At 65.5% G+C, this 49,354-nt stretch carries 38 protein-coding genes and 1 pseudogene (1 of these 39 running past the window's edge); 20 read left to right on the top strand and 19 right to left on the bottom strand.

Features of this window, described 5'->3' with window-relative positions:
• From I6F36_RS30635 to I6F36_RS30610, 6 genes are all read left to right on the top strand, one after another.
• The coding region (locus I6F36_RS30635; RefSeq protein ID WP_225172787.1) for a response regulator at positions 1-323 on the top strand (323 nt) is incomplete at its 5' end.
• A gap of 32 nt (positions 324-355) precedes the next feature.
• Positions 356-829 (top strand): chemotaxis protein CheW, encoded by a 474-nt coding sequence (locus I6F36_RS30630; protein WP_057030291.1) that lies wholly within the window; start codon positions 356-358, stop codon positions 827-829.
• A gap of 31 nt (positions 830-860) precedes the next feature.
• Positions 861-1,247: a response regulator gene (locus I6F36_RS30625; RefSeq protein WP_036015905.1), complete on the top strand. Its 387-nt coding sequence runs from the start codon at positions 861-863 to the stop codon at positions 1,245-1,247.
• Positions 1,248-1,308: 61 nt separating this feature from the next.
• Complete coding sequence (locus I6F36_RS30620; RefSeq protein WP_057030290.1) at positions 1,309-2,187, top strand: protein-glutamate O-methyltransferase CheR; 879 nt, start codon at positions 1,309-1,311, stop codon at positions 2,185-2,187.
• A 2-nt stretch (positions 2,188-2,189) separates the two neighbouring features.
• Complete coding sequence (locus I6F36_RS30615) at positions 2,190-2,507, top strand: hypothetical protein (protein WP_036015908.1); 318 nt, start codon at positions 2,190-2,192, stop codon at positions 2,505-2,507.
• 141 nt (positions 2,508-2,648) lie between these two features.
• Complete coding sequence (locus tag I6F36_RS30610) at positions 2,649-3,152, top strand: response regulator (RefSeq protein ID WP_036015910.1); 504 nt, start codon at positions 2,649-2,651, stop codon at positions 3,150-3,152.
• A gap of 21 nt (positions 3,153-3,173) precedes the next feature.
• Here I6F36_RS30610 and I6F36_RS30605 read toward each other — a convergent pair whose 3' ends face one another.
• Positions 3,174-3,476 (bottom strand): hypothetical protein, encoded by a 303-nt coding sequence (locus tag I6F36_RS30605; protein WP_036015912.1) that lies wholly within the window; start codon positions 3,474-3,476, stop codon positions 3,174-3,176.
• Between the two features lie 149 nt (positions 3,477-3,625).
• On the opposite strand from I6F36_RS30605, the gene I6F36_RS30600 reads away from it, so the two are divergent.
• Complete coding sequence (locus I6F36_RS30600) at positions 3,626-4,261, top strand: response regulator transcription factor (protein WP_026202588.1); 636 nt, start codon at positions 3,626-3,628, stop codon at positions 4,259-4,261.
• A gap of 176 nt (positions 4,262-4,437) precedes the next feature.
• Here I6F36_RS30600 and I6F36_RS30595 read toward each other — a convergent pair whose 3' ends face one another.
• Entirely contained in the window at positions 4,438-8,043 is a 3,606-nt protein-coding gene (locus I6F36_RS30595) for a PAS domain S-box protein (RefSeq protein WP_225172786.1), read from the bottom strand.
• Entirely contained in the window at positions 8,021-8,440 is a 420-nt protein-coding gene (locus I6F36_RS30590; protein WP_225172785.1) for a response regulator, read from the bottom strand. Before I6F36_RS30590 ends, I6F36_RS30595 begins: the two co-directional genes overlap by 23 nt.
• Positions 8,441-8,824: 384 nt before the next feature.
• Here I6F36_RS30590 and I6F36_RS30585 point away from each other — a divergent pair, with 384 nt between their 5' ends.
• From I6F36_RS30585 to I6F36_RS30575, 3 genes are all read left to right on the top strand, one after another.
• Positions 8,825-11,005, top strand: coding sequence for a methyl-accepting chemotaxis protein (locus I6F36_RS30585; RefSeq protein WP_225172784.1), 2,181 nt, complete (start codon positions 8,825-8,827; stop codon positions 11,003-11,005).
• Positions 11,006-11,266: 261 nt separating this feature from the next.
• On the top strand, positions 11,267-13,000 hold the full coding sequence (gene araD, locus I6F36_RS30580; RefSeq protein ID WP_225131148.1) for an L-arabinonate dehydratase: 1,734 nt from the start codon (positions 11,267-11,269) through the stop codon (positions 12,998-13,000).
• A 122-nt stretch (positions 13,001-13,122) separates the two neighbouring features.
• Entirely contained in the window at positions 13,123-13,842 is a 720-nt protein-coding gene (locus I6F36_RS30575; RefSeq protein ID WP_225131150.1) for a ribonuclease activity regulator RraA, read from the top strand.
• A gap of 97 nt (positions 13,843-13,939) precedes the next feature.
• Here I6F36_RS30575 and I6F36_RS30570 read toward each other — a convergent pair whose 3' ends face one another.
• Positions 13,940-16,039, bottom strand: a complete 2,100-nt coding sequence (locus I6F36_RS30570; protein WP_225172783.1) for a S9 family peptidase — start codon at positions 16,037-16,039, stop codon at positions 13,940-13,942.
• Between the two features lie 312 nt (positions 16,040-16,351).
• On the opposite strand from I6F36_RS30570, the gene I6F36_RS30565 reads away from it, so the two are divergent.
• Together I6F36_RS30565 and I6F36_RS30560 are read left to right on the top strand one after the other, a co-directional pair.
• Positions 16,352-17,788: an MBOAT family protein gene (locus I6F36_RS30565; protein ID WP_225131153.1), complete on the top strand. Its 1,437-nt coding sequence runs from the start codon at positions 16,352-16,354 to the stop codon at positions 17,786-17,788.
• The gene (locus I6F36_RS30560; RefSeq protein ID WP_225145563.1) at positions 17,788-18,894 is read left to right on the top strand and encodes a hypothetical protein; all 1,107 of its coding nucleotides are present in this window, start codon (positions 17,788-17,790) and stop codon (positions 18,892-18,894) included. Before I6F36_RS30565 ends, I6F36_RS30560 begins: the two co-directional genes overlap by 1 nt.
• A gap of 166 nt (positions 18,895-19,060) precedes the next feature.
• Here the strand turns inward: I6F36_RS30560 and I6F36_RS30555 are convergent, their stop codons facing one another.
• From I6F36_RS30555 to I6F36_RS30545, 3 genes are all read right to left on the bottom strand, one after another.
• Entirely contained in the window at positions 19,061-20,248 is a 1,188-nt protein-coding gene (locus tag I6F36_RS30555; RefSeq protein ID WP_036015923.1) for an alanine--glyoxylate aminotransferase family protein, read from the bottom strand.
• 102 nt (positions 20,249-20,350) lie between these two features.
• Positions 20,351-21,076 (bottom strand): thermonuclease family protein, encoded by a 726-nt coding sequence (locus tag I6F36_RS30550; protein ID WP_036015924.1) that lies wholly within the window; start codon positions 21,074-21,076, stop codon positions 20,351-20,353.
• 216 nt (positions 21,077-21,292) lie between these two features.
• Positions 21,293-23,020, bottom strand: a complete 1,728-nt coding sequence (locus I6F36_RS30545; RefSeq protein ID WP_036030586.1) for a hypothetical protein — start codon at positions 23,018-23,020, stop codon at positions 21,293-21,295.
• Between the two features lie 420 nt (positions 23,021-23,440).
• On the opposite strand from I6F36_RS30545, the gene I6F36_RS30540 reads away from it, so the two are divergent.
• Complete coding sequence (locus tag I6F36_RS30540; RefSeq protein ID WP_036015927.1) at positions 23,441-24,289, top strand: caspase family protein; 849 nt, start codon at positions 23,441-23,443, stop codon at positions 24,287-24,289.
• A gap of 117 nt (positions 24,290-24,406) precedes the next feature.
• Here the strand turns inward: I6F36_RS30540 and I6F36_RS30535 are convergent, their stop codons facing one another.
• The 4 genes from I6F36_RS30535 to I6F36_RS39750 all read right to left on the bottom strand — a co-directional run bounded on the left by I6F36_RS30535 (position 24,407) and on the right by I6F36_RS39750 (position 27,153).
• On the bottom strand, positions 24,407-25,300 hold the full coding sequence (locus tag I6F36_RS30535) for an efflux RND transporter periplasmic adaptor subunit (protein WP_036015950.1): 894 nt from the start codon (positions 25,298-25,300) through the stop codon (positions 24,407-24,409).
• Positions 25,301-25,513: 213 nt separating this feature from the next.
• Complete coding sequence (locus I6F36_RS30530; protein WP_167361671.1) at positions 25,514-25,684, bottom strand: hypothetical protein; 171 nt, start codon at positions 25,682-25,684, stop codon at positions 25,514-25,516.
• A gap of 68 nt (positions 25,685-25,752) precedes the next feature.
• Complete coding sequence (locus tag I6F36_RS30525; protein WP_225114569.1) at positions 25,753-26,778, bottom strand: lactonase family protein; 1,026 nt, start codon at positions 26,776-26,778, stop codon at positions 25,753-25,755.
• A gap of 243 nt (positions 26,779-27,021) precedes the next feature.
• Positions 27,022-27,153 (bottom strand): hypothetical protein, encoded by a 132-nt coding sequence (locus I6F36_RS39750; protein WP_260345447.1) that lies wholly within the window; start codon positions 27,151-27,153, stop codon positions 27,022-27,024.
• Between the two features lie 148 nt (positions 27,154-27,301).
• Here I6F36_RS39750 and I6F36_RS30520 point away from each other — a divergent pair, with 148 nt between their 5' ends.
• The 3 genes from I6F36_RS30520 to I6F36_RS30515 all read left to right on the top strand — a co-directional run bounded on the left by I6F36_RS30520 (position 27,302) and on the right by I6F36_RS30515 (position 30,149).
• A complete protein-coding gene (locus I6F36_RS30520; RefSeq protein WP_156447317.1) occupies positions 27,302-27,478 on the top strand; it encodes a hypothetical protein in 177 nt (58 codons plus the stop codon).
• Positions 27,479-27,578: 100 nt separating this feature from the next.
• On the top strand, positions 27,579-27,701 hold the full coding sequence (locus tag I6F36_RS39745) for a hypothetical protein (protein ID WP_260345449.1): 123 nt from the start codon (positions 27,579-27,581) through the stop codon (positions 27,699-27,701).
• Between the two features lie 267 nt (positions 27,702-27,968).
• A complete protein-coding gene (locus I6F36_RS30515) occupies positions 27,969-30,149 on the top strand; it encodes a PAS domain S-box protein (protein ID WP_225172782.1) in 2,181 nt (726 codons plus the stop codon).
• Here the strand turns inward: I6F36_RS30515 and I6F36_RS30510 are convergent.
• The 3 genes from I6F36_RS30510 to I6F36_RS30500 form a co-directional block, all read right to left on the bottom strand.
• A complete protein-coding gene (locus I6F36_RS30510; RefSeq protein ID WP_225172781.1) occupies positions 30,136-33,588 on the bottom strand; it encodes an AAA family ATPase in 3,453 nt (1,150 codons plus the stop codon). The two genes, I6F36_RS30515 and I6F36_RS30510, sit on opposite strands and share 14 nt — an antisense overlap.
• Positions 33,589-33,902: 314 nt before the next feature.
• The gene (locus I6F36_RS30505; RefSeq protein WP_225143608.1) at positions 33,903-36,566 is read right to left on the bottom strand and encodes an EAL domain-containing protein; all 2,664 of its coding nucleotides are present in this window, start codon (positions 36,564-36,566) and stop codon (positions 33,903-33,905) included.
• Positions 36,567-36,704: 138 nt separating this feature from the next.
• Positions 36,705-37,391 (bottom strand): hypothetical protein, encoded by a 687-nt coding sequence (locus I6F36_RS30500; protein ID WP_225172780.1) that lies wholly within the window; start codon positions 37,389-37,391, stop codon positions 36,705-36,707.
• Positions 37,392-37,571: 180 nt separating this feature from the next.
• Between I6F36_RS30500 and I6F36_RS30495 the strand changes: the two genes are divergently transcribed.
• The 3 genes and pseudogenes from I6F36_RS30495 (at position 37,572) to I6F36_RS30485 (ending at position 40,475) form a co-directional block, all read left to right on the top strand.
• Positions 37,572-38,645, top strand: a complete 1,074-nt coding sequence (locus I6F36_RS30495) for a LysM peptidoglycan-binding domain-containing protein (RefSeq protein WP_225137396.1) — start codon at positions 37,572-37,574, stop codon at positions 38,643-38,645.
• A gap of 192 nt (positions 38,646-38,837) precedes the next feature.
• Entirely contained in the window at positions 38,838-40,166 is a 1,329-nt protein-coding gene (locus tag I6F36_RS30490) for a Spy/CpxP family protein refolding chaperone (protein ID WP_225172779.1), read from the top strand.
• A gap of 74 nt (positions 40,167-40,240) precedes the next feature.
• Positions 40,241-40,475 (top strand): annotated as a pseudogene (locus I6F36_RS30485) (AbrB/MazE/SpoVT family DNA-binding domain-containing protein).
• A 143-nt stretch (positions 40,476-40,618) separates the two neighbouring features.
• Here I6F36_RS30485 and I6F36_RS30480 read toward each other — a convergent pair.
• The 3 genes from I6F36_RS30480 to I6F36_RS30470 all read right to left on the bottom strand — a co-directional run bounded on the left by I6F36_RS30480 (position 40,619) and on the right by I6F36_RS30470 (position 46,404).
• Positions 40,619-41,485: a hypothetical protein gene (locus tag I6F36_RS30480; RefSeq protein ID WP_036044925.1), complete on the bottom strand. Its 867-nt coding sequence runs from the start codon at positions 41,483-41,485 to the stop codon at positions 40,619-40,621.
• 218 nt (positions 41,486-41,703) lie between these two features.
• Positions 41,704-44,151, bottom strand: a complete 2,448-nt coding sequence (locus I6F36_RS30475; protein ID WP_225172778.1) for an adenylate/guanylate cyclase domain-containing protein — start codon at positions 44,149-44,151, stop codon at positions 41,704-41,706.
• Positions 44,152-44,343: 192 nt separating this feature from the next.
• The gene (locus I6F36_RS30470; RefSeq protein WP_225145548.1) at positions 44,344-46,404 is read right to left on the bottom strand and encodes an AsmA family protein; all 2,061 of its coding nucleotides are present in this window, start codon (positions 46,402-46,404) and stop codon (positions 44,344-44,346) included.
• Positions 46,405-46,654: 250 nt separating this feature from the next.
• On the opposite strand from I6F36_RS30470, the gene I6F36_RS30465 reads away from it, so the two are divergent.
• Positions 46,655-47,329, top strand: coding sequence for a Crp/Fnr family transcriptional regulator (locus I6F36_RS30465; protein WP_036044931.1), 675 nt, complete (start codon positions 46,655-46,657; stop codon positions 47,327-47,329).
• A gap of 11 nt (positions 47,330-47,340) precedes the next feature.
• Here the strand turns inward: I6F36_RS30465 and I6F36_RS30460 are convergent, their stop codons facing one another.
• Entirely contained in the window at positions 47,341-47,580 is a 240-nt protein-coding gene (locus I6F36_RS30460) for a DUF433 domain-containing protein (RefSeq protein ID WP_225145547.1), read from the bottom strand.
• 61 nt (positions 47,581-47,641) lie between these two features.
• On the bottom strand, positions 47,642-49,354 hold the 3' portion of the coding sequence (locus tag I6F36_RS30455) for an efflux RND transporter permease subunit (RefSeq protein WP_109141777.1). Its footprint extends 1,434 nt past the window's final position; the window shows 1,713 of its 3,147 coding nt (coding positions 1,435-3,147); its start codon lies off the right edge, out of view; the stop codon is at positions 47,642-47,644.

Raw genomic sequence — 49,354 nt, 5'->3', positions numbered from 1 at the left:
GCGTCCGCACCGCGCCGACCGCGCAGGAGGGCCTCGCGGCACTGCGCGCCCAAAACTTCGACGTGATCCTGACCGACATCGAGATGCCCGACATGAACGGGTTCGAGTTCGCGGAAGTCGTCCGCTCCGACAACAACCTCGCTGCGACGCCGATCATCGGCCTGTCGGCGCTGGTGTCGCCGGCGGCGATCGAGCGCGGCCGTCAAGCCGGCTTCCACGATTACGTCGCCAAGTTCGACCGTCCCGGCCTGATCGCGGCGCTGAAGGAGCAGACCGCGGGCGCCGCCGGCGCCTCCGAGCTGAGCCGGGCGGCCGCGGCTTAAACCTTGAGCGGCATGGACCAGGAGACACTGAAATGAGCAAGAAGACCCAGTCCGCTGAAGGCGCCATGGTCGAATACGTCACCGCGATGATCGGTGGCCAGCTGTTCGGGCTGCCGATCTCCCGCGTCCAGGACGTGTTCATGCCCGAGCGCGTCACCCGCGTGCCGCTGGCCTCGCGTGAGATCGCGGGCGTGCTGAACCTGCGCGGCCGCATCGTCACCGTGGTCGACATGCGCTCGCGCCTCGGCCTGCCCAAGGACGAGGACGGCAAGACCGCGATGGCGGTCGGCGTCGACCTGCGCGGCGAATCCTATGGCCTCCTGATCGACCAGATCGGCGAGGTGCTGCGACTGCCCGAGGACGGTAAGGAAGAAAACCCCGTCAACCTCGACCCCCGCATGGCCAAGCTCGCCGGCGGCGTCCACCGCCTCGACGGCCAGCTCATGGTCGTCCTCGACGTCGACCGCGTCCTCGAGCTCGAAACCAAGACGCAAATGGCCGCCTGAGCCAACGAAACATCGAAGCCGGAGAACAGAAATGAAGACGTGTTTGGTGGTCGATGATTCCAGCGTGGTGCGCAAGATCGCGCGCCGGATCCTGGAAGGTCTGGAGTTCGAGGTCACCGAGGCCGAGGACGGCTCGAAGGCGCTCGAGATCTGCCAGCGGCAGCTGCCCGACGCGGTGCTGCTCGACTGGAACATGCCGGTCATGGACGGCTTCGAGTTCATGGGCCACATGCGCCGCCTGCCAGGCGGCGACCAGCCGAAAGTGGTGTTCTGCACCACCGAGAACAACGTGGCTCACATCGCTCAGGCGCTCAGCGGCGGTGCCAACGAGTACATCATGAAGCCCTTCGACAAAGACATCATCGCCGACAAGTTCGCTGAAGTTGGTTTGATCCCGGTCGGACAAGTCATGGTCTGAGTGTGTCAGGCCCAAAGCGCTTGGGCCAGAGTGTTCCAGTACAGCTTTCGAGAGGCCATCCGTGACCCCGACCGAGTATGAGTACCTGCGTAAGTTCCTGAAGGATAATTCCGGTCTCGACCTGTCCGCAGACAAGCAATATCTGATCGAAAGCCGCCTATTGCCGCTCGCCCGCAAGGCGGGGCTGTCCGGCATCGCCGAGCTCGTGCAGAAGCTGCAAGGCGGTTCGCGCCAGCTGATCACCGACGTGGTCGAGGCCATGACCACCAACGAGACTTTCTTCTTCCGCGACAAGGTCCCGTTCGATCATTTCCGCGACCACATCATGCCGGAGGTCATCAAGGCGCGTGCGGCCAAGCGCAGCGTGCGCATCTGGTGTGCCGCGGGCTCGACCGGGCAGGAGCCCTATTCGCTGGCGATGTGCCTGAAGGAGATGGGCGCGGCCCTCACCGGCTGGCGCGTCGAGATCATCGCGACCGACCTGTCGCAAGAGGTGCTGGAGAAGGCCAAGGCCGGCGTCTACAGCCAGTTCGAGGTGCAGCGCGGCCTGCCGATCCAGATGCTGGTGAAATATTTCAAGCAGACCGGCGAGACCTGGCAGATCAATCCCGAATTGCGGGCGATGATCCAGCACCGCCAGCTCAACCTGCTGCACGATTTCGCCCAGCTCGGCACCTTCGACGTCATCTTCTGCCGCAACGTGCTGATCTATTTCGATCAGGATACCAAAATCAATATCTTCAACCGCCTGGCGCGCCAGATCGAGCCCGACGGCTTCCTGGTGCTCGGCGCCGCCGAGACCGTGGTTGGACTGACCGACACGTTCCGGCCGATTCCGGAGCGGCGCGGCCTCTACAAGCCGAATGATCCGCGCGCGGCCGCGGCCAAGCCGGTTCTCGCCGGTGCGGCGCCGCGCATGGCGGCGATGGCGGGACGATAATCATGGCCGAGGATGGCAAGGGCGCGGAGCGTGTGACCTTCAGCCGCGGCTATGATGTCTGCATCATGGCGATCGACGGCACCTGGCGGCGCGACTGCAAGCTCAACGCGATCTCCGACACCGACGCGGTTCTCACGGTGGAGGGCTCGATCCAGGGCTTGAACCTGAAGGAGTTCTTCCTGCTGCTGTCGTCCACGGGTCTCGCCTATCGTCGCTGCGAGCTGGTCCGTGTCAACGGCGCCGAAATGGACATCCAGTTCCTGCGCGGCAAGAACCGGAAGAAGCGCGGTGCGGCCGGTGGCCACGACGCCGCGGCCTGATCTCGCCGCCGCCGTCGCTGCGCTTTCCCGCACTTTGCTTCACATTTGCTGAACGTTTCCGAGTCAATTGCTCGCGGCAGCTTTACGCGGCTTCAGCGCGAGCCGTGTATCCATTGACGCTCTCAATCCCAGGATACGGCAATGCCCAGAAGTTCTCTTTCCCCGATCTCGTCAAACCTGCCCGACGGCGCCGAGCGGCGTGCACTTCAGCTCCTGGTGGTCGATGACGACGCCACGCAGCGCCGCCTGATCACGGTCGCGGCCAAGCAGGCGGGCCACGAGGTCACTGTGGCGCCATCGGTGGCGGACGCGATCGAGAAGCTGCGCGCCGCGCGCTTCGACTGCGTGACGCTCGATCTCGTGCTGGAGGATGGCGACGGCGTCGACGTGCTGCGCGAGATGGCGAGCGCGAAGTTTGCAGGCTCCGTGATCGTCATCAGCGGCATGGACGGCAAGCGCCGCAGTGCCGCCCGCAGCTTCGCCCGTTCGGTCGGCATCGAGCTCCAGAGCCTGCCGAAGCCGCTGGATCTCGCGGCGCTGCGCATCAGCCTCGCCAATCTCGGCAAGACCGCGATGGGCCTACCGGCGATTCACACCTGGGGTGGTGTCGCCACCGACGCGATCGTTGAACGGCACCGCGCCTGAGCTTGCGGAGCCGCCATACGGTCAGACGCGGCTTCCGGCCGCGTTGCCGGATTCCGATAGACATTGCAGGGCGTGGCCGAGGCCCGCCCGGCAGACATTGAGGGCCGCGCTCGCGCTGGCGTAGCGGGGCGTGACGTCGTCGAGCAAGACGACATCTGCGGAACCTTCCGGATCGCTGCCGTGTTCTTGATCCATGGCTGCGGCGATCCGGCGCATGCTGGTCTCGATCTGTGCGATCAGTAAACGAAGGTCCGCCGCAATCAGCTCACGGCTCTCGACTTCGGACGTTGCGACAGGAGGCGGCGTGTCGGCCAAATTTAGCATGGATATTCTCCGTCCAATGCAATTAGGCGCCATGCCGCTACTTGTGCGTTAAGTCCATGTCCCGTACAAATACGGGTGGGCCGAATCCGCGCCGAGCGCCATAACGAATGGCGCGGACGCGAGTCCTTCATGCCAACCGGATGTGGCACATGGCCGAACAAAGCTCTCGCGGTGAAATCTTCGTGGTCGATGACGACCCTGCCGTTCGCGACACCTTGTCGATGGTGTTGAAGGCGGCGGGCTATGAAGTGATCTGTTTTGCGGACGGTGCAGCGCTGCTCTCCGTCGCGCGAAACCGCACGCCGGCTGCAATCCTGCTCGACGTGAATATTCCCGGGAAGTCGGGTCTCGACATCCTGAAGGAGCTGCACGGCGAGGATTATCCTGCGCCGATCTTCATGATCTCCGGGCAGGGCGACATCGCGATGGCGGTGGGCGCGATCAAGAGCGGCGCGCTCGACTTCATCGAGAAGCCGTTCCGCGGCAGCGAGATCGTCGGCCGTCTCGACGAGGCGATCGGTGCCTATGCACGCAGGCAGGCGGAGAACGCGTCGCCGAAATTCGGCTCGCTGCATTTCCCCGGCCGCGAGCCGCTGACGCGCAGGGAGCGCGAGGTGTTGGAGCAGTTCGCCTCCGGCGCCTCCAACAAGGAGGCTGGCCGCACGCTCGGCATCAGTCCGCGCACCATCGAGGACCACCGTGCCAACATCATGAAGAAGCTCGGCGCGCGCAATGCCGCCGACCTGATCCGCATCGTGATGACCGCAGCCCAGCGCGCGTCGTAACATGGTCTCGTGCCACGGCTCAGCAGCGCATCATGCAATGATGCGTTGCTGAGCCGGGTCCATCTCTCCTCACCGACGGTTTCGTAGCCCCGGATGGAGCGCAAGCGTAATCCGGGATTTCGCGCGCCGCACGATTGTTCCCGGATTGCGCTGCGCTCCATCCGGGCTACGGGCCTTCACCCGCTCAACGCCTTGCGGATGATCCGCGCCAGATCCGATTTGCGATAGGGCTTGGCCAGCAACACCACGCCGGAATCCAGCCGGCCGTGATGGATGATCGCGTTCTCGGTATAGCCTGACGTGTAGACCACCTTGAGATCCGGGCGCGTCTTCATCAGCTCGTCCGCGAGCTGCCGTCCGTTCATCTTGCCGGGCATGATGACGTCGGTGAACAGAAGGTCGAACGGCTTGCCGGCCGCGACGATCGCGAGCGCCTCCGCGGCGTTCGCGGCCTGCAACGTGACGTAACCCAGCGAATGCAACTGCGCCAGGACGTAGTCGCGCACCAGCCGGTCGTCCTCGACCACCAGGATCGTCTCGTGTCCGCCCTCGATCGTCGCCGGTGTCACGCCCTCGCCGACCGCCGTCGGCGTCTTGCCGGGCGGCAGATACATCTTGATCGTGGTGCCGTGGCCCTCCTCGCTGTAGATCTTGATGTGACCTGCGGACTGCTTGATGAAGCCGTAGACCATCGAAAGCCCGAGTCCGGTGCCCTTGCCGGGCCCCTTCGAGGTGAAGAAGGGATCGAACACCCGGGGCAGCATGTTCGCAGGGATTCCGGTGCCGGTGTCGCTCACGGCGATCAGCACGTAGTGCCCCGGCGGCACGTCGTTGGCGCTGGCATAGACCTCGTCGAGATAGGCGGCGCCGGTCTCCACGATCAGCTTGCCGCCGCCGGGCATGGCGTCGCGCGCATTGAGCGCGAGGTTGAGGATCGCGGTGGTGAGCTGGTTGGGATCGACGATGGCAACGCAATTCTCGTCCTCGAACACCGATTCGATCTGGATCTGCTCGCCGAGCGTCGGACGCAATAACTTTGCGGTGTCGACGATCAGCGAGTTGATGTCGATCTCGCGCGGCTGGAGCGGCTGCTTGCGCGCGAAGGCGAGCAGGTGCTGGGTCAGGTCGGCGCCGCGCGCGGCGGCCTCGTCGATCATCTTGGTGATCGCCGCGAGCTGCGGCTCCTTGGCGACCGCCTCCGCGAGAATTTCGATCGTCCCGGTGATGACGGTGAGAATGTTGTTGAAGTCATGCGCCACGCCGCCGGTCAGCTGGCCGACGGCCTCCATCTTCTCGGCATGGCGGATGCGCTCATCGGCGGCGATCTTGTCGGTGAGGTCGCGGTAGAAGACGTTGAACAGCAGGCCCTCGCGCCGCTTCAGCGCGGTGACGCTCAACTCGGCCTTGAATTCCTTGCCGTCGCGCCGGCAGCACATCAGCTCGCGGCGGCGGTTCAGCGTCCGGCCACCCTCGTCTTCGAGGAAGCGTTTCAGGCCGGCTCGGACCCGGCCACGTTCGCTCTCGGCGACAATGAGGTCGATCGTGCTCTTGCCGAGCACCTCGTCGCGGCGCCAGCCGAACAGCTGTTCCGCCTGCGAGTTCCAGTTCAGGATGCTTCCGGTCTCGTCGGTCTGGACGAAGGCGTCGAGCGAGGTCTCGACGATGTTGCGGGCGAGCCGCTCGCTCTCGAGCAGCGATTCCTGCGCGAGCCGCGCTTCCGTCATGTCGCGCCCGACGAAGAAGAAGCGCTTGGCGCGCTCGGACCAACTGCCGAGCCAGGACAGCCAGACCTCGTGCCCGTTCTTGTGGTAGCAGCGGGTGTCGGCCAGCCTGACGCGCTCGCCGTGTCGCATCGCCCGCATCTCGGCACGGGACTGCTCCAGGTGATCGGGATGGATGAAGTCGGCGCCGCTGCGGCCGATCATCTCGTCCGGCCGATAGCCGAGAATGGTCTCGCTGCTCGGGCTGATCTGCGCGACATGACCCCGCGCGTCCATGACCATGATCAGATCCTGCGACGTCTCGAAGATCTGACGCCGCTCCTCGAGTTGGTGCTGCAGCGCCCGCTCGGCGCGCCGCGCCTCGGTCAGGCTGCGCGCGCTTCCGGACGCGCCGATGATCTCGCCCGACGGTCCCTTGATCGGCGACAGGCCGAGCGAAATCTCGACCGGCGTGCCGTCCTTGCGCAGGCGGACCGTCTCGAAGCGTTCGATCGGCTCGCCCCGCGCGATCCGCCGCAGATAGTCCTTGCCCTGTTCGCGGCGGTCGGACGGGACGATGATCGAGGTGGGCTTGCCGATCGCCTCCTCCGCCGTATAGCCGTAAAGGCGTTCGGCGGCCGGATTCCAGCCGGTGATGATGGCATCGAGCGTCTGCATGACGATCGCATCGTCGGACGATTCCACCGCGGCACTGAACAGGTTCTCGCGCGCCGCGTGATGGCTCCGCGCGGCCTCGGTGCGGCGATGCTCCTCGATCTCGCGTTCGAGCGCGGCCGTTTTCGCGCGCATCTCCTCCACCATCCGCGCAAAGGCCCGGGCCAGCACGCCGGTCTCGCCGCTAGCATCGACGGGGATCTCCGCGGGACGTCCGCTGCCGATGGCCTGCACCGCCTCCGTCAGACGCCCGATCGGGCGGGTCAACGAGCGCGCCAGCAGCACCGCGAGCGCAGCCGCGGCGAGAACAGCCAGCACGCCGACGAGCAGGGACGTTTTTTGAATGGCGGCCGGCACGCGGCCGAACACGGACGGGGGAACAGTCGCGACGATGGCGACCCATTCCTTGCCCGCAAGCGATAACGGCACGAATGCCGCGCCGCTCGTCCGGCCCGCCTCGTCGGTTGTGACCCGCGTGGCCACGTCCGACGTGCCGGCCAGTTCTGACAAGAACGGAAGGTCTTTGCGCCAATCGGTCGGATGGCCCCGCGATGACCCGAACTCCCGCGTCCGGTCGGGATGGACGAGATAGTCGCCGCGCGCATTCACGACGTAGATATCTCCGCCCGAGGTTGTCGCCGCGCGGACCCGCTCGAGTGCCGGGCGCATGTCGATATTGGCCACGATGATGCCGAACGGCTTGTCGTCGGCCGTGAACAGCGGCATCGCCACGCGCAAAGTCGGCGCGTGAGGCGCCGTCGTTCCCCCCTGACGGGTCGCGAGCTCGATGGGAGACACATAGATCTCGCCGGGCCCGAGCCGTATGGTTTCCTGGAAGTAGGCGCGGCCACTCTTGCGCTCCAATTCGCTGTCCGGAGCGATCCGGGCTGCTCCGTTGGGACCCGAACGATCGACGTGGACCAGCTCGCGCTGGTCGTCGTCGACGCCGATGATCCTGAACTGCCCGTAGATGGGCTTGGCGTCGATCTCGGCCGCGAGCCGCGCCGCGATACGCTCGCGCCAGGTCTGCTGCGAGACGCCGTCCGCCGGATCGATCCCGCCGCCGGCATGAGCCCGGATCAGGCCGTTGATTGCCGCTGCGGCGCGATAGCCGACCAGATCGCCGCGTACGCCGGCAACGTAGGATTCAAGGTTGGTTGCAAGCAGGCGGGATTGGGCTTCGACCCGCTCCAGCACCCGCGGAATGACGGCCTGTGTGGTGTTGCGATAGCCCAACCATCCGACTGCGGCCACGGTGACAGCAACCAGCAGGATCATCGCGAGGGCCAGCCGCGTGGCCAGCGTCGTTGCTGCTCGCATGGGGAGTTTCGCCGGACCTGCCGCAGCGCTGCGCCATTTTTGGCTTGCAGCAGAGGCGTTCTTGTCATCGGCGGCCGGAGCGGACATCGGACCCCTCTGGCGCGTCGGCCTTCAGGCAATCTGCGACCACGGCAAGCAGTGCATCGGGCCGGAACGGCTTTTGCAGGCTGGCCACGGCGCCGAGCTTGGTCGCCATCTTCAGGAAGTCCGGCTCCGCATAGGCATCCGGCGTGAACGAACGGCCGGAGATGACGACGATCGGAACGGCCGGGGCGAGCGCCCGAATGTGACGCATCGTCTCCAGTCCGTCCATGCCGGGCATGAAGATGTCGAGAAACAGCAGGTCGAACCGGCTGGCCTCGAACAGCGCCACCCCCTTGCGGCCATCCTCGGCGACCGTCACGTGATGACCCGCCCGTTCCAGCAGCAGCCGGATGGTGAACTGGACGGCCGGATCGTCATCCACGATCAGGATGTTGGCCACGCCTAAAATCCTCCGGCCGCATTTGGCGTTCCAGCGGCCCCAAATCAAAGCAACAAATGCGAAATTGTTGCGCGGATTCTGGCCGCGCTGCAAGCACTTCGCGTTTGCCGCGAATGCCTTCCTGGCGTGGCGACAGACGAGGCGCTGTGGCCGGTACGCACGCTTGCGTGCATATGCGATCCGGTCCGAACGCAATAAGTCGTTTCAAAGACAGGAGATATTCTTCTCGCCGTAGTTGTACGGAACCCGATCTTCACCGCGAATTAAAGAGGGCGAACTACTATCTCCGCGAGTTCCATCTCGGTACCTCGCGTATTTCAATTTCGGCATTCCTTTACCCGACGAAGCCGGTTCCCCCAACCGGCCACCAGCTCGAGATCTCTCATGTTCAAATCGATCGCGAACACCGGAATTCGCACCCGGCTGCTCGGCGGCTTCGCGTTGATCTGCGGCCTGCTCGCAGCGACCGTCATCTACACCGTCGCCGCCGTCTCGGACATTTCGTCGCGGATCAGGACAGTCGTGGATCAACGCGCGCCGGTCGCGATCGCGAGCACGGAGCTCGTCGGCAATCTCTATTCCACGCTTTCGACGCTGCGCGGCTATCTGCTGACTGGCGATGCGCAGGGCAAGCGCGACCGGGCCGCGGTCTGGGCCGAGCTGGATCGCACGGCCGCTGCAGTCGACCGCATGGCAGAGGGCTTTTCCAGCCCCCAGAACAAGACCAATTGGAGCGAGGCCAGAACGTTGATGGCGGAATTCCGCAAGGCCCAGGACAAGGCCGAAGCGGCCGCCTTCACGCCTTCGGCCTATCCGGCGAGCGAATTGCTGGCGAAGGAAGCCGCGCCGCTGATCTCGGCCATGTTCGCCGAGATCACCGGCATGATCGACGAGGAAGAGGCGCTGGAGGCGACGCCGCCGCGCAAGCGCCTGCTCAAGACGTTTGCCGATGTGCGTGGCAATCTTGCCGCCGCGGGATCTCAATTGCGCCTGTACGTTGCCTCGGGCGAGGCGGCCGATCGTGACAAGTTCGAAAAGCCGCTGGCGACCTTCAGGGCCGCGCTTGCGTCGGTCGGTACCCAGACCGATCTGCTCACCGCACGGCAGGCGACCGCTTATCGGGCCATCGTCAAGGCGAACGAGGCGTTCATACCGCTGCCGCAGAAGATCTTCGCCATCCGCCAGACGCCGCAATGGAATATGCCGGTCTTCATCCTGTCGACCGAGGCCGCGCCGCGCGCCGCCCGGATCCTCGACCTGCTCGACGGTCGCAAGGACACCGATGGCAAGCGCTCGGGCGGTCTCAAGAGCGATCAACAATCGAAGCTCGCCGACGACGCCCGCAGTGTGGCCGACGCAGTCGAGAGATTGCTCCTGCTGCAATGGATCCTGCTCGCCGCAGCGCTTGCGCTCGGGGCAACGATTGCGATCCTGGTTGCGCGCTCCATCACCCGTCCGATCATCGAGTTGGTGGGCGATTCTGCGCGCCTGTCCGGCGGCGACACCAGCGTCGAATTCAGGACGGCCGAGCGCGGCGACGAGATCGGCGTGGTGTCGCAGGCGGTAGCCAAATTCCGCGACAATGTGATTGCCCAGCAACGGGCGGCGGCGTCCCTCGCGCGCGAGGCGGAGGCACGCGAAGCGGCCAACCGCAACGTGGAGGGGGCGGTCGAGGAATTTCGCGCGACCTCGCGCGACCTGCTCGCCCTAGTCGGCGAGAATGCGGGCACCATGCGGCAGACCGCAGAGAGCCTCAGCGGCATCGCCAATCATGCGACGAGCCAAGCCGCGTCCGCAGCGACCACCTCCGAACAGACCGCGGGCAACGTCCAGACCGTCGCCGCGGCGGCCGAGCAGCTCGCGGGCTCCATCGTCGAGATCGGCCGCCAGATCGAGCTGTCCAACACGACCGTGCGCTCCGCGGGCGAGGTGACCGCGCGTTCGGAGAGTGAGATCGAAGGGCTCGCGCACGCCGCACAGAGCATCAGCTCGGTGGTCGACCTGATCCAGGCGATCGCGGCCCAGACCAACCTCCTGGCGCTCAACGCCACCATCGAGGCCGCGCGCGCCGGCGAGGCCGGTCGCGGCTTTGCCGTGGTGGCGTCCGAGGTCAAGGCGCTGGCCGAACAGACCCGCAAGGCGACGCAGGAGATCGCGCAGCACATTGTCGCGATCCAGAACGCGACCGGCAGCGCGGTCGCCTCCGTCAAGGAGGTCGCAACCGCCATGCGCCGGATCGACGAGGTGACCGCGGCGATCGCAAGCGCCGTGGAAGAGCAGGGGGCCGCCACGCGCGAGATCTCGCAGAACGTTCAGATGGCGGCGTCGGGGACACAGACGTTGGCGACCAGCATCGGCACCGTTTCCGGCGCCATCGCGAAAACCAATCGCTCGGCCGACGAGGTGATGGGTGCCGCGAACCACGTCGCGGGGGCGGCCGAACGCCTCGCCGTCGAGGTCCAGGCCTTCTTCGTCAGGCTGCGCACCGGTCCGATGGACCGCCGCAAGAGCGGCGATGCCGATTACCACGGGCCGGAACGGTGCAGCGGCCGCAACGCGGCCTAAAACGGAATGGGCTCCGGCTAATTCGATCGTCGCGGGAGCGGCGTAGGCCGCCTTCCGCACCCGGGTGAGGACAGATGTAGCCGGCGCAGCCGGTCGATCTACCCGCTGCGGCTGCACGCCAGCGCCCAAAGCTCCCCTTGCCCTCCTCGGCATACCTGCAGTCTTCACAGGCCTCTTGACCGAGATCATCATCCGGCTCTTTGTCGAGCCCTGATCTTCCGCGTGATCGAGCGGAATACCATCCAAAAATGGGGCCCCATCATGAAGAAGAAAACGCCCGACCAGCTCCGCAGCGCGCGTTGGTTCGCGCCCGACGATCTGCGCTCGTTCGGCCATCGCTCCCGCGCCATGCAGATGGGTTATGCGCCGGAGGAGTGGAAGGACCGTCCGATCATCGCGATCCTCAACACCTGGTCGGACGCGCAGCCCTGCCACATGCACTTCAAGTCGCGCGTCGAGGACGTCAAGCGCGGCATCCTGATGGCGGGAGGCCTGCCGCTGGAGCTGCCGGCGTTGTCGCTGTCCGAATCGCTGCTCAAGCCCACCACCATGCTCTATCGCAACCTGCTGGCGATGGACGCCGAGGAGCTGCTCCGCAGCCATCCCGTCGACGGCGTGGTGCTGATGGGCGGCTGCGACAAGACCACGCCGGCGCTGCTCCTGGGAGCAACCTCGATGAACATTCCGGCGATCTATCTGCCGGCAGGCCCGATGCTGCGCGGCAATTGGAAGGGCAAGACGCTGGGTTCCGGCTCCGACGGCTGGAAATATTGGGACGAGCGCCGCGCCGGAAAGATCTCCGACAAGGACTGGCTCGACATCGAGGCCGGCATCGCCCGCAGCTACGGCACCTGCATGACCATGGGCACCGCCTCGACCATGACAGCCATTGCGGAAGCGATCGGCATGACGCTGCCGGGCGCTTCCTCGATCCCCGCCGCGGACGCCAACCATATCCGCATGGCCAGCGAATGCGGCCGCCGCATCGTCGAGATGGTGTGGGAGGATCTGACGCCGAAGGTGATCCAGACCCGCAAAGCGTTCGAGAATGCCATTGCGGTCGCGATGGCGATGGGCTGCTCCACCAACGCCATCATCCATCTGATCGCGCAGGCCCGCCGCGCCGGCCAGGACATCGGCCTCGACGATTTCGAGACGGCCAGCCGCAAGGTGCCCGTCATCGCCAACGTCCGCCCGAGCGGCGATGCGTACCTGATGGAGGACTTCTTCTACGCCGGCGGCCTGCCGGCGTTGATGTGCCAGATCAAGCCGCATCTGCATCTCGATTGCGTCACGGTCACAGGCAAGACGCTGGCTGAGAACATCGAGGGGGCCGAGGTCCACAATGCCGACGTGATTCGCGGCATCGACAATCCCATCTACAAGGAGGGCGCGCTCGCCGTGCTCAAGGGCAATCTCGCGCCGGACGGCTGCGTCATAAAACCCTCCGCCTGCGCGCCGCGCTTTCTCAAGCACACCGGCCCCGCGCTGGTATTCGACGATTATCCCTCGATGAAGAAGGCGGTCGACGATCCCGATCTCGACGTCACCGAGGATCACATCCTCATCCTGCGCAATGCGGGGCCGCAGGGCGGACCGGGCATGCCGGAATGGGGCATGCTGCCGATCCCGACAAATCTCGTGAAGCAGGGCGTGCGCGACATGGTGCGCATCTCGGATGCGCGCATGAGCGGCACCAGCTACGGCGCCTGCATCCTGCACGTCTCGCCGGAATCCTATATCGGTGGCCCGCTGGCGCTGGTGCAGAACGGCGACCGCATCACGCTCGATGTCGCTGCGCGCACCATCAATCTCGATGTGAGCGAGGCCGAGCTCGCAAAACGCCGCGCCGCCTGGAAGCAGCCCGCGCGGCGCTTCGAGCGCGGCTATGGCTGGATGTTCACCAAGCACATCAAGCAGGCCAATGACGGCTGCGACTTCGACTTCCTGGAGACCGATTTCGGCGCGCCGATCGGCGAGCCGTCGATCTACTAGCACCTGTCATTCCGGGGCATCGCGAAGCGATGGGCCGGAATCCATAACCACGATAGGGAGTATGGATTCCGGGCTCGCGCCAAGTGGCGCGCCCCGGAATGACGAACGAGAGAGAGCACGACATGACCAAACTTTCCGAAGCCACCCGCACAAAACTCAAATCCGTCTCCACCGCCACCGTCGCGACCGCCTTGTTCAAGCGCGGCCTGCGCATCCAGATGATCCAGGACGTCCGCCCCTTGAGCCCGGACCAGCCGACCATGGTCGGCGAGGCCTTCACGCTGCGCTACATGCCGGCGCGCGAGGATCTCAACACCATCGACGTGTTCAGGGACCGCTCCCATCCGCAGCGCAAGGCGGTCGAGGATTGCCCGCCGGGCGCGGTGCTGGTGATGGACAGCCGCAAGGATGCGCGCGCGGCTTCGGCCGGCGCCATCCTGGTCACGCGGCTGATGAAGCGCGGCGTCGCCGGCGTCGTCACCGACGGCGGCTTTCGCGACTCCGCCGAGATCTCAAGGCTCGGCTTTCCCGCCTTCCACCATCGTCCCTCGGCGCCGACCAATCTGACGCTGCATCAGGCGATCGACATCAACGTGCCCATCGGCTGCGGCGATGCGCCGGTGTTTCCCGGCGACGTCATCCTCGGCGATGCCGACGGGGTCATCGTGATACCCGCGCATTTGGCAGACGAGATCGCCAACGAAACCTTCGAGATGACCGCGTTCGAAGATTTCGTCACCGAGGAAGTCGGCAAGGGCCGCGGCATCTTCGGTCTCTATCCCGCCACCGATCCGCGGACGCTCACCGATTTCGCGGAATGGCGCAAGAAGAACGGGAGGTAGCGCTCTCGTAGCCTGGATGGAGCGGAGCGTAATCCAGGAACAGTGTTGATCTCTGCGCGAATCCCGGATTGCGCTCCGCTCCATCCGGGCTACGACGTCACGCCTCCGCCATCCCCGCTGCCCACAGCGCGAACGCGTACACGATCGCGACTTCGTCGAGCCGGTCGAAGCGGCCCGAGGCGCCGCCGTGGCCGGCGCCCATGTTGGTGCGGAGCAGGACCGGGCCGCCCCCACGCATGGTGGCGCGCAGGCGCGCGATCCATTTGGCGGGCTCCCAGTAAGTGACCCGGGGATCAGTAAGCCCGCCCATCGCCAGGATCGCCGGATAGTCCTTTGCCGCGACGTTGTCGTAAGGCGAATACGACAGGATGGTGCGGAAATCCTTCTCGTTCTCGATCGGGTTGCCCCATTCCGGCCATTCCGGCGGCGTCAGCGGCAGCGTGTCGTCGAGCATGGTGTTGAGCACGTCGACGAACGGTACCTCTGCGACGATGCCGGCGAACAATTCGCCGGCGCGGTTGGCGACCGCGCCCATCAGCATGCCGCCGGCCGAGCCGCCATGGCCGATGATGCGCTTGGCGCTGGTGTATTTTGCATCGATCAGCGCGCGGGCGCTGGCGGCGAAATCGTCGAACGAATTCGTCTTCTTCTCGCGCTTGCCGTCGAGATACCAGCCCCAGCCCTTGTCGGCGCCGCCGCGGATATGGGCGATGGCATAGACGAAGCCGCGGTCGACCAGCGACAGGCGGTTGGCGCTGAACGAGGCCGGCATGGCCATGCCGTAGGAGCCGTAGCCGTAGAGTAACAGCGGCGCTGCGCCGTCGAGCTTCAGTCCGCGGCGATAGAGGATCGAGACCGGCACCTCGGTGCCGTCATACGATTTCGCCATGATGCGCGTCGTGACGTAGTCGGCCGGGTCGTGGCCTGACGGAATCTCCTGCCGCTTGCGCAAGACGCGCGTGCGCTTGACCATGTCGTAATCATAGACTTCCGACGGCGTCGTCATCGACGAATAGGCAAAGCGCAGTGTCGTCGTGTCGAATTCGTAGGAGCCCATCGTATCGAGCGAATAGGCGGCCTCGTCGAAGGCGATGGCATGCTCCTCCCCGCTAGCGAGGTCGCGGATCACGACAGAGGGCAGCGCATTGGCGCGCTCCAGCCGCACCAAATGGCCGGCATAGAGATCGAGGTCGATGATGTAGATGCCGGGCCGATACGGAATTAGATCGCGCCAGTTCTTGCGCTCGGGCTGGCTAAGCGGCGTGGTGACGATCTTGAAGTCGATGGCATCGTCGGCATTGGTGAGGATGAAAAGTTCGTCGCCGCGGTCGGCGAGCGAATACTGCACGCCCTCCTCGCGCGTAGCGACCAGGCGCGGCGGCGCCTCGGGATTGGCGAGATCGATCAGCCGCTGCTCACTGGTCTCGTGATCGCCGCCCGCGATCACGCAGAAGCGGCCGCTGGTGCTTTCATGCAGGTGGGTGAACCAGCCCGCATCCTGCTCCTCATAGACCAGCGTGTCGTCGGCTTGCTTGGTGCCGAGCTTGTGCCGCCAAACCTGCATCGGGCGGTGATTGTCGTCGAGCTTCACATAGAAGAAGCTCTTGCAGTCCGCAGCCCAGACCACGCCGCCGTCGGTCTCCTCGACGAGATCGTCGAGGTCCTTTCCCGTCGCCCAGTCGCGGACGCGAATGGAGAAATACTCGGAGCCTTTGGTGTCGGCGCTCCAGGCCTGCAGCTTGTGATCGTAGGAGTGGCGGCTGCCGCCGAACTTGAAATATTGGTGGTCCTTGGCGAGCGCGTCGCCATCGAGCACGATCTGGCCGTCGCCGCCGTCGCGCGGCATGCGGCCGAACAGCTCGTGCTGCCCGCCCTCGCGAAACCTGCGGAAATAGGCGAACGGCCCATCCGGTGACGGCACGCTGGAATCGTCCTCCTTGATCCGCCCGCGCATCTCGCGCACCAGCGTCTTCTGCAGGCCCGAGGTGTGGCCGAGCAGGCTCTCGGTGTAGGCGTTCTCCTCGTCGAGATATTTGCGGATGTCAGGATCGAGCACGGCGGGATCGCGCAGCACCTCCTGCCAGTTCGCGTCCTTCAGCCAGGCATAATCGTCAGTCACGGTAATGCCGTGCCGCGTGAAGGAATGCAGCCGGCGCGGGGCGACGGGGGGCTTCGAAGGCGTCTTGGCTTGGGTCACTCGGTCCTCGTTCAAATATGTGGCGCGGCCTCCTTCACCTCTCCCCGCCTGCGGGGAGAGGTCGGAATTTGCGACAGCAAATTCCGGGTGAGGGGGTACAGGTCTCGCTATGGTCTCATCTGTGGAGAGAGCCCCTCACCCCGACCCTCTCCCCTTAAGAACGGGGAGAGGGAGAAGAAAAAGCGGCTCGCCGTGTCCCACCTTATATCGTTCCGATTCCGCGGATTGCCAGCACGACCGCCCATGCTGCCGGGTTGTTGATCGGCCCCTTGTGTGCTTTGAGGGGCAATATCCCGCCGCCGGTCCAGCCCGATGCTGTTCAATTCCTATGCGTTCATCCTGCTGTTCCTGCCGGTCGTGCTCGCCGGCTATTTCCGGCTCGGCCGGCGCAGCAATCTGGCTCCGGTGGTCTGGCTGGCGCTGGCTTCGATCACCTTCTACGCAATCGGCAGCTGGCAGTTCGTCGCCCTTCTGCTGCTCTCGATCGCCTTCAACTACGGCGTCGGCCATCTTCTCATCGTGGCGGAGCTCACGCACCCGCAACGAAAGGCCGCACTCGCGCTCGGCGTCGTCGGCGATCTCCTCATGCTCGGCATCTTCAAATATGCCGGCTTCGTCGCGGAGAACGTCAACGCGCTGCTCGGCACGGATGTCGCGCTCCACATCCTGCTGCCGGTCGGCATCTCCTTCTACACCTTCACCCAGATCGCGTTTCTGGTCGACGCTTATCGCGGCCAGGTCGCGGCCTATGCGCTGCCGCATTACGCGCTGTTCGTGACGTACTTCCCGCATCTGATCGCGGGGCCCATCCTCCATCACAAGGACATGATCCCGCAATTCGAGCACGAGGAGACCAAGCGCCCGGACGGGCATCTCATGTTGTGCGGAATCATCATCTTCGCGATCGGCCTGTTCAAGAAGACCTGCCTTGCCGACGGCATCCAGCCGCTGGTCGCGCTCGCCTTCGAGGCGCGCTCGCCGAGCTTCGACCAGGCCTGGCTCGGCGCACTCGCCTACACCTTCCAGCTCTATTTCGACTTCTCCGGCTATTCCGACATGGCGATCGGCATCTCGCTGATGTTCGGCATCTTCCTGCCCGTCAATTTCAACTCGCCCTACAAGGCCACCAGCATCGTCGAGTTCTGGCGGCGCTGGCACATGACGCTGTCGCAATTCCTGCGCGACTATCTCTACATCCCGCTCGGCGGCAACCGCAGAGGCCGCGTGCTGCGCTACGTCAATCTGATGATCACGATGCTGTTCGGCGGGCTCTGGCACGGCGCGGCCTGGACTTTTGTCATTTGGGGCGCGCTGCATGGCGCCTATCTCTGCGTCAATCATGCCTTCAATGCCTTGGTGCCGAACGGTCCGCCGCTGATTGCACGCCCAGCTCGCATCGCCGGCGCCGTGCTGACCTTCCTCGCTGTCGTCATCGCCTGGGTGTTCTTCCGTGCCGAGAGCGTCGCCTGGGCATTGCGGGTGCTCCACGCCATGGCTGCCCCTTCGAACCTCGTGCTCGGCCGCGAGGAGATCGCGGCCCTGGTGCAAGTCGCGATCTATGCGGCGCTGGTGTGGCTGGCGCCGAACACACAAGCGCTGATGGAATACGACCACGGCAACCGCGAGGTCGGCGAGGCCTTGCGGGCAGGGCGCACGCGGCCGTTGGTGCTCTATGCGGCCTCGCTGCTGCTCGCCTTCGGCTTCCTGGGCATCCAGAGCCACAGCGAATTCATCTATTTCCGGTTCTGATGCAGGGCGCATTCACCAATCTCGGGCGTCTTCTGCTGGCGAGCGCGGCCTGCGTACTGAGCGCCGCGGCGCTCACCTTCATCGTCGATCCCCTGCAGCTGTTCCGCCCCTCGCGCCTTGTCCCGGCCTTCTACTCGGAGGACACGCGCGTGCAGAATGCCGGGCTGATCAGCAGCCAGCCGTTCGACACCGCCTTCATGGGCACCTCGCTTGCGATCCATTTCCGCCAGAGCGACATCGATCGCGCGCTTCGTGTCCGCTCGCTCAAGCTAGCGATGACCGGCTCCAACTCGCGTCAGCAGGCCTTCGTGCTGGAGCAGGCGATCGACCGCGGCGCAAGGCGCGTGATCTGGGAAATGGACGATTTCATCTTCATCGATGCCGCGGACATCGAGACCGACCCTTATTTGTCCGTCGATCTTTATCGCCGAACCGCCAAGGGCATCGCCTCCTATCTGTTCAGCGCGGCGATGGCGAAGGAATCGGTGTTCGCGCTGCTGCGGTCCGTCCCGCTGCTGCGGGAGCCGCTGACCCGGGCGTCGCCTTATCTGCCGGTCAAGTTTGCGTTGTCAGACGTCGACGACATCTACGCCCTGCCGCGGGATTTCGACGTCGCGCGCGACTACAACGCAAAGAAGACGCTCGCCGCCTTTGCCTACATTACCAGCCCCGTACGCAGCCGCTTCCTCGGCGAAGGCTACAGCTACGAAGCCATGGTCCGGCATTTCGAGCAGGACGCCGTCGGCCTGATCGCGCGCCACCCCGACGTGACCTTCGACATCTACCTCCCGCCCTATTCGATCCTGCAATTCGTCGCGATGCGCGATGCCTCGCCCGAAACGCTGAAGGTTGTCACCGATCTCACGGCGCACATTGCGCAGCGATTGACGCAACTGCCCAACGTCCGCCTGCACGATTTCCGCGCGCTCAAGGCGGTGACGCACGATCTTAACAATTACAGCGACGTTATCCACCATTCGCCGGCCGTGGACGCGATGGTGCTGAGATGGCTGGCAAGCGGGGAGCACCGCGTCGACCCGAAAGCGCCGCTCGCGCCGCTGAATGAGCTGAAGGCACAGGTGGAGGCGTATCGGGTGGAGCGCTGATCTTCCCCTCTCCCCTTGCGGGAGAGGGTGGCTCGCCGCGCAGCGGCGAGACGGGTGAGGGGTTCTCTCCGCGAGTCCTGGCAGTCGGGAATCGCGGATAGAACCCCTCATCCGGCGCTTCGCGCCACCTTCTCCCACAAGGGGAGAAGGAAGAGGCGCGCGCGACTTACACCGCCACCTCTTCCCCGAGATACGCGACCGCCGCCTCCAGCCCGCCCTTGCCGTGCGGGATCTTCAGCGCGTTCAGCCCGACCTCGATCACCCCGAGCGTGCCGAGCAGCATCGGCGCATTGACATGGCCCATATGGGCGATGCGGAAGGCTTGGCCGGAGAGATCGCCGATGCCGGTGCCGAGCACGACGCCGCACTTGTCCTTGCAATAGCGTTGCAGCACCGCCGGATCGTGGCCGTTGCTCATCGTCACCGTGGTCACGGTGTTGGAGCGCTCGCTGGCTTCGGCCACGTTGAATCCGAGTACCTGGCCTTCCGACCAGACCGAGACCGCGCGGCGGGCGGCTTCGCCGAGCAGGCTGTGGCGGCGGAAGGCGTTCTCCAGGCCTTCCTCGTGCAGCATGTCGATCGCTTTGCGCAACGCGAACAGCAGATGCACCGGCGCGGTGCCGGCATATTTGCGATAATTCTCGGTGCCCTCGCGCTCGCTCCAGCTCCAATAGGGCGTCGACATGTTGGCCTTCTTGTGCACCTCGAGCGCGCGCGCATTGGCGGCGACGAAGCCGAGGCCGGGCGGCGTCATCAGGCCCTTCTGCGAGCCGGACATCGCAACGTCGATGCCCCATTTGTCCATCTCGAACGGCATGCAGCCGAGCGAGGCGACGGTATCGACCATGTAGAGCGCGGGATGGCCGCTCGCCTTGATCGCCTTGCCGATCGCCTCGATGTCGTTCTGCACGCCGGAGGCCGTGTCGACCTGGACCACGACGACGGCCTTGATGCTGTGCTCCTTGTCGCGGCGCAGGCGTTCCTCGACCTCGTGCGGCCGCACCGCGCGGCGCCAATCGCCCTTGAGCACCTCGACCTCGGCGCCCATCAGCGCCGCCGCGTTGCCCCACCCGATCGCGAACCGACCGCTCTCCAGCACCAGCACCTTGTCACCGCGCGACAGGACGTTGCTCAGCGCCGCTTCCCAGGCGCCGTGACCGTTGGCGATGTAGATGTAGGACTTGCCCTTGGTCGCGAACAGCTTGGAGATGTCGCTGAGCAGGCTCTCGGTGAGATCCAGCATCTCCTGGGAGTAGATGTCGATCGCCGGACGGTGCATCGCCCGCAGCACCTCGTCGGGCATCGTGGTGGGCCCGGGGATGGCCAGAAACTCCCGGCCCGCGCGAACGGTCATTGCTGTCGGTCCTTATTGCCTGAGAACAGGATGGTGGGTCGCTGAATCATGCTTTTACGTGCCGGCGCGTCCCGAGAAAAGCGCGCAAAATGCAGGGCTGGGTTATCGCTTCGTCTCCCGGCAACCGGCCGCTTCGGCCTCCTCGACCGAGCAGAACCAGCGGGTGCCCTTGCTGATCTTCATCCTGATCTGCGTGTACCAGCGGCTGGTCGGCTGGTGAAAGATGCACTCCCCGGAGCTGTTGACGTTGCCCTTGATGGTGCAGTCCGGCGACGGCGCGACCGGCCCCGAGGCCGAAGCGAGCAGCACCGCGTGCGCGCCGTCAGGCGGCTTGGTCGCGCCGAGGATCGCGGTCTTCTTGTTGCGGACGCGCCAGTCCCACGGCGCGATGAAGGCGCCCTGCCACATCCCTGCCTTGGCCTCCCGCGCGGCCTTTTCATCGGCTTCATAGTCGCGGGACATGTGGGCGTAGGCCAGCGCCCAGCCGTTGCGCACCAGCCATTTCTGGATGTCCTCGCCGCCGACCTCGCAGCGCGCCACGGTGCGGCCGCGCCGGTCGACCGATCTCGGGCGGCAGACCCAAGTCTTGCCCTCGGCGTATCTGGCGAGCTCATCGCGGGCCGCGACGCCGCAAGTCCAGCGCTCGGACTTGGTGTTAAGGCAGAGCTGGTCGATTGCAGGCGCGTCGATGCCGCCGAGCCGGATCCGCGTGGTGCCGATCACCACCGCATCGCCAGCGCGGACCTTTGCCGTGCCGGTGATCTCGGCGGCATCCGCCAGCGAAGGGATGGCGAACAAAGACAGCGCAATCAGGACCTTTCGCAACATGCCCGTCCAGTTGTGATGAAAATCTCGATAGACGGCGCAATTGTGGTCGGCTTTTGGCCGCGCGGCCAGCGCATGCCGAACAGATAGGCTTTCAACTTCCTGTCATTTTGCGACAGTCTCGTAGGGTGGGTTAGCCGAAGGCGTAACCCACCACTGTTCGTATCCGCGGAGGTTAGATGGTGGATTACGCTTCGCTAATCCACCCTACGAGACCCCTCACCCTCGCGCCATCGCCCGCTTCGCCACCGCCAGCCCCATCAGCACGAACGCCGAGGTCACCTCCGGGCCACCGACCAGGATCCGCGTCGGCGTCTTCATCTTGTTCCATTCATAGGCGCGGAACGGGCCGCGGCGGCCGCCTTCACCGAGCCCGGCGACGATCACGTTCAGCGCCGGTGCGAAGGCGCGCGGGTCGGCGCCGAGATGGCCGAGCGCGATCAGCGCCAGCGCGGCGTCGAACACGTTCATCTCGGCCGCCATCAGCTCGCCCTTGACGTAGGACAGCACGCGATGGCGGATGAAATCGAAATCGCCGGCGGGATCGATCGCGGCCTGCGCCGCCAGCGGCAGCGCCAGGAAGGCGGCATAGCAGCGGCCGAAATAGGCGCTGTAGAGCTCCGGCAGATAATAGATGTGCGAGCGCGGATTGGCGAAGGCGCCGCTGGCGGCCAGCCGCTTCTGAAAGCCGATGATCCGGTGCAATGTTGCAAGCCGCGACGGCGTCTCCAGCACCTTCCAGCGCTCAAGGTTGCGGAAGCTTACCTCGAGAATGTCGAGATTGAGCGTCGGATCGAGATCGTTGCCGTAAGGGCGCTCGCCCTTGAGATTGTCGATCCAGGTCGCAACCCCGCCCTCATAGTCGATATTGTCGTTGAGCGGCACGGTCACGCGCGGTTCGTTGACGCCGGCGCGCACCTGATAGCCCGCATAGAAGTCCAGGAGCGGCTGGTCGATGATCGCGTCGGTACAGCCGGCCTGCGTCGCCGCGGAGATCGAGCAGGCCGTGGTGTCGCAATCCGGCACGTAGATGCCGAAACCGAGGTCCTGCTTGATCTGCGCGAAGTAACGGGAGAAGCGCGGATGCGGCGCCGGCGCCAGTGCGGTGACGACGTTGAAGCGCGCGCCGCCCAAGCCCTCGACCTCCTCGCGACTGATGTTGACGCAGAAATCGACCATGTCGGCGATCGCGCGCTCCGCCGCGACCTTGTCGGCCGGGGAGGCGAGCCCGGTCTCGACGAACCCGAGCAGGGCCTCGATGAAGAACGCGTCGTAATAGGCCGAGCGGTGGCGGATCTGCACCGGCTCCCACATCGGCTCGGCAATGCCTTTCCAGGGCGGATTGACCACGGCGCGCGCGGGCGAGCGCGCGATGAAGACGCGGGCGAGGTTGAACAGCAGCGAGGAATTCTTGTAGCCGCGCGCGTTGAGGCCCGTGAGCGCCATGATCAGCTCGCGGCCGCGGACATCAGGATCGCCGATCAGGTTGAAGGCGGCGTAGGTCGGCAGGAAGCCGTTGCGGCGGTACGAGCCGAGCAGATGCTGCGCGCAATCGCGGATCACGCCGTCGATCTCAGCGCTCTGCGGCATGGTGGCGGTGAACGGCACCGGCGGCGGCTTGGGGTGGTCGAGCGCGATGCTGTCGACGAGATCGGCGATCGGCTGCCCGACCGCCGCCCAGTCGGGCTCGGCCTCGTCGCGGGCCTGGGCGAGGGCCGCGCGCAGCCGCGTCAGCATCCCCTCGTCGCGCAGCTCGGGCAGGCCGGCGCGGCGGAGCAGGATCCGCAGCGCGGGATTGCCGAGGGCGGTCCTGTAGAATTTGGCGAGATGCGGATCGCCGCTGGCCGTATCCGACAATACGGGATCGCAGACGTCGTAAAGCGAGGGGCCGTCCTTCCGCGCCGTCAGCGCCCGGCAGGCGGCGCCGGCAAAATAATGAAAGCTCATGAAATACCTGGTCGCGGGGGCCTTGGTCGGGGACATCAGGCACGCTGCCATCTGCGCGCCACCCCCTGCAAGTCGTTGAAAAAGCTACCCGGATTCGCGGGAAAAACAAATGTGATGGAAGTCACGGAAAAGCCGGCACGAAGGCTGCATGATCGCTCTCCGGAAGGCTACGGGGAAGCCGTAAAGGCGGCAATTTGGATCGGAGAATTATCAAGTATATTCAGACGCTTAGTTCAAATTTTGAGCAATCTATTGCCCCAGGGCCTATATCCGGTTAAGGGTTTGTTTGGTGCGGCGCCGCAAATTGCGCGCAATTCGGGGTCACATCCCCGGCCAATCCCTCAAACCTAAAGACGCTATCGCGCTACTCAAACAGTGTGCGCGCGCTTGGTAGGTCTTTGGCACAGGAAACGAAGCGAGATGAATCTAAAGCAGCTCGACCTTTCCAGACGTACGATCGCCCTCGCCGCGGCCCTCATCGGCACGGTGTCGCTGGTGATCGGCGCCCATGCTGCTCTCAACATGCGTGCGATCGATGCCGCCAAGGCGGTCTCGACCGATCAGATCACCGGTTCGATCGGCCAGAGCTCGCGCCTGGCGCTCGTCATCGGCAATGGACATTACCCCGACGCCAGCGCGCCGCTGACGCAGTCGATCAACGACGCCCGTGCGCTGTCCTCGTCCCTGCGCAAGAACGGCTTCGACGTCGACATGGTGGAAGATGCGACCCGCGACGACATGGTCCGCGCCGTGAGCCGCCTGAAGTCGCGGATCACCCGCGACAGCGTCGTCATGCTGTTCTTCGGCGGCTACGGCGTGCAGGCCGGCCGCGAGAGCTACATGCTGCCGGTCGATGCCGTGATCTGGAAGGAAAAGGACGTCCGCCGCCAAGGCGTGTCGATCGAGGGCGTGCTCGAGATGATGAAGGAGCAGGGCGCCAAGGCGAAGCTCGTCGTGGTCGACGCCTCCCGCCGCAATCCCTACGAGCGCCGCTTCCGCTCCTACAGCCACGGTCTCGCGCCGATCAGCGCGTCCGACAATGCGCTCATCCTCACCTCCGCCTCGCCCGGCAAGGTCGTCGACGACGGCAAGGGCGAGCACAGCGTGCTGGTCAGCGAGTTCCTCAACAACCTCAGCAAGCCCGGCAGCGCCGAGAGCGTCTTCAACAAGACCCGCCTCGCCATCTCCCGCGCCAGCGAAGGCGACCAGGTCCCGACCGTATCGTCGTCGCTGCTCGAAGACGTCCGTTTCGGCGAAGCCGGCGGTTAGTTCGCGGCTCTTGTAGGGTGGATTAGCCGAAGGCGTAATCCACCGCTTCTCTCGCGTCAGCTTGGAAAGCAAAGAGGTGGGTTACGCCTTCGGCTAACCCACCCTACGACGTTGCTCCTACTTCGCCGCTTCCGCGCTCGCCATCACGGGACGCACCGGATCGCCTTCGCGCAGCAAGGCACCGGCGCGGGCGACGACGACGTCGCCCTCGCTGAGGCCGTCGCGGACCTCGATATTGCCGCCGGACATCAAGCCGACCTCGACACGCTTGGTCTCGACGCGGTTGCGGCGGATCACCTGCACCACGGTGCCGGCGGACGAATATTGCACGGCGGTCAGCGGCACCGCCACGTTGCAGCTCTGCCCGGTCTTGATCAGCGCGCGCCCGCTCCCATTCAGCAGCAGCCGCTTCTGCGAGGAGATTCCGATATAGACCATGCCCTGCTGGATGTTCGGCTCGACGGTCGGGCCGATGCGGCGCACCTTGCCGCTGATGTCGCCGCCACCTGGGATTCGCACGGTGGCCTGCTGATTGACCGCGAGCTTGCGCACATCGGTGGTGGCCACGAGGCCGACGAGGTCGTACTCGCTGCGCGCCACGATCGTGAACAGCGCCTCGCCCTTGGCCGAGGCGAAGTTGCCGATCTGCGCGGTCGAGGTCGCGATCACCCCCGCCACGGGCGCGGTGACCTGAAGCGTGCCGCCTTCGGGCAGCGCCAGCCGGGCCAGCACCTGGCCGGCGGTGGTGGTGTCGCCGGCTTCCGCCAGCACGTCCGTGACCTTCAGGCCGGGCCGCTCGGGCCGCACCGAGGTTTCCTCGCGCGCGATGATCGTGCCGGTGGCTTCGACGACGTCGGAGAAGCAGGATTTCGCGACCTTCAGCACCGTGACCGCCGGCCCCTTCGGCGCGTCGTCGTCGGCGGCACCGGCCGGATGGGGGCTGAGGACGAGCAGGCCGGCGACGGCTGCGGGGCACAGGTTTCGAACAACGGCGCGGGGCAAATGACGCATCGGAAATTCCAATTGGGTAAATTCCACTTGGGCTATGCCTCCAATCGATAGCAGATGGCCGCCGCCCGCACTACGGCCGCGTCGTCCCGAAACAGGACGCCGTGCCGCCGCCGGCAGTCGCGGCAAGCAAGTCTTTGACAAGCAAGTCTTTGATGAGTCGCGGGATTGGAGAACAGGTTCGCTCCGAAGAGCTCGAGTCGCGCGCGGCGGGCGTCAGCGGCGCCGCTCACCCACCGGCTTGCCGCTGGCCCGCTCGATCAGATGCAGCCGCGTGCAGGCCGGACACGACACCGACACGTGCGTGCGATCGCTCGGCTCGTCGGTAAGCCGATGCTGCACGTTCAGGCCCGTCTGGGGGCATTTGAAGACAATCTGCCGGTCCATGACCGAGATATGACGCCAAGCCGGGCCTCGCGAAATTACGGATGTTTACGTAGGTCGGCGATGGCTCCTCACGGCAGTTTCAGGAACTCGACCCAGTTCGGTTTCTTGCCGGTGGGGTAGGATTTCAGCTTGGTCAGCGCGCCGCTGCCCTGGTCGATGGCATGAACCGTCATGCTGTCGGAGAGCTCGCCGACCGCGGCGAGATAGCGGCCGCTTGGATCGACCTGAAAGCCGCGCGGTTGCTTCTCGGTCGGCACGCTGCCGATCGTGGTCAGCTTGCCGCTCGAGCCATCGACCCTGTAGGCGGTGAGCGTGCTGGTGGTGCGCTCGGAAGCGTAGAGGAAGCGGCCGTCCGGCGTGATGTGGATGTCGGCCGCCCAAGGTTTTCCCGAAAACCCTTCCGGCAGCGCGGTGGTGCGCTGGATCTCGTCCCACGCGCCGCTCCTGGCTTCATAAGTGAAGGCCGCGACATCGCCGTTCAGCTCGTGGAGGAGATAGACGAACTTGCCGCCGGGATGAAACACGAAGTGCCGCGGCCCCGATTTCTCCGGCACTTTGCGCCCCGGCGGGTCGTTCGGCGTCAGCGTGCCGGTCGTGGCATCGAATGCGAAGGCCAGCACCTGATCGGAGCCGAGATTGGTCGCAAATGCGAAGCGGTTGTCGGGCGAAGGCAGGAAGGCGTGCGCGTTCAGCCCGGTCGGGATCACCTGCTTGGGCTCGCCGGCAACCCCGTTGCCAAGCAGCGGATTCAGCGCGACCTTGTTGCCGCCATAGGAGGCGCTGAACAGGTACTTGCCGCTGCGGTCGATGGCGATATGGGCCATGCTGTCCGCGAGCGGTCCGTTGCCGAGATGGCTGAGCTCGCCCGTCCTGGGATCGATCGCAAAGCTCACCGCGAGAGTGGGCTGCGAGCGGATTCCGGCAATCAGCGTACGATGATCGGGCGTGATCGCGAGCGGTGTCGAGGAGCCCGGCTTTTCGACGCCCTTGAAGGCGGCCGTCTGCACGAGCGTCATCTCGCCGCTCTCGCTCATCTTGAACACGCTGATGTCGTTGCTGTCGGCATTGCCGACATAGGCAAAGGTTTCGGCCATACCGGCACGGACTCCAGAAATGAGGGTAAGCGAAGCGAACAGGGCGGCGGCGATCGCAGCGCGTGGCGCGCGCGATGCGATGCGTCGGATCGGTCTCGACATCGGTCTCGACATGGGCTCCTCCTGAAAGCTGGCTCGCGGTATTATCGTTTTTGCCGCGAGCATAGCGGGCGGAGCGACGCCGCACCAAAATCCAATGGGGATCGATCGATGCCGAAATCGCATCGGTCGCGGGATGCCGGGTCAGCGCGCCGCTGCGGTTCGGGAGGGCAGACGCAACCCGGACGGCTGGTCCGGCGGCCCGAGCATAGTCCACACGGTGATCGCGACCAGGGCGGAGGTCATGAGGGTCCAGAGGATGAGTCGTTTTCGCATCAGGCCAATCCATCGGTGCAAGCCGCGAGGCCAAGGGCCGCGTCAGCGATCCTGCACTGCAAAGAGCGGCGGTTCTATGAGGCCGTTCACAGGGCGAAAACGGCCGATGCTGTCGCGAACCAATGCGCTGCGAACGCATTGAACCGACATGTCCCGCGCAAACGATCTCGAAGGCAAGCCCGACATGGGCGGCAAGCATGGCGGTCAAGCCGGCCAGCCCAAGCTTCCGCCGCGCCCGCACGAGGGCGAGCGCGATGCGGACGTCGTGGCAAAGCGCCACACCGGCCAAACCGATCGGGCGGCGCCGCCGACCAAACCAAAATAGTACCTTGCCGCCGCCCATCGCGGCAGGCCCCGCGCCGGGAACGGCGGCATCGCTCTGCCGTTAGCTCGGGGCGTGAGAGAGGGAAAAGGGAGGCTGGCTCGTGTTTTGGATCTGTTGGAACACCGCCTGGTCGCTGATCATCAGCGGCATCATGGTCGCCACCATCGTCAGCCACCCCGACGCCGAATTCGCCGAAGTGCGGGCGGCCCGACAATCGATGTGAGCTTCTCTTACTTGCCGAGCCCGTTCCGGATCACGTCATGCTGCCGGGCATGAAGCAGCGGATCTTGGGGCGGCCGTTGACGTAATAGGGCCAGACCATGGTGCGCCCGGCGTCGAGCGCCGTGCTGTCGGCATCAGCACAACAGGGGGGACCGCACTCGGCGCCGCCAAGTCTCAACCAGCGGTTGGCGGGCCTTGGAACGCTCTGGGCTTGGATGCGTTCAAGCTGATTGCGTAGGCGCCCGCCTGCGGCACGTCGGGGCTAAGTATGTCGAATGTCGAGGAATTTCCGCTCTCTGCCCGCAAGCTGACCGAATTCGAGGCCCTGGTGGCGGCGGCTCCTGCAGCGCTCGAGGCCATTCCGGGCGCGGTCTATGTCTGCGATAGTGAAGGCTGGATCGTGACCTACAACGGCGAAGCCGCGGAATTGTGGGGCAGAACTCCGGAGCTTGGTTCCGTCGAAAAGTTCTGCGGGTCGCATCGTCTCTACAGGATGGACGGCACCCTGCTTCCGCATTCCGAGTGCCCCATGGCCACGGCGGTCCGGCTCGGCCTCCCCGCGCGTAACACGGAGGTCATGATCGAACGGCCGGACGGCTTGCGGATCACTGCACTCGTGAACATCCGTCCCCTGCGCGATCATGCCGGCCGCATCCAGGGCGCAATCAATTGCTTTCAGGACGTTTCAGATCGCAAGAAGATCGAGGAAGAGGTTCGTGCAAAGACCAAGGATCTCGAGGACTTCTTCGAGAACAGTGCGGTCGGACTCCATATCGTGGGTGGCGACGGCATCATTCGCAGGGCCAATCAGGCCGAGCTCGATCTGCTGGGCTACAGCGCCGAAGAGTATATCGGTCACCATGTGGCCGAATTTCACGCGGACGCCCCCGTCATCGGCGACATTCTTCACCGACTCTCCTGTGGCGAAAGGCTGGACCGCTATCCCGCCCGCCTGCGCGCGAAGGACGGCTCGATCAAGCACGTATTGATCACCTCCAACAGTCGTGTCGAGCACGGCAAGTTCGTCAGCACGCGCTGCTTTACAACTGACGTCACCGGGCTGCACGTGGCCGAGCTGGCGCGCGAGGCGAGCGAGACTCGCCTCGCTGCAACCTACCAAGCGGCCAAGGTCGGCATCGCCGAGGCCGATGAACATGGGCGGCTGCTCCGGGTCAACGATTACTTGAGCGAGATCACCGGGCGATCTCGTGATGAGCTGCTGGCGATGAGCTTTTCCGACTACACTCATCCCGACGATTGCGCCGCGGATCTTGCCCTCTATGAGCAACAGGTCCGTGGCGAGATTCCAAGCTACACCTGCCGCAAGCGCGCCCTGCGCCCCGACGGCAGCGTGCGTTATCTCGAGATCTTCAGCTCTTCGGTCACGGACAGCGCGGGACGCTTCCGCTACGGCGTTCGCGTCAGTCACGACGTCACGGAAGCCAAGCGATTGCAGGATCGGATTCGCGAGAGCGAGCAGCATATGCGCGATCTGCTCGAGGCGCTGCCCGCCGCACTCTACACCACCGACGCAAACGGCCGCATCACCTTCTACAACAAGACCGCCGTCGAGATGGCCGGGCGCACGCCGCTGCCCGGCGACGAATGGTGCGTGACCTGGAAGCTCTATTGGCCCGACGGCACGCCTCTGCCGCACGACCAATGTCCGATGGCGATCGCGCTCCGGGAGGGTCGGCCCGTGCGTGGAGTGGAGGCTGTCGCGGAGCGACCGGACGGCACGCGCGTGCCGTTCATTCCCTATCCGACGCCGCTATTCGATTCGGGGGGCAGGCTGATCGGTGCAGTCAACATGCTGGTCGACATCACCGAACGCAAGCGCGCGGAAATGGCGCAAACCCTCCTGATTGATGAGCTCAATCATCGCGTCAAGAATACCCTGGCGATGGTGCAATCGCTCGCCGGCCAGACCGCGCGCCATACCAGCAGTCTGGACGACTTCAATCGAACCTTCGAGGGACGGTTGCTGGCGCTCTCTCGTGCGCATGATCTCTTGACCGAGCGCAAGTGGCAGGACGCGCCGCTCCAGCGGCTCGTCGAGGACATCACGGCGGCTGTTGCGGAGGATGGCCGGATCAGGATGGAAGGTCCCCCCGTCGCGCTCAATGCGCGCTCGGCGCTCAGCTTTACGATGGTTCTCAACGAGCTCCTGACCAATGCGACAAAGTACGGTGCCTTGTCGGCGCCGGATGGGACGCTCTTGATGCGATGGAGCCTGCGGAATACCGGGCACGGCACCATTCTCGAATATGAATGGGTGGAAGCCGGCGGGCCGAAAGTCACGCCGCCCATGCGCCGCGGCTTCGGCACGCGGCTGATGGAGCGCTGTGTCGAGGCGGACCTCGGCGGCGAGTTCGATCTCGCCTTCGAGCCGGGCGGCGTGCGCTGTCGCATGTCGATGCCGGTCACGGGCACTGTCAGATCGAATTGATTCGCGCGATCCATGGCTGTTCTCTGGATGACAGCATATCGAGCTCGTTTGCTAGCGCGATGGCTTCTTTCACGTCCGGCGTGACGAGCCCTTCACGGAGCCTGCCGACAACAGGCACAAGCAGGTCCACCGCCTGCTCAAGCTTGTCGGAATCTCGCCAGAGGCGGGCCAGGCTGACGGCTGTCCGCAGCTCCCACGAGCGGGCATTCTGTCCGCGCGCGACTTCCAGCGACTGCACGAACAATTCCTCGGAGTCGGCCGCTGGTCCGGCATGGGCCCGGATGAACTCCCCTTGCAGGCGGTAGATCTCCGCCAGATAGAAGTGATCGCCCGTCCTCTTCGCGACCGTCAAGGCACCATCGAGCGCGCGCAAGGCCGCTTCCGACAGACCGGCCCTCGCATAGCCTTGCGCGAGGAGGCATCTGAACCAGCAACTGGCGAGCCAGGAATTCTGCGCCTCGTAACCCTCGACGCCCGTGCGCATTTCGCTCAGACCTGCATCCATGTCCCCGAGCTCAGTCAGCGCCCATCCATGCAGAATGGTGGCCTGTTGCTTCCAATGCAGAAAGCCGTGTTGCGATGAAATGGTCATCGCGCGGCTGGCATAATCTCTGGTGCCCGTGACGTCGCGCAGATGCTGACAAAGGTATGCGCCAAACACTTGCGCGAATGCCAGCGTAAAAGGATGGCGCATTTGCTCGGCATCGGAAATCGCCTGCTCGCTGTGCTGCCGCGCGGTGTCGGGCTGCCCCAGGAACCACAGCAGGTATCCGAGGTACGACATCGACATGACGCCTGGATTGAGGAGCCTTTCCGCCGAACCGCGATGCAGAGCCGGATCATCGAGTTGGATGGAGCGACGAAGATGATGTTGCGCCGCCAGAAACCGCCCGCGGTAAAGCATGGTCGCCGCGATCGACCTGTGGGCCTCCACGAGGTACAGCGTCTGCTTCGACAGCAACTCGCTCGGGCGTTCCCGTTTGGCGAATTTCAGGAGTGCGGCACTCAGACCATGCGCCTTGGTCAGGTCAGCCCGAATGAAGTGGTGCATCCAAAGCCCTCTTATCGCCGCTAGCACCTTGTCTTCATCATCGAGCTGCCGTCCGAGCTCGAGGCCTCGGGCAAAATTGTCTTCCACCTCCTGTGTGCCGTAACCTTTGGCAGCAATCAGCGCGTTACCCAGCGCAATGCGAAGCTCCAGCTCCATTTCATCGCGGTCGGGCATCTCGGGACTGCCGAGGACGACCGCTAGGCCACGGCGCAGGTGGCCGATCGCTTCCAAATAGGCTCCCAACCTTGCGGCGTGCCTGCCGGCCTTGATCCAGGAAGCTGCAGCCGGCTGGCTTTGATCGGATTCGGTCAGATGATAGGCGAGCAGCTCCGGCTCGCGCTCGGTCTTTTCCGGATAGTTCTGAGCCAGCACCGACGCGATCCGCGCGTGGAGCCGTCTCCTCTCGCTGCGCAACAGGCTCGCATGCGCTGCATCCTGGATCATCACGTGCTTGAACGAGTAGAGCGCATCCGGCGGATGGCCCAGCCGGACGATCAGCCCTGCCTCCTCCAGGCGATCGAGCGCCGCCTCGATCTGGTCGGCTGGTACGGAGGCGACAGCGTTCAGCATCTCGTAGGAGAACTGCCGGCCGATGGTGGCTCCGATCTGTGCGACCCTTTTGAACGGGCCCAGCCGATCCAGACGCGCCATCAGCGAATCCATCAGCGTCGCCGGGATTGCCAGCGGTCGCCACGAACCGGAGAGCACATAGTTTCCGCGTTCCTCGGTCAGAAGGTCGCTTTCGAGAACGGCTTTGGTCAGCTCCTCGACGAACAGCGGCACGCCGTCGGTCTTGACGATGATGTCCTCGACGACCTCCTTCGGCATTTTGCGGCTGCCGGCAACCCGCTCGACCAAGGTTGTCCGCTGCTGCCGGCTCAGCCTGTTCAGCACCAGCGTCGTGATGTGAGAGTGAGCGCTCCAGCTCGGCTTGAATTCGGAACGGCAGGTGATGACGACGAGAATGGGCGTGTACTGGACCCGCTCCACCAGCAGATCGATGACCTCCCGGGATGTCGGATCGATCCAATGGGCGTCCTCGAAGGCGATCACCAGCGGCTGATCGTGCGCGAGGCCCAGGAGATGATTGATGAGCGCGGAGACGATGGCGTCCTTTTGCTGCTGCGGCGACAGATCGAGCCGAGGATAGCGACCTCCGGTCGGGATCGACAGCAGCGCCGCAAAGAGCGGCGTCATCTGCTCGATGTCGCCGTGCGCGGCCGCAACGGTCCGCTCGAGACTCGACAGAGACGAGGCCGAAGCATCGTCGCGGTCGAGGCCCAGGGAAAATTTGAGCTGCTCGATGAAGGGATGGAACGCCGTCGAGCTGTAGTAGGGCGAACACTGGAACGAGACATGCCCGTGCCGATCGCCCGCAATCCGCACGAAGATTTCCTGGACGATGCGCGACTTGCCAATGCCCGGCTCCCCGAACAGCACCACGACCTGGCCGTCGCCCGCCTTGGCCTGCTCCCAGCGGCCGAGCAGAACCGTGATCTCGTCGTCGCGATTGACGAGTGGCGTCAGCCGGGAGCCGATGGCTGCGGCAAAGCGGGTCTCCACGCGCGACGGCCGCACCACATGCCACGCCTGTGTTCTCCCGGCTATGCCCTTGAGTGCATGGACCCCGAGATTGCGATAGTCGAACTTTCCCTTCAACAGCGACTGCGTCGACGACGAGATGACCACCCCGTTCGGCGGCGCCAGGCCCTGCAATCGCGCCGCCAGATTGACGGTCTCGCCGACCGCGGAATCGCGCTCCTCGGTCCCCTGGCCGACCAAGTCGCCCACGACCACCAGTCCCGTCGCGATGCCGATCCGGACGGCGGGCGCATGGCTGAGTGCACCCAGCGGCTCGATCGCAGGCGCGGTCGACAATGTCCGCACGATCTCGAGACCAGCCCGCACCGCTCGCTCGGCATCGTCCTCATGCGCCTTCGGGTAGCCGAAATAGACCAGGATGCCGTCGCCGACGAAGCGGGCGGCAAATCCTTCATAGTGTTTGACCACACCCACGCAGGTTTCGCGAAAGCTCGCGATCATGTCACGCACGTCCTCGGGATCGAACTGTGCGGAGAGCGCGGTGGAATCGACCATGTCGCAGAACATCGTGGTGAGCTGGCGACGTTCCGCAACGATTGCCGTAGCGGGCAATGTGTGGCCCGCGGCTGGCGCGGCCATTCCGGAAAGGGACGCCGTTGCACGCTGAAGCCGCTTGCGGTCTCCGAGCGGCAGTCCAATCTGTGCCAGATCCGGTTCGGTCAGGTGGGGCAGGATGTCGAGATCGATGCGATGGCGGACGAAGAGGTCCGTGTATTGGCTGAGCCCAACGCTTTCAAGCCAGTGTCTCAGACGCTCCGTCCCCGTCCTCGACTCATCATTCGGCATGCGGAAATCCCTGGTTCAAATTGCGCTGAGCGGCTCCAAAATGCCTGTGGTTTGCGCTTGGATTGGGACTCGATGCGACTCTTCGTTGCGGCGGCCAATGGAGGCAAACCATCGGTATTTTGAGCGTTTCTTGCCCGCGTCTCGAAAATGAGGCGGATCGGCGGCTCACCATTTCGACGAGCCAGGTGCGCAGAATTCAATGAATTGATAGCTGTCGGTCGCTGATTGTCAAATCGCCGCACGACCTCGAACCAAACACTCAGCGGCGCCGCTTTCCTCGCTGCGGACATCCGGGCCAGACGTGGCGTCGCCGGCTAGGCCGCGACCGCCTGCGCCGCCAGCAGCTGCTTCAGCTTCGTCGCCGGTACCGCCGGGCTGAACAGCCAGCCCTGCATCTGGCTGCAGCCGAGCTGGCGCAGCACCTCGGCTTGCGCTTCGGTCTCGACGCCTTCGGCGGTGGTCGCCATATGGCGCGCGGCGGCCATGCGCACCACGGCCTGCACGATCGGCGAGGAGTCCTCGGACTGACCGATGTCGCTGATGAAGCTGCGGTCGATCTTGATCTTGTCGAACGGGAAGCGGTGCAGATAGCTGAGCGAGGAATAGCCGGTGCCGAAATCGTCGAGCGCGATGCGCACGCCGAGCTCGCGCAGCTGCTGCAGGATCGCCAGCGCCTCCTCGTCGTCGCGGATCAGCACCGTCTCGGTGATCTCGAGCTCGAGCCGGCCCGGCGCGAGCCCGGACTCCGCGAGGGCGGCGGCGACCTTGAGCGCCAGCGTGCGCGAGCGGAACTGGACCGGCGACACGTTGACCGCGATGTGAATCCGTCCCGGCCACGAGGCAGCCTCGACGCAGGCTTGCTTCAGCACCCATTCGCCGATCTCGCCGATCAGGCCGGTGTCTTCGGCGACCGGGATGAACTCCGCCGGCGAAACCATGCCGCGCTCGGGATGGCGCCAGCGCAGCAACGCCTCGCAGCCGGTGACGACATTGGCGGTGAGGTCGACCAGCGGCTGGTAGTGCACCTCGAACTCGCCGCGTGCGAGCGCCTGGCGCAGATCGAGCTCGAGCTGGCGGCGCTGCCGCGCCTTGGCGTCGTATTCGGGCACGAACAGGCGGAAGGTGCGGCGGCCTTCCGACTTCGCCGCATACATCGCCAGATCGGCGCGCTTGAGCAGATCGTCGAGATTGTCGCCGTGGTCGGGCGCGACGGCGATGCCGATGCTGGCATCGGTCGGAACCTCGTGCCCCCTGCAATCCACCGGTGCGCGCAACGCCTTGAGGATGGTTTCCGCCAGTGCCGTCAGCTCGGCCGGATCGGAGGTGCCGGCCTTGACGATGGCGAATTCGTCGCCGCCCAGCCGCGCGACCATGTCGTTGCCGCTGACGCAGGCGCGCAGGCGGTTCGCCACCTGGCGCAGCAGTTCGTCGCCGACCTCGTGTCCGAGCGAATCGTTGACACCCTTGAACTCGTCGACGTCGATATAGAGGATCGCGAACGGCTTGCCTTGCGCGAGCTCGGCGACGCGGCGTTCCAGATGTCCGCGCAGCAGCACGCGGTTGGGCAGGTCGGTGAGGGCGTCGTAATGCGCCAGATGGGCGATGCGCTCGTCGGCGCGGATACGCTCGGTGACGTCGTCATGGGTGGCGAGCCAGCCGCCGGCAGCGGCCGGCTGGTTCTTGATCTCGATCAGGCGGCCGTCGGCGGTTTCGACGATCGCGCTCTTGGTGCGGCCGACATTGCTCAGGATGTCGTCGCAATAGGCATCGATGTCGCCCTCGAACGAGCCGGTGTCCCGGCGGTGCCGGATCACGTCGCGGAAGTGGACGCCGGGCTTCACCACGGCGACCGAGAGCCCATACATCTCGATGTAGCGGCGGTTGCAGACGATCAGCCGCTCGTCCTGATCGAACATCAACAGGCCCTGCGTCATCGTGTTCATCGCGATGTCGAGCCGCTGCTTCTCGAGCGACAGGCGGTGCGTCACCTGGCGGAAGATCAGAAACAGCGTGAGCACCAACAGGCCGATCGACAGCGCGGCAATGGTGACGAAGAATTTCGTCTGCGTGCGCCAGGTCGCCAGCGTCGCATCGAGCGACTTGGTCGCGACCACGACCAGCGGCTCGCCGGTGAGCAGGCGCGAGGCGACGATGCGGTCCTTGCCGTCGATCGGGCTTGCGAGCTGGGTGGTGACGAAGGTGCGCTCGAACACCGCCATTTGCTCCGGCGTGCCGGTGCGGAAGTTCTGCCCGATCATCGCTTCGACGTGTGGAATGCGGGCGAGCAGCTGGCCGTTCTGGTGGTGCATCGCGATCGAGGAATCCTCGCCGAGCCCGGTCGAGGCGAAGAAGGATTCGAGCTGCTCGGGCGTGATCGCGCGCGAGACCAGCCCGAGGAATTCGCCGTGCGGGCCGGAGATGCGCCGCGCGAACACGATCGCCGGTCCGTTGCCGAACCGGCCGGGCACGACCTCCACCTCCTCCTGTGCGGCCGGATCGTCCTTGAGACGGTTGAAATAGCCGCGATCGGCGATCGAGATATCGGCGACCGGCCATTGCCGCGACGAGTTGATCAGCACGCCCCTGGAATCGAACACATTGGCGCCGGCGACGTCGGACCAGCCGCTGGCTTTCGCGCGCAGCACCTCATGCACGGCGAGCGTGCCCATCTCGCTGCGGAAGATTTCGGCGGACTGGATGCCGTGGCTCTCGAGCTCGGCGATGATGCTCTTCTGCAGCACCGCAAAGTCCTCGAACTGCCGGTCGAAATGCCGGGCGAGCATGCGGACGGCGTTTTCAAGGCTGTCGCGACCGCTCTCGATGGCATTCTGCCGGAAACGGTCGACCGTGAGCGCGGTGCCGATGGCGGTCGCAAGCATCAGCACGAAGCCGCCGGCGATCAGCCACGTCAGCGGCGCTCCGCGCCAACGGCGGAGCAACGCGCGCGTTCGCGCGGTCCATCGGATCGATGCGCCCATCCAGCCCTCCCGTGGGATGCAAGATGCAGCAAAACCGACAAGACCCCGTTACCATTGACGGTTAGGAAAATATGAATCGGAATGGAATCAGAGGGTTGGTTCCATCGTACAGGAGACCGCGGCGAGACCGCAGGACCTTCAGCGCTTGATTTTCCACTTCAAGGCTTCCGCGTTGCCCTTGGCGAACATCTTCGGCACATCGAATTTGCCGGTCTCGAGATCATAGCGGCATTTCCAATCCGCCAGTCCCTTCACCGCGACGTTCTTCGGATGCTTGTCCGTCTCGCCCGACAGCGAGATCAGGAGATAGCGGTTGTTGGGCCAGCTTACGCCGAGCCAGCGATACGCATCTTCGGTGCCCTTCACCAGATTCGCCGTGATGTGATAGTCGAGCTTCATGCTCTTGGTGTCGGGCCGGCTGCGGAAGTAGGCCCAGGCCAGATCGCCGAGCGACGTCTTGGTCGCGTTGACGAAGCCGCCGTTCTCGAAATGATAGAGAAAGAGGTCCTGCTCGCCCGAGCCGGTCTTCTGCATCCGCACCAGCCATTGCGAGTCGGCCGTAAAACGGAAGCCGGCCGGATAGCCTTGCTCGGGCTTCAACTCGCGCATCTCCCCGCCGCGTCGCGACCAGACCTGCCACTTGAGGTCGAAATCCTCGCCCTCCCTCATATACTGCTCGAGCCTGGTGGCGCCGTCGGGGGAGGTCAAGGCGAGATCGGCATCGTCGGAGAGCGTGAAGCCGGGCGGCGGGGCGGCCAAGGCGGGTGCAGCGGCCAGCGTCAGAGCAACCGCCAGCGATCGCGCGCCACGGGAGAATACGGTCACGGGAGGAATTCCCTTGAAGAATGCCGCCAGGCGGCCTTGATACTTGGACACCCGCGTGGTCGCGCCGGTTCATCCCGCGCGCCTGGACGGAAGCATAATCCTATCGACAGTCTTGCTGCGGCAGCCAAATCGGCGCACCTTGCCGGCCTCGGCTGATTTGCCACCCAAGGTCCTTTTCAAATGATCACCGCCTCCAAGGCCTTCATTGCCTTCTGTCTGCTCGCGCTGGTCGGCACCGCGCTGGTGATCGGCCCGACCGAGCTGCGCCGCCTGCTGCCTGATGGGACGAAGGTCACCGTCGCCGCCAAGCCGGAGGCCAAGGTCGAACCCCAGGTCGGAGCCAAGGTCGAGCCCAAGCTTGAAGCCAAGGTCGAGCCCAAGGTGGAGTTCAAGCCTGAGTCCAAGCCTGAATCCAAGCCAGAGCTGAAGCCGGAACAGCCGAAGCTCGTCGACAGCGCGCCGCCTGCACCCGAGCCGAAGGCGGGCGCGCTGGCCGAGACCCAGAAGCAGGTGGCCGCGCTCGGTGACCTCGTGCCGGTCAAGCCGCCGGCGCCGGCTGCAGATGCCGGCCCCCGTTTCGACGTCGCCCGCATCGACGATCACGGCGAGGCGGCGGTGATTGCCGGCCGCGCCACGCCGGGTGCGCGGGTCGAGCTGCTGCGCGACGGCAAGCCGCTCGACAGCGTGGTCGCCGACGCCTCGGGCCAATTCGTGATGACCCCGCCGCAGCTGCCGGCCGGCTCATATGACCTGACGCTCCGCGCCAGGGCGCCGGACGGCACGGTCACCGAATCCGGCCGGACCATGCCGGTCACAATCGCCGCGGCGGCGCCGCCGCCCGTGCGCATGCCGCCGGTTGCGAAGCAGGAGGCCAAGCCGGCCGAGAAGCCCGACGACAAATCGGATGTCGTCGCCGCGCTGCCGTCGGCCTCGCCGCGGCTGGCGTCGGTGCCTGAGAAGCAAGCGGCCCGGCCGAAACTGATCGGCGCGCCGAAACCCAAGGCCTTCGCGCAGGCGCCGAGGGCCACCGTGGTTGCATCGGCCTCGCCGGCGGAGGCGCTCACCGCCGCGCCGGCCGAGGCCGGCGGCAGCCGGATCATCGCCCGCGGCGATAGCCTGTGGGCGCTCAGCCGGCTCGCTTACGGCGACGGTTCCCGCTACGCCGTGATCTTCAACGCTAACCGCGACAAGATCCAGAATCCCAACTTGATCTATCCCGGTCAGACCTTCGTGATGCCGCAAAAGGCGGAGTGACACGGCACGGCCGGCGCGTTGCGACGCATTGTCCTGTGTCTCTCTGGAACATTCGGTTCCCTCGCGCGTCTTCGTGATGCGACGCATTGCGCACTTGGCGCGGGTGGGAGGGCCAACGTGGCCGTACAAGTCGTGGCCAAACAAGACGTGGCCAAACAAGACCTGGCCAAATTGGTCGTCAGGTCAACGATCATGCCGGGACGCATGGGATTGGCGCTGGCTGGCGCGATCCTGGTGGTTGCAGCAGTGCTGCTGCCTGACAGAGCCGAGGCGCAGTTCGGCTTGCGCGGCGGTCCGGTCGGGGTTGCGCGCTTCGCCGTCGGCCACGTGATCGGCCTGTCGCGCCTGCGCCATTCCCGCATGGCGGTGCGCGGCGGCCGCTACCGCTCCGCGGCGCTGAGGTCGCAGGACCCGCGCGGGGCCGACCGCAGCCAGCTGTCGAACCCTTACGTGATGCGTGCGGCCCTCACGGCGCAGGCTGCGCTGGCGGGCTGGCAAGGCGGCCGCCGCCCGCAGGGCTGGTGGCGTCATCCCGATGGCAGCTATGGCTGGGTCGGCCCGGTGTTCTGGCCGTTCGCCCATGACGATCTCACCAATGCGATCGTCTTCGGCGACACCACCAGCCTCTCGCTCTACGGCTACGGCGATATCTATGCCGCGCTGTTCACGCCCTATGCCGCCACCGAGCTTGCCGCCTACACCGTGCCGCAAGGCCGTCGCGCGCGAAAGGTCCCGACCGCGGAGACGCTGTGCGAGGCCAGCGACACCGGCGGCCTGCCGGTCGAGCGCATCGCGAGCGCCGTTGCACCGAACGAAGCTCAGCGCACCGCGCTCGACGAGCTCTCATCCGCCTGGAATGCCGCGCGCGACACCATCCGCACCGCCTGCCCGGCGCAAACCCCTGCGAATGCGGCGGAGCGCCTCGGCCTGATGCGCGAGCGTGTCGAGGCCATGATCAAGGCCATCGACACCATGGAAGCGCCGTTGTCGAAATTCGTCGGCCTGCTCAATGACGACCAGAAAGCCCGGCTCAACGCCTTAGCCAATGAGCGTCGCGCCGCGCTGGCGTCCTACCAGTCCAAAAACGCTGACAAGAACGATATCAAGAACGCGAGCAAGAACGCTGATAAGAACGCTTCCAAGGACGCGCAGGCGGCCAAGGCCTGCCAGGCGGACTACGATCCTGTTTCCGACGAGAACGCCCAGCGCCAATACGAGCAGCTGCTCCAGCAGCAATGGCCCGCCGCCGACATCGCCACCACGCTCCAACTCGACGAGGTCGCCCGCGCCCGCTTCGAGGTGCTGCAGGACACCACGCTCCGCACCATGCAGACGCTCAGCGCCTGCCCGACCGAGCCGGCCGCAACCCCGCAGGCCCGCCTCGCCGCCGTGAAGACGCGGCTGCAGACCATGCTGCAAGCCGTCGGCGCCATCGCCGACGCGCTCGACGATTTCCAGGCCGATCTCAGCGACGAGCAAAAGGCCGGATTCGAGGCGATCGGGCCAAAGCGAGGGGCGTGAGGGGACGCCAGCTTGGAATGCCATCATATCTCCCTGTGATATGCAGATAGGGATGCACATCACGGAGGGTGCTGGTGCTGGTTTCCAAATGGGGCAACAGCCTCGCAGTGCGCCTGCCCAAAGCGCTAGTTGATGAACTCGGCCTCAAGGAGGGCGACGAAATCGATATCGTGGCCACTCGCAAAGGCGCGATCGAAATCGAGACCAAGGCGGAGCAGCGTCGGCGTGCGATCGAGAACATGGAGGCGCCGTTGGGCGGCCTTGCCCGCCGGCTACAAATTCGATCGGGACGAGGCGAACGAGCGGTGATCGCGTTCTTTGACAGCGGTGATTCTGGGACCTTCAGCGCGGCCGCAGCATCGGCGGGCTCACCATCGTCAATCCGTTCCTCGGCATGGCTCCGTGAACGCTCGCATCATCGCAAAGTCCGGATCCTTGCGCGGCTTCCATGATCACCCGCACGCCCAGTCGAACTTCATGTCCTTGAAGTCGAGCTGCGCGTTGCCGCCGCCGAAATTGTAGCCGCCGAAATATTCCTCGAACTCGATATAGAACGGGCTCATCTCCGGCACGGCCTGGCAGGGCCGCATGGTGCCGCCGAGGTGGTTGTGGGCGTGATCCTTGGCCCAGTCGTGCAGGCGGAAATTGTCGCGGCCCGGCTTGCCGCCGACATAGTAGTAATATGGCTGATAGCCGGTCGGCGGATTTTCGCGCACGTGCTCATCCTGCGGGCCCTTGCCGGCGTTGGGATCATCAGCGCGCGGCGACAGCGCGATCGCGCGCGTCTCGCTGAGATCGGCACGCGGCGGGGCTGCAAACATCTTCTTGGCGTAGCTAGGTGCGGCCTCGAAGAAGGCGCTGGCACCGCCGACATCGAGCCAGCGCGGCCGCTCCACCGTTGCCAGCGCAAGCGGCGCCGGCGGCGCGGCGAACGCGCCGTCATATTCGGCCTTCGTCAAGAGCAGCGCGGCATAGGCGTAGTCGAGAATGTCGGTCATGCGCGACAGCCGCGGATGCGACGGTCGCGCCAGCACCGCCTCGCGAATCTCGGGATCGTCGGGCGCGCCGCCGTCATTGTGATCGGGCGCCGTGGCGAAGAACGACAATGCGACGATGTCATCGCCATGCACCCGGTAATCCTCCGGCAGCAGAAGCGTGAAGCCGTGCATCAAGGGATAGCCGGTGACGGGATCGAGCGGCCATTGCTCGGATGCAATGCCCGGCGGCAGCCCAAACACCCAGCCCTGATCACGCGCGCGATCCGCGGGCCGGTCCAGCATCTGCAAATCATAGGCACGCGAAGGCAGGGCAAGCGTCACGGGGTGTCTCCCACGAAGTCCGCCTCGCCGTTGAGGCGATGGTTGGTCGCGGGGAGGAGGGATGTGGTTCGTGAGAGGGAGCTGGGATGCTGCCAATCTGCCGGTGTTTTGCCCGACGTGTCAAATTGCGCGGCACGCGGCCGAGGCCTGCCGTAAGTCATTGATCCCAAAGCCCCTGCCTACTGTGCATGGGGTTGTTTTCGCAGTTTTGTTTGCGGCTACCCCCTTCGCCGCACCGCCGCCGCATCCACCACGTTCTCCACCTCCTCGCGCCAGCTCAGGATCTCCATCGCCAGCACGGGGTGATTGAAGCCCTTGAGCTGGAGATCGTCGAGGGCGCGGGCTTCGACGAAAGGCTCGACCATGCCGTAGACGCGGCGGCTGACCACGATCTGGTTGGGCTTGGCTTCGCTGCAGAGGCGGGAGGCGAGGTTGGTGACGCTGCCGATCGCGGCATATTCCAGCCGCTGCTCGAAGCCGACCTGGCCGAGCGTGGCATAGCCGAGCGCGACGCCGATGCCGAAGCCGAGGCTATGACCGCGGTTGCGCCAGCGCTCGGTCAGGGGGCCGATCGTGTCGCGCATCTCCACCGCCATCTTCACAGCGCGCTTGGTGTGGTCCTCGAACTGGATCGGGGCGTTGAACAGGATCATCACGCCGTCGCCGGCATATTTGTCGAGCGTGCCCTCGTACTTGAAGATCAGCTGGCCGAGCGCGGCGTGATATTCGCGCAGCACGTTCATCGCCTCTTCCGGCTCGGTCGCTTCCGTGAACGCGGTGAAGCCGCGCAGGTCGCAGAACACCACCGTGACCTCGCGGCGTTGGCTGGTGAGCAACCCCTCGGGGCTGTCGGAGGAGGCGATCAGCTGCGCCACCTGCGGCGCCAGGAAACGCTCGAGCTTGCGGATGCGCTCGATCTCGCCGAGCTGGGTCCGGACGCGCTCCTCCAGCGACTTGTTCCAGTCCTTGAGCTGCTCGGTCTGCTCGCGGAGCTTGTCGGCTTGCGCGCGCACGGTCGTGTTCGCCGCCTCCAGCGCGTGGCTCTTGTGGTCGACCTCGGTAAACAGCTGCGCATTGCGCATCGCCAGCACGGCCTGGTTGGCGAAGGTGCGCATCAGGCCGATGATGCTGGGCGCGAACGCCCCGGTGGCGCGGCGCAGTACCACGAGCGAGCCGAGCGTGCCCTGCTGGTCGATCAGCGGCACCACCAGCACCGAGTTGAAGCCGGCCGCGAGCGCGGCCTCGCGCAGCGGCTGCTCGGCGGCATCGCCGAGCTCGGCCAGCGCGATCGGCTCGCCGCTGTCGGCGGCATCGCTCAGGATGTTGCCGCCTTGGGCGATGGTGACATGCGCGCCCTCGGCGGATTTGTCGATGCCGTTGGCCTCGACCAGGTTGAAGCGGCGTGTCTCGGCGTCGAAGCCGTAGATCAGCACCGCATCGGCACGGGTGATCTCGATGGCGCGGGCGGCGATGGTTGCAAGCACCGCGTTGAGATCGAGCGAGGAGGCCACCGCGCGGCCGACCTCCTCCAGCACCTTGAGCTCGTGGATCGACTGCGCGAGATCGCGGGTGCGCTCCTCGACCTTGCTCTCCAGGTTCGAATAGGTCTCCTGGATCTGGTCGGCCATGCGGTTGAACTGCCCGGCGAGGTCTTCCAGCTCGTCGGAGGTGTGCACGTCGATGCGGTGGCTGAAATCGCCTTCGCCGAGCTTATGCGCACCGTCGCGCAGCGCCGTGATCGGGATGATCATGCGGCGGGCGAGCAGCGTGCCGGCGAGGATCGCGACCATCAGGCCCATGCCGATCAGAAGCGCGATGCGCACCAGCTGGTCGCGGATCGGCATCAGGGCCTGCGTGGTCGGCTGCTCGAACAGCACGCTCCAGCCGAGCTTCGGCACGATGCTCGCGGCGCTCATCACCGCATGGCCATTGAAGTCGGTGCCCGACGTCTCGGCTTCGTGGCCGGGCGCGATCGCGGCCGCCACCTGCGGCAGTTTGGAGAGGTCCTTGCCGATCTCGGGCCCTTTCGATGACGTCGCCAGCACCCGGCCGCGCGGATCGACGACATAGGCGAAGGCGGCCTTGCCTACTTGCGCGTCGGACAGGAAGTCGGAGAGGAAACCGAGGTCGATCTCGGCCACGGTGACCCCGGCATTGAAGCCGGAATGCGCCACCGAGATCGACATCAACGGCGTCCGGTCGGCGAACCAGGCCGGCGCGTAGGTGACGCCGCGGGCGACGGCGTCGGTGAAGCGCACGTCGCGGGAGAGGTCGGCATTGCCGCCGGTGGTGGTCGATTGCCTGGAGACGCGCAGCACCTCGCGGCCGTCGCCGTTGAGCTGGAACAGCTGGTTGACGACGGAAACCTGATGCAGCAGCGACGCATAGTCGGCGCGGCGCTTCTCCAGCGTGTCCTGGCTCGCGCGCGTCACCCAGCTGATCTGGCGGTCGAGCTCGGAAATCGCCTGCTCGATGCGCCGGGCGGCCGCCTGCGCCTTGTCCTCCAGGCCGTCGGTCAGCTGTGTCCGCGTCGCGCGGTAGGAGATCCAGGTCTCCATCGCCCCGTTGATGGCAAGGACGAACACGACGAGGCCGACGAGGGAGACGACGTATTTGGCGAACAGGCCCTCGCGCAGAGATCGTGTCTTGTCGTTCGCTCCTGCCATCCCGATCCTCTCGCGCCGCCACTGACGCTGCGCGCTATGGGCCGTACAGGCCCTTCCAAGCCGTTCTAGCACAATTTGGACCGAAGGGCCGTCGCGCGGCCGGGGACCGGCCGGTGTGGTTACCCCCTGTGGCCTCCTGGGCAGGTGGACGGGCGGCGATGGTCGCAGCCCGATCTGTTCGAAGGAGGGAGCTTAGCGGTTGAAGAGCTGCCGCAGCACGTCGTTCATTGGCTGACTGTCCTGCTGCGCGGCCGGCGGGTCCTCCAGGGCGGGGGGCGCAGGCGAGGCCTGCGGCGCCGGCGTGGAGGGCGTTGCCGGCAGGCTGCGGTTGCGCCCGGTGCCGGTGCCAGTGCCGCTCCCCGCGCCGCTGGAGAGACCCTGCTGGATCAGATTGCCGATCGCTTCCCCGAGCGGGCCCCCGAGCAGATTGTTCTGCCCCGCTTGCTGGCCCTGCGGATTGGCATTGCCGGTTGCATTGCCGCCCGGCGCGACGGTGCCACCAAGGCCGAGGCTGCCGAGGATGTTGCCGAGTCCGGCGCCCTCGGGGCCGAACAGGCCCTTGCCCATCTCGCGCAGCTTGGCATAGGCGGCGTCGGGATTGTCCAGCATGCCGGCCATGTCGGGATAGATCCGCGGCTGCGACCAGGAGCCCTGGATCATCACGGGAATGCCGAAGCCGACCGGCTCGGAGGTGCGGCCCTGGCCTTCGGTCGTCATCACGAGCTTCGGCTCGACGCGAAAGCCCATCATCTTGGTGTCGAGCGCGATGGTGCCGGCGCCGGTGACGCGCACCAGCGGCCCGATCAGGTTGAGATCGGTCGTCACCGCCTGACCCTTGTCGATGCGGAAGGAGGCCGAGAGCTGCGACAGATCCGTGCTCTGCTCCTGGCTCGGGTCCTGGTTTCCGTTCTGGTTTCCTTGCCAGCCGGAGAGCGTGCTCGTCGTCAGCGAGCGGATCATCTGCGCGACATTGATGCCGCGGATGGCGCCGTCCTGGAAATTGACGAAGGCCGTCCCTTGCATGTTCGCCATCAGCGCGCGCTGGCTGTTGCCGGCGCTGCGCAGGGCGAGCTTGGCCTGCAGCTTGCCGTCGATGCGATCGAACTCGGCAAGGCTCTGGAGCAGCGGCAGCGCGCGCACGCCGACGAGGTCGGAATGCATCGCAAAGCTCGGCGCGCCGGTCGTCGCGTCCAGGATCACCTCGCCCGAGACCTGGCCGCCATAGGCGCCGAGATTGGCCGTGCCGGCCTTCAGCACGCCGCCGGCGAGCTTGGCGTCGAGCGCCAGCGGCGCAATGCGCGCATCGCCGATCACGGCCTCGTTGGCGGAGATCCGCACTTGCGCATCGACATAGTTGAGCCCGACCACGTCGATCGGCGCGTTGCTCCAGGGCTGCCCGGACACGCTTTCCGGCGATTTCGCCAGCGGCATGGCGAGCCGCTGGAAGTCGAGATCGACCTTGACCAGCGGCTTGCTCGCGATGTCGACGGAAGCCCAGCCGTTGAAGGCGCCATCGCCGAGCCTGCCGTTCACGCCGTTGATCATCACGACATTGCCGCTCAGCCGCATCTCGGCCTGGCCGGTGAGCTGGGACTTCAGCACGCTGGGCATGTCGACGGCGAAATCCACATGAAACGCCGGCCGTTCGGTCGGCGAGGCCGCCTTGATGTCGAACTTGGTCGGGTGATCGCCGACACGCGCGGTGCCGGTGATATTGACCTTGCGGTCGCGGTCCAGGGTCGCGTCGGCGTTGATGGCGCTGATGCGGCCCTCGACACGGTCGCGCAGGCGCGAGAATGCCACTTCGCCGTCGGTGACCTTGATGCGGTCGATGGTGGCGCCTTTGGTGTCGAGCGCGAGCGGCTTCGCAGGCGCGGCTGCATTCGGCAGGCGTTCGCGGAGCAGCGGCTGGTAGAGCACGGGATGGGTGACGACGAGCTCGCTGATCTCGGGCCTGCCGGACCACACGCTCGCGAGCGACATGTCGGCCTGCACGCGATCGATCGTCAGGCGCGTGATGCCGCTGCGGTCCTTGGGGTCGGCCAGCGTGAGGTCGTTCAGCGTGACGTTCAGCGTCGGCCATAGGCTGATCTTGGTGGTGCCGTCGATCGACAGCCGATAGCCGGTCGCACTCTCGAGGCGCGAGGCGATCGTCGAGGTCAGGAAGCCCGAGGGGATCCCGACCACGAGCAGAAGTGCGATCACGACGATGACGGCGGCCAAAGCCCCGCCGACGAATTTCAATGCTCTCATGTCGACTTTCCAGCGACGGACAATCCGCGCCGAACCCGGCCGATCACCCGTCCTTTGCGCCCGGAGTTTATCCCCGGACGGGAAGCGGCTCCAAGCGCGTAAAAATAGTCAGGGGGTGCTGCAAAGTTATGTGACTTATGACACACTTCTCCGGCGCTGTTTTACGCGATCCTGAAGTTGATGGTTTCAAGCGATTTGCCAAGACGATTTGCCAAGAGACGATGACCAGGACGTTCACAAGGACATTGACATGAGCAAGCAGGCCGAATTTGCGGTCATCCTGAAGATGAATCCGATGTTCGCCGATCTTGGCGCAGACGAGCTCCAGCGGCTGTCTAATCTCTGCCACACCCAGCATTTGGCCAGCGGCGAGGTGCTGTTCCAGAAGGGCGATCCCGGCAATGCGCTGTTCGGCGTGCGCCGCGGCCAGGTCCGCATCGAGACCGGCGCCGCCGACGGTAGCCGGCTGACGCTGAACTTCATGGGGCCGGGCGACCTGTTCGGCGAGGTCGCGGTGCTGGACGGCCAGAACCGGACGGCGGACGCGACCGCGGGCGAGGCCAGCGAATTGTTCGTGCTGCGGCGCGAAGACTTCCTCGGCTTCCTCGAGCGCGAGCCCAAGGTCGCGATCAAAATCATCGCGCTGCTGTGCCAGCGCATCCGCTGGCAGAGCGAGCGCATGGAAGAATCCATGCTGCAGCCGCTGCCGGTGCGGCTGGCGCGGCGGCTCTGCGCGCTCGCCGCCGATTTCGGTTCCGAGGTCCACATCTCGCAGGAGCAACTCGGCGTCTTCGTCGGCGCCGCCCGCGAAAGCGTCAACCGCCAGCTCCAGGCCTGGCGCAAGGAGGCGATCCTCGATCTCCAGCGCGGCCGGATCCTGCTGCGGAACATGACCAAGCTGACCGCGATCGCGCGGAACGAGTAGGGCGAGCAGTTTCACTCTTGCTCGGCGGGTGGAGACAGATCGACGGCTAGATCCTCGGCGAGGAACGCCGCGTACCGCAGTGCCTCATCGATGTCCTCGCGCTCGAGATACCGATATTCATTGAGGATCGATTCGCGCGTCTCGCCGGCCGCCAGCAGGCCGAGCAGCCGCGCAACCGGAAAACGCAGCGCGCGAATGCAAGCTTTGCCAGTGCAGACGGCAGGGTCCATCGTGATGCGCGCGAAGGCCATGCCATAGGCTAGCGGACGCAAACGACTTGCGCCACCGTGGGCTTCCAAGCTGGCGTGGACCCTACTCCGCCGCGGGCCGTGCGACGCTCGTCACCGCCGGCCTGGCTTCCGCCTCCGCAGCCCCATGATGGTCCGTCTCCGCATCCTCGCTGTGCACGATCAGCCGCTTGGCGAAGCGCCAGATCAGGGCGCCGAAATCGTCCATCACCATGAACATCGCGGGCACGAACACCAGCGACAGGAGGGTCGAGAAGATCAGGCCGCCGATCACCGCGAGCGCCATCGGCGAGCGGAATTCGCCGCCGGCGCCGACGGCCAGGGCGCTCGGCATCATGCCCGCGGCCATCGCGATCGTGGTCATCACGATCGGACGGGCGCGCTTCATGCCGGCGTCGATCATGGCCTCCTCGCGCGGCGTGCCGGCCTTGATGGACTCGATGGCGAATTCCACCAGCATGATCGCGTTCTTGGTGACGATGCCCATCAGCATCAGGATGCCGATCCACACCGGCGTGGTGAGCTGCTTGCCGGTGACGAGCAGGGCCGCGATCGCGCCGCCGATCGAGAGCGGCAGCGAGAACAGGATGGTGATCGGCTGCAGGAAGGTGCCGAACAGCAGCACCAGCACCGCATAGACCATCATCAGCCCCGCCGTGATGGCGGTCGCAAAACCCTCGGACAATTCGTTCAGGCTTTCGGCATCGCCCGAGGGCGAGACCTTCACGCCCTTCGGCAGGGTCTTCATGACCGGCAGGTCGTAGATCTTCTTGGTGGCATCGCCGAGCGCGGCGGAGCCGACGAGGTCGGCGGCAACGGTCGCCTGCCGTTCGCGATCGTAGCGGCCGATGCTGGTCGGACCCTGGTCGAGCTTGACGTCGGCGATGACCGAAAGCGGCACGCCGCCCTTCTCGCCGCGCTCGCCGAGCGGCACGCGGAGCTGCTCCAGCGTCTTCAGATCGCCGCGGGCGGCGTCCTCGAGCTGCACGCGGATCGGCACCAGGCGGTCGCCGACGTCGAACTTGGCGAGTGCCGGTCCGACGTCGCCGATGGTGGCGACACGGATGGTCTGCGACAGGCTTTCGGTGGAGACGCCGAGCCGTGCGGCGAGATCGGCGCGCGGCTCGATGCGCAGTTCGGGGCGCTCCAGCGAAGTTTCTGAGATGACGTTGGCGATGGTGGGAATGCGCTTCATCTGCGTCGCAAGCTCGCTCGCGACGTTGTTGACGATGTTGGGGTCGACGCCGGTCACCACCAGCGAGATCGCGCGCAGGCCGTTCTCGTCCAGGAACCAGAAGCGGATATCGGGAACGTTCTCCAGCTCCTGGCTGATGGAGAATTCGAGCTCGCGCTGGGTGATGTCGCGGCTGTCCTTGGGCGTGTAATTGATGATCAGGGCGGCGCGGCGCACCTCCTGGGTGCCCGGCGGGACGCGGCCGCCGTCGACGAAGATGCTCTTGACCTCGGGCCGCTTGCGCAGGCGCGCGACGATGTCCTCGGTGACCTTCTCGGTGTAGGCGAGCTGGGTGCCCGGCGGCAGCTCGAGCGCAAGCAGCGAGCGCGCGCTGTCCTGGGCCGGCAGGAAGCCCTGCGGCAGCAGCGTGATGCTCCAGATCGAGGCGGCGAAGACGCCGAGGCCGATCAGCACCGTGACGAAATAGTGCTTCACCGACCAGGCCACGATGCGGTGATAGGAGCGCAGGATGAGGCCGGGCGGCGGCTCCTCGTGCGTGCTGTGCTTGAGGAAATAGGCGGCCAGCACCGGCGTGACGAAGCG

This window comes from Bradyrhizobium sp. BRP19 (assembly GCF_020194195.1).
Classification (GTDB): Bacteria; Pseudomonadota; Alphaproteobacteria; order Rhizobiales; family Xanthobacteraceae; genus Bradyrhizobium; species Bradyrhizobium yuanmingense.
This window is presented reverse-complemented; position numbering and strand designations above follow the sequence as displayed.

Bases quoted from the DNA above. Each gene is read 5' to 3' on its own strand.
- I6F36_RS30630 (WP_057030291.1), top strand. From the start codon at position 356: ATGAGCAAGAAGACCCAGTCCGCTGAAGGCGCCATGGTCGAATACGTC.
- I6F36_RS30625 (WP_036015905.1), top strand. From the start codon at position 861: ATGAAGACGTGTTTGGTGGTCGATGATTCCAGCGTGGTGCGCAAGATC.
- I6F36_RS30615 (WP_036015908.1), top strand. From the start codon at position 2,190: ATGGCCGAGGATGGCAAGGGCGCGGAGCGTGTGACCTTCAGCCGCGGC.
- I6F36_RS30610 (WP_036015910.1), top strand. From the start codon at position 2,649: ATGCCCAGAAGTTCTCTTTCCCCGATCTCGTCAAACCTGCCCGACGGC.
- I6F36_RS30605 (WP_036015912.1), bottom strand. From the start codon at position 3,476: ATGCTAAATTTGGCCGACACGCCGCCTCCTGTCGCAACGTCCGAAGTC.
- I6F36_RS30600 (WP_026202588.1), top strand. From the start codon at position 3,626: ATGGCCGAACAAAGCTCTCGCGGTGAAATCTTCGTGGTCGATGACGAC.
- I6F36_RS30595 (WP_225172786.1), bottom strand. From the start codon at position 8,043: ATGTCCGCTCCGGCCGCCGATGACAAGAACGCCTCTGCTGCAAGCCAA.
- I6F36_RS30585 (WP_225172784.1), top strand. From the start codon at position 8,825: ATGTTCAAATCGATCGCGAACACCGGAATTCGCACCCGGCTGCTCGGC.
- araD (WP_225131148.1), top strand. From the start codon at position 11,267: ATGAAGAAGAAAACGCCCGACCAGCTCCGCAGCGCGCGTTGGTTCGCG.
- I6F36_RS30575 (WP_225131150.1), top strand. From the start codon at position 13,123: ATGACCAAACTTTCCGAAGCCACCCGCACAAAACTCAAATCCGTCTCC.
- I6F36_RS30565 (WP_225131153.1), top strand. From the start codon at position 16,352: ATGCTGTTCAATTCCTATGCGTTCATCCTGCTGTTCCTGCCGGTCGTG.
- I6F36_RS30560 (WP_225145563.1), top strand. From the start codon at position 17,788: ATGCAGGGCGCATTCACCAATCTCGGGCGTCTTCTGCTGGCGAGCGCG.
- I6F36_RS30555 (WP_036015923.1), bottom strand. From the start codon at position 20,248: ATGACCGTTCGCGCGGGCCGGGAGTTTCTGGCCATCCCCGGGCCCACC.
- I6F36_RS30550 (WP_036015924.1), bottom strand. From the start codon at position 21,076: ATGTTGCGAAAGGTCCTGATTGCGCTGTCTTTGTTCGCCATCCCTTCG.
- I6F36_RS30545 (WP_036030586.1), bottom strand. From the start codon at position 23,020: ATGAGCTTTCATTATTTTGCCGGCGCCGCCTGCCGGGCGCTGACGGCG.
- I6F36_RS30540 (WP_036015927.1), top strand. From the start codon at position 23,441: ATGAATCTAAAGCAGCTCGACCTTTCCAGACGTACGATCGCCCTCGCC.
- I6F36_RS30535 (WP_036015950.1), bottom strand. From the start codon at position 25,300: ATGCGTCATTTGCCCCGCGCCGTTGTTCGAAACCTGTGCCCCGCAGCC.
- I6F36_RS30530 (WP_167361671.1), bottom strand. From the start codon at position 25,684: ATGGACCGGCAGATTGTCTTCAAATGCCCCCAGACGGGCCTGAACGTG.
- I6F36_RS30525 (WP_225114569.1), bottom strand. From the start codon at position 26,778: ATGGCCGAAACCTTTGCCTATGTCGGCAATGCCGACAGCAACGACATC.
- I6F36_RS39750 (WP_260345447.1), bottom strand. From the start codon at position 27,153: ATGCGAAAACGACTCATCCTCTGGACCCTCATGACCTCCGCCCTGGTC.
- I6F36_RS30520 (WP_156447317.1), top strand. From the start codon at position 27,302: ATGTCCCGCGCAAACGATCTCGAAGGCAAGCCCGACATGGGCGGCAAG.
- I6F36_RS30515 (WP_225172782.1), top strand. From the start codon at position 27,969: ATGTCGAATGTCGAGGAATTTCCGCTCTCTGCCCGCAAGCTGACCGAA.
- I6F36_RS30510 (WP_225172781.1), bottom strand. From the start codon at position 33,588: ATGCCGAATGATGAGTCGAGGACGGGGACGGAGCGTCTGAGACACTGG.
- I6F36_RS30505 (WP_225143608.1), bottom strand. From the start codon at position 36,566: ATGGGCGCATCGATCCGATGGACCGCGCGAACGCGCGCGTTGCTCCGC.
- I6F36_RS30495 (WP_225137396.1), top strand. From the start codon at position 37,572: ATGATCACCGCCTCCAAGGCCTTCATTGCCTTCTGTCTGCTCGCGCTG.
- I6F36_RS30490 (WP_225172779.1), top strand. From the start codon at position 38,838: ATGCCGGGACGCATGGGATTGGCGCTGGCTGGCGCGATCCTGGTGGTT.
- I6F36_RS30475 (WP_225172778.1), bottom strand. From the start codon at position 44,151: ATGGCAGGAGCGAACGACAAGACACGATCTCTGCGCGAGGGCCTGTTC.
- I6F36_RS30470 (WP_225145548.1), bottom strand. From the start codon at position 46,404: ATGAGAGCATTGAAATTCGTCGGCGGGGCTTTGGCCGCCGTCATCGTC.
- I6F36_RS30465 (WP_036044931.1), top strand. From the start codon at position 46,655: ATGAGCAAGCAGGCCGAATTTGCGGTCATCCTGAAGATGAATCCGATG.
- I6F36_RS30460 (WP_225145547.1), bottom strand. From the start codon at position 47,580: ATGGCCTTCGCGCGCATCACGATGGACCCTGCCGTCTGCACTGGCAAA.